This is a genomic window from Brachyspira alvinipulli ATCC 51933 (assembly GCF_000518245.1).
Taxonomy (GTDB): Bacteria; Spirochaetota; Brachyspiria; order Brachyspirales; family Brachyspiraceae; genus Brachyspira; species Brachyspira alvinipulli.
Genome location: NZ_KI912402.1, coordinates 1 through 52,953, shown reverse-complemented (window position 1 = coordinate 52,953; position 52,953 = coordinate 1). Strand labels below are relative to the sequence as shown.

Below are 52,953 nucleotides of genomic sequence, written 5' to 3'. Positions count from 1 at the left end.
TATGATATAGACATATGGGAAGAGATAGGAAAGCGTTTAAACAAAAAAATAGAATGGACTCAAATTGCATTAGATGGAGCTTTTGGTTTATTAGATACAGATAAAGTAGACAGTGTAACTCAGCAAATAAGCATAACAAAGGCTAGAATGGAAAAATATTATTTTTCTTAACCATACTTTTTAAGTCCGTATAAATTATATGTACCTGGAACAAATAATTCTATCAATAAATTTGAAGATATGTACGGTAAAAAACTAGCTTTAGCATTAGGAAGTGCTGCTCATGAATATATAAAAAAATTAGACCCTGAAGGAAAAATAGAAATAGTTTCTTTTAGGTCTGATAGTCTTGCTACTTTACCAAATAATGTTGCTAACGGAAAAGCAGATGCTTCTATACAATCAGTTGTTACATTTGATGACAGAGTAAAAAAGACAGGACTTGATTTAAAATTAACCGGTGATGTTGTATATACAGAAGTGAACGCTTTTCCATTTAGAAAAGATGAAAAAGGAAAACAGTTATGCGATGAAGTTAGTAAAGTTATAGTAGAAATGAGAGAAGATTGTACACTAGAAAAACTAGCCGTTAAATGGTTTGGATACAACCCTATGGAAGGTTTAGATTTCCAAACCGAATTAGATAAATTATTATCAACTTTCTAAGAATAATAAATTGATTTCAGGTTATATGCTAAAACTTAATTATACAATTTTTTAAATATTTTATAAAAAAGGAGAAAAAAATGAAAAAATTATTAAGTTCATTAATTATCATTTGCATGGTTATAGTTTCATGTTCAAACAATAATCATGCTGCATCTGAAAGCGAAACTGCTGTAATTAGAGTTGCAACTCCAGGTATGCATCCATTATTCAGTAGAGCAAATGCTGAAGGAAAATTAGAAGGATATGATATCGATGTTTGGGAAGAAATAGGAAGGCGTTTAGGTAAAAAAATAGAATGGACTCAAGTTGCTATGGAAGGAGCTTTTGGTTCTTTAGAATCTGGAAAAGTTGATACTGTTACTCAGCAAATTAGTATTACCCCTGTAAGATTAGAAAAATATATATTTTCTGAACCATATTTTTTAAGTCCATATAGGTTTTATGTAGCAGGTACTAATGATTCTATAACAAAACTTGAAGATTTATTTGGTAAAAAATTAGGACTTCAAACAGGTACTTCTTCACATGAAAACATAAAAGCATTGGATCCAGAAGGTAAAATAGAAATAGTTTCATTCAGTCCTGATACTGTTGCTACAATACCTAATAATGTTGTTAATGGAAAAATATCTGCTTCTACTACTGCTGTTATAATATTTCCTAACTTACAAGAAAGCACAGGATTAGATATAAAAATGGTTGGAGATGTAATATTTACAGAAGTTAATGCTTTTCCATTTAGAAAAGATGAAGCTGGTCAGAAATTACGCGATGAAGTCAGCAAAGTTATAGTAGAAATGAGAGAAGATGGTACATTAGAAAAATTGGCTGTTAAATGGTTTGGATATAATCCTATGGAAGGTTTAGATGCTAACGAAGCTTTAGCTAAACTTATGGAACAATATGAACAGCAAGGTTTATTAAAAAATAATTAATTGATTTATATAATTATTTTTAGGCATTATAAAAATGGTTAAATTAAAAAAAATTTAACCATTTTGCCGTTTTTTGCTAATACTATATTAACTGTTATATGGATTTAGTTAAAGTTATTGAATACAAAATAATTAAGAGGTTAAATTAAATGGCAAATTTTAAGTTTGATTACTTTCTATCAGTTTTCCCTAAATTATTACAATATTTGCCTATAACTTGTCAAGTTGCTTTATTGGCTTTATTGTTTTCACTTATATTGGGATTAATAATAGCATTAATGCTTCAATATAGAGTTCCTGTATTGTATCAGATAGCAAATGTTTATGTATCTTTTTTTAGAGCTACTCCTTTTATTGCTCAGTTATTTTTATTTTACTATGGTTTTGCTCAATTTAGTAAATTAATAAGTAATATGTCAGCATTCAGTGCATTGGTAGTAGTTTTAAGTTTGAATTATGCTTCATTTATGTCGCAGGATATAAGAGCAGCTATAAATTCAGTAGATAAAGGTCAATTTGAAGCTGGACTTTCTATAGGAATGAGATCGCTTGATGTACTTAAAAGAATAGTAATACCTCAAGCTGCTAGAGTTGCAGTACCAGGACTTTCAAACAGCTTTATAAATATTTTTAAATCAACATCTATGGGATTTGTAATAGGATTAAAAGATATGATGGCTGGTGCAAGTATAGAAATAAGTGTTACATATAGATATATGGAAGCATATGCAGCAGCAGTTATTATATACTGGGCACTTATATCAATATTCACATATATACAAGGCATTTTAGAGAAGAAATTGAACAGAGCTTATTAAAAGGAGACTGCATAATGATTGAAGTAAAAGATCTTAAAAAGAGCTTTGGCACTTTGGATATATTAAAAGGAATAAGTTTTAAAATACAATACGGAGAAGTATTAACTTTAATAGGACCTTCAGGTACAGGAAAATCGACACTTCTTAGATGTATAAATTTCTTAGAAAAACCTAATAATGGTATAATAACTATAGGAGATTTGACACTTGATACACAAAAAGCAACTAGAAATGAAATATATGCTTTAAGAAAAAAAACTTCTATGGTATTTCAAAATTATAATCTATTTAAAAATAAAACTGCTTTAGAAAATATCATGGAACCTATGATTACAGTTCAGAAAATGGATGTGAAAAAAGCAAAAGAAGAGGCATTACATATTATAGAGACTGTAGGATTATTCAATAAAAAAGACGAATATCCGTCAAGACTTTCTGGCGGACAGCAGCAGAGAGTTGGTATAGGGAGAGCTATGGCTGTACATCCAGATGTTATTTTACTTGATGAACCTACTTCTTCTTTGGACCCTGAACTTGTAGGAGAAGTATTAAATGTAATTAAAGACCTTGCACAAAAACACACAACAATGCTCATAACAACACATGAGATGCAGTTTGCAAAAAATGTTTCAAATAAAGTAATATTCATGGCTGACGGATATATTGTTGAAGAAGGCAGTCCGCAGGATATATTCAATAATCCTCAAAACGAAAGATTAAAAACATTCTTAAGAAAAATAAATGAAAGATAATAGATATAATTAAAGTAAAAGAGGAGCTATATTTTAGCTCCTCTTTTTTATCATTAATACATTATTTTATTAAATGCAGAAACTCTTTTTCTTTTTTATTTACTTTTCCTACTATAGAAGCACAATCTATACCCTCTCTCCATAAATCTGCCAATATATTTTCAGCATTATTTTTATCAGCACAGATGAATAATCCTCCAGCTGTTTGTGGATCAAATGACAGCATTTTTAAATTATAATCAACATCATCATCAACTAATATATTATTTCCAACATAACGCATATTAGTAAATGCAGCACCTGGTATGCATCCCATATCTAAAACTTCATAAGATTTATTAAACATAGGCAAAGCAGAAGAATTAATTTCTATACTTACATTGCTTGCTAAAGCCATTTTATAAGCATGTCCCATAAGGCCGAAACCTGTTATATCTGTAGCACATTTAACATTATATTTATTCATAATAGCGCAAGCTTTTTTATTCAATGTTTTCATAGATTCAAAAACATCCTCTATATCACTATCTTTTAAAAGTCCCTGTCTCATAGCAGCCAAACAAGAACCTGTACCCAAAGGCTTAGTAAGTATTATAATGTCTCCTTCTTTAGCTGCAGAATTAGTTGTTATTTTATTAGGATTAGCAAAACCAATAACAGCCATTCCATATTTAACTGTAGCATCTGTTATAGTATGTCCTCCTACTACTAAAACACCAGCCTCTGTAGCTTTATCCTGACCGCCTTTTAATATATTGGCAAGTATGTTTAAAGAATCATCTTTAGGAAACATAGTAATATTCAAAGCTAATTTAGGTTCTCCTCCCATAGCATAAATATCACTTATAGAATTGCATGCTGCAATTTGCCCGAAACCATAAGGGTCTGCTATAACAGGAGGAAAATAATCAACAGTGAATATCAAAGCATTATCGTCTGATATCCTATAAACACCTGCATCATCACCTATATCAACATCTGACAATAAATTAGAATCAACTTTAGTCTGCATTATTGGAGCTAAAGTTTTTTCAAGTAAGTCAGGTGGTATTTTAGCAGAGCATCCGCCCTCTAAAGCACATGATAATAATTCAATTTGTTCTTCCTTATTATTTGTAATTTTGTCCATAAAAAACACCTATAATTTATTTTGTAATTTTTAAATAATATATTAATAAATAAAAAATTCAAATATTTTATAAAAAAATACCCTAACTACAGTTACATATAGTTAGGATACAAAATATACATTAAATAATAAAATTATTCAGCAACTACACTGATAGCTTTCTTTCCAAATTTGTTAGTATGAAATTTTACATAACCAGAAGCAGTGGCAAATATAGTATGATCACGGCCTATATCTACATTTCTTCCAGCATGGAATTTAGTACCGCGTTGTCTTACTATGATATTACCAGCTATAACTTTTTGTCCGCCGTAAACTTTAACACCTAAACGTTTTGATTGACTATCGCGTCCATTCTTAGAACTTCCGCCGCCTTTTTTATGTGCCATTTTTATACTCCTCTTTATATTTTATAAAATCAGGATACTCTTTTATCAAAGATTTTATACCTATTAAATATCCATTACTAACTATTTTATATTCTTCTTTTTTTATGTTTTCAAGTTTATCAATATTAATAAGCTCAAAATTTAAAAAACCATCTTTTATATTGCAACTTAAAAACTTTTTACCTACTATACTAACTAATGCTTTATACATAGCTTGTGATAAAGCACTTAAAGCTATGCAAACTTCATACCCTTCACCAGATTTTTTTATCCCAGCATGTCCGCTAATTGTAATACCCTCTATAATATCTTCACTATTATAGATTATATTTACAAATGAAGACATTAAAGAGAAATATCTTCTATAGTGATTTTATGGTATTTATGTCTATGTCCTGTTTTTCTTCTATAGTCTTTTCTTCTTTTATGTTTTCCTATTACAACTTTATCGCCTTTCATCATTTCTACTATTTTAGAACTAACTTTAACTCCTGCAACATAAGGTGTTCCAACCATAACACTTTCATCATCTTTTTTAAGAAGAAGTGTTTTTATTTCTGGAGCTTCTTTTGCATCATCGCCCAAATATTCTACTAAAATATCTTGACCTTTTTCTACCTTATATTGTTTGCCTTTTACTTCTACTATTGCATACATGGTTGTTTATCTCCAATTTATATATATGTTTTTATATTTTATACTACACTATGAGTAATTAATACTACTATATTTAAACATTTTTGTCAAGTAAAAAAATAAAAAACTCTTATCTTAGTCATTAATAAATTCTTATATTTAAGAATAGATTTTTATATAAAAATATAATATAATATAATATTAGCAAATAATTGAGGCTAATATGAAGAAAAAATTATTAGAAGAAATTGAGAAACTTCACAAAAATAATAACCATGAAAAAATTATACAAATTATATATTCTATGAATGAAAATGAGAGAGATCATCATATTATATCATTGCTTGCAAGAGCATTAAATAATATTCAAAATTATGATGAAGCATTGAATAATTTAATGTATATAAGAGAAGAAGCTATTGACGATCCTTTATGGTTTTTAGAACAGGGTATGCCTACTACTATAATGGAAATAAAGAAACAGCCAAATCATATTTAAAAAAAACTTTGGAATTATTAGAAAAACAAAATATTGAAAATAATGAATTGTTTGAAGATACTGACAGATTATACAAATTATGTTTTGAGGATGAAGATAATAATATTCCATTTACAGAAAGAGTTGATATGTTTTGGAAATGGTTTGATGAGAATGAAAATGAAATAACTAGAATGCTTGAAAATCAAGATGATGAATTAATAAATTTTGTACATAATGGTATAAAAATAATATCTGATAAAATATCTTTTAATATTAACAAAAATTATGAATTTATATTTACTATTGATGGAAAAAATTATTTATTTTATTTGATACCAAGAATAATATTTGCAATGCCTGAAAAATTTTATGAAAAATGGACTTTTATGCCATGCATTCCGAGCTCTAATGGCAATGATTTTTCTATTCAAATAAATAACAGCAGTATAAATATAAGTGAGATTCTAATAAAAATAGAATTTGATGAAGAAAATGATAAATTTGACTTAATATTTTATAATGATGAGCTTAGCAGTTTGGATACAGAAGAAGCATACAATATATTTTTATTAATGATGGAGAATTCTATAGGTGAAGGCTTATCAAAAGTATATATAAGATATGTTGATATCAGTGATAGAAAATTAAAAAACATGATACCGCTTACAGAGTTAGAAAAATACATAAATAAAACATTAATTTTTTATAGAAAAGAATTAGTAACAGAACCAATAGCTCAATATTTTTCATATACATTTGAACCAAAAGACATAGAACTTCCAAGATATGATATAATAACAGGAACTACATCATACTATGAAACTATTAACGATTACTATAATGGAGTTATAGACGATATAGTTGCTATATCTCAATCTGGTGCTAGAACTGTATTTTTAACTTATGGCTATGAAGATAATGATGATAATGAAATAAAAAGAGAAATACTTAATGAAAGATACGAAATACAATATAGATTAGAAAAAGAGGTACTTGGAGAAAAAGAAAGCGGAGAATGTATAGGTATTGTACTTGGCGGAGCTATGGGAATATACAATATTTATATAGATTTAATAATATATAATGAAAAAGAGTTTATAAAAAGAGCTAAAGTTTTACTTGCTGAATATGATAGAAACTTCTATATATCAAAACTAAGAAAATACGCTGAAGTGAGAAACATATTTGAGTATTATATAGATGAAAATAATTAATTCGATATAGAACTAGCCATTCTTTCATCAAATTTCTTTTTTATTCTATCAAATTTATCTCTGTTTCTGTTAATTTTAGTATTCATTTTACTTATAGCTCTCTGATTAGCCATATATAAACTTAAAGATCTTCTAGCATAAGATATCATTTCATGCTTTTTGTCTTCATTCAAATTAATAAGTTTAATTATTGTATTATAATATCCTTCATTAGCAGCAAGCATTCTGTACTGCTTCATTTCCATACTATTAATAGCTTTTTCACTATCTTCTAAATTAACAAATGATACAAAATTATTACCGTCATCATAAGAAACATTTTCCAAAGCTGTTAATAAATTTTCAACAGTATATATATAATCCTGACGTGAATTTTCTTCTCCCTTATTAAGAAATACTACAGGGTCACTATCTGAATTTTGTTTTACAATTTTAGATTTATCATCTATTGTGTTAATATATGCTTCTTTAGGATTTAGAACAGATTCTCCATTATCGGTAAATACATCTACATTACCTTCAGAAAGGACAACTATTGTAGAACCATCTTCTGCAAATGCCACCTCAAATTGAGTACCTTTAACTACAGATGAAGTATTTGCTGTATGTACTTCTACTGATGAACCTAAATCTTTTATAATATTAACCTTAATATATCCTTCAAGTAAAGATAAAGAAATTCTAGTATCATCTTTATATATAGGAGGATTAACCAATAATACAGTATTTTGAGGAACTGTAATATCTCCTATTTTCTCACCCCTTCTATTAAGACTAATCTCTACCTGACTATTACTTGTTGTTCTTAATCTATATTCTTTATGTATTTCACTTCCTCTAAAAGCTTTTAAGGATCTATTTATATCTGTTTTTTCTATGAAAGCTAATCCTGATATACCAGTAATCTTGAAAGATATATCTTGGGCAAATAAACTGCTAAATGATAAAGCAAGTATTATTAGTAAAAATGATATTCTATTTACCATAAAATACCTCCTTTGATAAATCATATAAATCTATCTATATTAATTTTATATAGAGCAAATAAAAAAGTCAATACTTTTAAATTTATATGTAAATATCTATATTCGGTAAATAAGGATAAGAAAATAAAAGATTTAAATTAAAATCATTTAATTTTAACACAATATCATCTTCTTTACTGTCATTCATATCATAACATAAACTTACAATATAAGAATCATCAAGTATAAACGAAGAAAAAAAGAAATTATTTGATTTTCTTATAACACGTTCTATTAAATCAATTTCTATAGAATTCTTTATATCAAATATTGTTTTACCAAGCATTTTTACATACGCTTCTTTAAGAGTCCATATAGTAAAAAAATCTATTTCCAACTTTAAAGAACTTTCTAAATATTTATATTCGCTTTCATAAAAATATTCTTTAGCAATGGATAAATAATCTCTATCTATTATCTTTTCTGCATCTATTCCAACATCAGCTTCATCGCTCATAATAACAGCAAATAAATCAGAAGAATGAGTACCGTTAAAATACAAATTATTATGATTTTTAAAATAAGGCTTACCTTTTTCCCTATCTATAATTAAATCACTTTTACCGTAACGGTTTTCGGCCATATTAAGAATCATATCTTCTAATATTTTTCTAGCTAATGCTCTATCATTATTTTCATCAAAAGTATATTCTAAATGCATCATAAATTATTTTTTGGCAATATTAAGTATCTTAGCTTTAAGTTCATTCTCTATATTTTTTAATTCAGCCTCAGCAGCTCTTCTCTTTTCTCTTCCTTCAGTTTGAATTCTAATAACTTCATCTAAAGTAGAAATAAGCTGTTCATTAGTATATTTTAATGTTTCAATATCTACAATTCCTCTCTCAGACTCTCTAGCTGTCTCTATAGTAGAAGTTTTAAGCATATCAGCATTCTTTCTTAATAACTCATTTGTAGTATCAGTAACAGCTCTTTGTGCTTTTGCTGCCTCAGTAGAATGATGAAGACCTATAGCAAGCACCATTTGATTTTTCCAAAGCGGTATTGTATTTGCTATAGTGGACTGTATCTTCTCTGTCATTATAACATTATTATTTTGAACCAAACGTATTTGAGGTATAGTCTGTACAGATATAGTTCTTGTAAGCTCCAAATCATGTATTCTTTTTTCAAATCTATTGGCTAAATCTTTTAAATCTTTTGCTAATTGTACATCCTGAGCAGAATTACTTGTCATAGCTTTAGCTTCTAATGCAGGTATTTCATTAGACATTAAAGCATTAAGTTTTTGCTTTCCTGCTTCTATATATATTTCTAATTCTTTTAAATATTCTAAATTATAATTATACATTTGATCTAATATACTAATATCTTTAAGCAAATTTCTCTGATGTCCTTCCAAAACCTTAACTATATTATCAATATTAGCTTCTACATTTGTATATTTAGTTTTTAATTTTGATATATTATTTCCTGCTTTTTTGAATAAACCAAATAATCCTTTTCCTTTAGTTTCATTCTCTATATTAAAACCTTTAAGCTCAGTTACTACATTAGTAATAGCTTCTCCAACCTCTCCTAAATCTTTATTCATAACATTACTTAAAGTATTTTCAGAAAATTGAATCATTTTATTCTGTGCTGCTGCCCCATAAGACATTACAGAAACAGAATCTTTTAAATCTATAGAGTTTGATAATTCATTTATTTTATTCAAATCTTCTTGTGAAAATTTTTCAGACACGGCATTTTGCAATGATACGCTTAAATTCTGAGGCTGTGCATTAGACATTATCTGCTGATTATAACTTTGTTCTACAATCTCAGGTGTTACTTGATTAGTATTACTATTTCCTAAATTATTATTCTCCATAAAAATTCCTCCTATTTTTTTATTATAATCCATCTTTTTCAAGCATATTTTTCAATACATCTATATCGCTGTTTATATCTATTAATTTATTTTGAGTCATCTCAACAAGCATATTTTCTAAAGCTTTATTAAGTTTTATTATAACATCCTCTATTTCCAAAGCTGTTTTTTCCATATTTTCATTCTTTACTGGAAAATTACAAAAATCTAAATAAGAATTTAGCATCTTTATTGCTGTAGGAAGATGATATTCATTAATCTTTTCAAGTTTTTTCTCACCTTCTTTATTAACTTTAGAATAACTAACCATTTCTTTTAATACTTTTATCATGTCTTTTAAAGCAGGAGTCAATTCTGCATCATCTATCTTTTGTGAAAAATCTGATATTTTTTCTATATATTTTTCAGTTTCTAATATTACTAAACTATATTTGTTAGAATAAGTTTCAGATTTTTGAGTATTAGAATTAATTGAAGAATAATCATCTTCTCTTGGAAAATTCCTTTGAACATTCATTCTGAGTCTTTCAAAAATAAAATCATCTTCATCTTTTAACATTCATAAACACCCTTCATTTTTTATGTATAATATTATAAATAAATTATCATATTATTGCAATATATTTTATACATATAACAACAATATAATTACACTTTTTAATTTATTATGATATAATAAAAAATGCAAAATATAAAAAATATTTTTTAGGGAGGACAAAAAATGAATGAAGACATTTTATTTTCAAGAAGAAGTATTAGAAAGTATATTAAAGGCAAAGAGGTTGAAGATGAAAAGGTTGAATATATTTTAAAAGCTGCAATGTATGCCCCTTCTGCCAATAATAAAAGAAATTGGGAATTTATAGTAGTAAAAAATAGAGATACATTAAATAAAATAATGGATGTTCACCCTTACGCTAAAATGCTTGAAACTGCATCTATGGCTGTAGTAGTATGCGGAGATTTATCCGATGAATCCGGAAAACTATATTGGCAGCAAAATTGTTCTGCAGCTTTAGAAAATATGATGCTTGCCGCAAAAGCTAAAGATTTAGGTACTGTATGGCTTGGTGTTGCTCCGCGTGAAGAGAGAATGAATGCTATTATAAAATTATTTAATTTGCCTGATAATATTAAACCTTTGGGAATAGTTGCTGTAGGATATCCGGATGGAGAAGTTACCACACCAGAAAGATTCGAACCAAACAAAATACATTATGAAAAGTTTTAAATATAAAATATTATGATAAAAATAAAAACATCTATTAAATTTATATTAATAGGAGTTTATTAATGAAAAAAATAATTATTATAGTATTTATGCTTTTGGCTGTATCTTATATAAATGAAAACTATGCTCAAAGCAGTTCTAAAAAGGTTAATATAAGTTTTGATTATACAAAAAGAGACGGATATTCAAGCAATCAAATAGCTGTATGGGCAGAAGATGATAAAGGAAAATATATAACAACTATATACATTACAGACTTTACAGGTAAAAGAGAAGGATGGACTTATAGAAAACAATCATTAAATAATTGGCAGAAAAAAGCTAATGTGGCAAATATGGATAAAAAACTTATAGATGCTGTATCAAAACCTACTCCAAAACAAGGAAAAGTAAATATAGTTTGGGATTGTAAAGATTCTAATGGAAAATTAATAAAAGATGGAACATATAAAATTGTTGTAGAAGCTACAATATATCAAGACAATAATGTATTATATACTTCAACTATAAACATAGGAAATAATGCAAATTCACAAAAAGCTACCGCAAAATATTCTAAAGCAGAAGCTAAAAGCATGGATATAATAAGAAATGTTAATGTTAGTTTTATGCCTTAATATTTTTTTGCAAATAAAAAGCCCTAATATTTTTTATTAGGGCTTAATTTTACTTATAAAAATATTATCTTAATGTTATTACATAATTCCATTGAGGAAGAGGATATCTTCCAGTTTTTCCAACTGACATACCATTAGCATCAGTAATTTCTGCTTCAGCATATAATAAATATCTTCCTTTTGGCAAATAATTTCCGTTAGCAGAAGTTCTTCCAGCAAAGTAGAACTGAGTTTGTGCCTGTCCATCCAATACATATATTTTTGGCAAATAGAATACTAAATCTCTGCTTAATATATTGTAATTGTTGTCTACTCTTCTTGCATAAACTCTTATTTTAGCAAATCTTCCTTCTACTGGAGATTTAACTGCTAATGTTATTAAAACAGGATTAGTTCTAGTTGCTACAAATCTATCATTATAATTTATAATAAATGAACTTATTCTAACACTTTGATTAGTATCGATACCATTAGTCATATCAATCATAATACCATCGTTAGGTGTAAGTGTATTAGAAGAAGTTACCAAAACTGTATTGTCTGTATTATAAGTATACGCAGAACTTTTACTATTATTTGGTGTAGAAACAGCAGGAGGTATATCTGGTATATCATTAGTATTAACTTCATACAATCCGCTGTCTGATAAATTGATAGAAGAATCATTACTGAATGACATTTCATCTTGTGTATTATCAGGAGTTATTGTATTGTTAGTTGCTAAAAAGTCTTTTTCCTCAGGTGTTATATTATCACCAAATATATCATCTGTAGTTAAAGGATCTTCTTCCACCATACTGTTAGTGTCAGTATTTCCAAAATCCAATAACGGTATATTTCTGCTTCCTAATATGCTTTTTGCAATAAAGAATCCTGCTACCAAAATAACAAGAATTATTACTATTATTATAATAGGTTTTAATTTTGCTTTCATTTCATTAGACATTATTTCCCCCCATAGAGTTAAATATATGTAACTTGTCGGATAAAATGAAAATAGTTTTATGAAAAAATATAGATTAGTCCCACAAAAAACTTTTTAGTTCTTTAGAAAGGCTCAAACCTTCCAATTTTTTTAATGCTTTTATTTGAATTTGTCTTACTCTTTCTCTTGTAATGTTCAATTCTTTACCTGTATCTTCTAAAGTTTTTGCTTCTTTACCATAAAGTCCGTATCTTGATATAATAACAGTTCTTTCTTTTTCATCTAAGCATTTTAAAGCTTCTGTCAAAGTTTCTCTTAAGCTATCCATAAATGCTTTCTGATGAGGAGATGGGAAATTTTTATCTTCTATAACGGAAGTCATATCATTATTATCAGAATTTTTAAAAAATGAATCTACACTTGTTGTATCTTGAGTGAATATCATAATATAGGAGAGCGTTTTTCTATCAATTTTCATTTCTTTGGCTATCTCATCTATACTTGGTTCTCTTCCCAACTGCTGAGTTAATAACTTGGAAGTTTGTATGCTCTTTTTTATCAATCTAGCTATATGCATTGGGAAGCGTATTATATGCCTCTTACTTGATATCTCTTTAACTATACTTTGCTTTATCCACCAAACACCATAAGTAGAAAATTTAAATCCTTTTTTATATTCAAATCTTTTAACTGCCTCTATAAGTCCAATATTACCCTCATCTATAATATCAATAAAAGGAACTCCGCTATTATAATATCTTTTTGCTATACTAATAACTAATCTTAAATTTGATTTAACAAGTTTATGTTGTATTGAATCTATTTCTTTTTCTATCTCTAATAATTCTTTTTGAGAATTTTCATCATTACAATCTGATAATAATGATTTTTTCTCTCTGCAAGCTTCAAGACGCTGCCATAAATCTAATTCTTCTTCTTTACTGAGCCTTCTTATTTCACCTATTTGCTTTAAATATACGCTAACAGGTCCTTTATACTCTTGATTAATGTCTTTTTTTAACAATTATACTGCCTTTATTACTAGAAAACATAAAACTTTATTATAGGATATAAGATTTTTATAAATTGTCAAGTAATATATTATTAATTTAATACCTATCTAAAAAATATTATAAAGGACAATCAATAACTGAAATATTCTTTATATTTTCTATATATTTTATAAAAATAGAAAAAATTATAGGGTCTATTTTTACTTTATTATCCAAGAAATTTTCATACATAAATGAAATAATTTTATTATCTATACTGCCTTTAATTTCATCTTTGGCAAAATCTCTATATAATACATCATAGGTATCAATAATTTCTAATACTTTAGCAGGAAAATATGATAAAGCAGACAAATTATCTATATCATTAGGATCATAAGTAAGTATATTTTCTATATTGTTATACTGTTTATTTGCCATCTGCTTATTATAAATATTGCTGAATATTCCATATCCATTTCCATAATATTCATGATGAAGTCCAACTGTAGTGTAAGTATATTCATTTTGAGCCATACAATACTTAAGCAAATTGAAACCTAAAATAGCATGCACATCTCCATCATTATTCTTCATAATAGGAAGATTAGGCAATATATCTACAAGGGCTATATCATGCCAAAATGCTGCTCTTGCATAATATTTTATCTCATTTTGCTCTATTTTTCTAAATCCTACTTTAGATATATCTTCAATCCTATCAGCTTTTGTCAATAAATGATATTTATTTCCAATTTCATAAAAAAATGTATAAAATTTCTTTTTATAATCCACTCTTAATTTTGATGCTATACCTCTTGATATTTCATCATTATAGAAATGCAGAAAATCAACCATCATAATAAATACTCGGTTACTATGACTTATTATATTATCATCCATAAAAGGAGTAAGATTATTAAAAATTAAAGGTTCTGCATATTCTTTATCTAATATTGAAACTATTGTACCTATTATATCAGCAAATATTAAATCATCTTTTTTAACATTTTGATAATTTTTTAAATCAGATATGTTATTTTGTTTTATATAGTTTAAATGATATATAAGGTTTAATCTTTCTATAATACCAATATCTGTTAATATACTTCCTATTAATTTAGCTAATTCTAAATCTATTTTAGGATAATTAGTATACATTTTTAATTTATTGAATGAATCTTTTAAATAATCTATTCTTTCCCTATGTCTTATAGATATTAAATCCTCAAAATGTTTATTATAATATTCTTTATCTAATTCAAACTGGCAATTCTTATATACACTGTAAAATATGTTTTTATCATGTATATCTGCATGCTGTTTATTTAAATCTATTGTTTCTTTTGAACCTATAATCGTAATCAATGATTTATCAACATAAATTTTACATTTTTTTATATAGTCACTTTCTATTAATGGAGAAAGAATTTTTTCTATTTCAGAAAAAGGTACAAAACTTAGTATACCATTTTCATTTATAATTATAATATCTAATTCTTTATCTACTATAATATTTATATATTTTTTTATCTGATTTAAATCAGCTTCTATATATTTTTTCAAATCTATTATCATTATAACATCCATAAAAAAATTATAGGCAATATATATTTTATATTATTTTTAATTAATTACTAGATTATTTTTATTTTTTTGAAAAATTATTTTATTGATATTTATGTAAAATTTTGTTATATTTTATATACAAATATAAAAATATATACTTTACATAATAATTTATGAATAAAAGATTTAAAATACCAATAATTTTTATATCATTTGCTTTTTTATATAAAGCTTTATTCTCCTATTATAATGAGGGAATAAATTATTTAACAATAGATAATTTACCTATGCAGTCTATAAATTTTATAAGGGATTATTTTGATACTCAGGATATAATTAGAATAGAAGAATTAAATGAATTTTATAGAGTATTTTTTAATAATGGTATAATCATACATTTTAATTCAAATGGATTATGGCAGGAAGTTGATGGAAACACCTCTCCTATACCTACAAGTTTCATTAATGAAAATGTTTTAAACACTGTAAGAAATACAAATCCAAATTCAAGCATTATAAAAATAAAAAAAAGATGGAATATGTATGTTATTAGTTTAGATAACCATATAAATGTTTTTATTGATTTTGCTGGAATGCTCATAGGTCAAAAGGTTCCAGATTAATCTAAGGGGTTTTATGAATAAAAAAATAATAATTTTGTTCTTATTTTTATCAGTTTCCATGCTTTATTCTGATGAAATGTATGTATCCCCAGACCAGCTTCCTGCACCAATATTGCAATTTATAAATTTACATTTTAAAGGTTCTCAAATTATGTATGCCGAAATGGACAGAAAAAGTTATGAGATTGCATTAGATAATGGAGTAGAAATGGAATTCTTTAGAAATGGAGAATTAAAAGAGATAGAAGGTAATTATATAGCACTACCATTAAATATACTTCCGCAGTCTGTAGCAAATACCGTTTCAAGAACTTATCCTAATAATGTAGTAACAAAAATAAAAAAGAAATGGAATCTTTATGAAGTAAAACTTAATAATATGATGGAACTTTATATAGATATTAATGGTCAGCTTTTAGGACAAAAATTTGATGATTAAATAATATTAGAAATACCGCAAAACTAATAAATATTTATAATTTTAATGTTTTTTATAAGTTATTTTTATGTATATCAACTATTAGTTTTGCAGCAAGTCTAATTATTTTTTAAGCAGCTCCTGCATTATCTTTACCATGACAATGTTTATATTTTTTACCGCTTCCGCAAGGACAAGGATCATTTCTTCCTATTTTTTGAGTCATTTTAACATTAGGCTGAGAAATTCTAGGTTTATTTTGTGCCTCCTGATTATTTGTGCTATTCATTGCACTTACACTGCTTTTTTCTTCCACTCCTCCATCAAAAGCACTCTCTCTATTAATGCTGTCAAATGAATTAGGCACTATTCTAACTCTCATTATTAAGTTTACAAGTTCATTATGTATAACATTCATAGTTGCCACAAACATTTTATAGCCTTCAAGTTTATACTCTGTAAGAGGGTTTTTCTCAGCATATCCTCTAAGTCCTATACCTTCTCTTAAACTATCCATAGCAAATAAATGATCCTTCCATCTATTATCTATTATAGAAAGGAATATATTTTTCTCTACTTCTCTGAATATTTTTTCATCTATTTCGGATGCTTTTTTTCTGTACGCTTCTAATAAAAGTTTTGTGAGGTTCTTTATTGTATTATCAACACCGCCCTCTACAGCTTTATTTGCTGCATCTTCATCTATACCTATTAAATAACTATTTAGCCATTTTGTAACTTCAAGAGCATCAACATTCTTTTTATTACTGCTTATATCTTTAATAGTTTCTTCTGTAACTTCAGATATGATCTCCTCTATTCTAGGCGATATATCTTCAGAATAAAGTATATAATCTCTTTCTCCGTAAACTGCCATACGCTGCTGATTCATAACATCATCATATTCAAGCAAATGTTTTCTTATGTCAAAGTTTCTTCCTTCTACTTTTCTTTGAGCATTTTCTATAGATTTATTAAGCCATTTATGCCCTAACTCTTCTTCCTCACCCATTCCCATAGCAAGCATCATTTTAGCTACTCTCTCGCCTCCAAAAAGACGCATTAAATCATCTTCAAGCGATAAGAAAAATACACTAAGTCCCGGATCTCCCTGTCTTCCGCTTCTTCCTCTAAGCTGATTATCAATACGTCTTGCCTCATGTCTTTCGCTTCCTATAACATGCAAACCGCCTGCAGCAAGTACTTTTTCTTTATCAGCTTTAGATTTTTCATTTATTTGAATTATTCTGTCAATTTTTTCTATCATTTCAGAAGCATTATTTTTTTCTGCAAGTTCCTTAGCCTCATCAATTTTTCCGGAAATAACAGTTCTGACAAAAGCCTCTTTATAAAGATCTATAGATTTTACTTTTTTGCTTAATTCTTCTTTTTTGTAAGGATCTCTCTCCTTAAATGCCTTATCCCTCATAAGTACAAGTATTTGCTCTATTTCAGCAACACCTTTAGCAACAGGGTTTCCTCCAAGTACAATATCTGTACCACGTCCTGCCATATTCGTAGCAAGAGTAACAGCTCCAGGTTCTCCTGCCTGTGCTATTATTGCCGCCTCTCTTGAATGGTTTTTGGCATTCAATACTTCATGATTGATTTTATGTCTTTTAAATACCTTTGAAAGTTCTTCGTTCATTTCCACTGATACTGTACCAACAAGAGCAGGTTTTCCGGCATCCTGAAGTTCTTTAATATATTTTGCCAAGGCCTCAAATTTAGCCTTTCTTGTTCTGTATATTCTGTCTGATAAATCCTGTCTTGCTATAGGTTTATTAGTAGGTATAACAGCAACATCTAATTTGTATATTTTATAAAACTCCTCAGCCTCTGTTTCAGCAGTACCAGTCATACCTGAAAGTTTAGGATACATTCTAAAATAGTTCTGGAATGTAATTGTGGCATAGGTTTGAGATTCATTTTGTATAGCAACTTTTTCTTTAGCTTCTATTGCTTGGTGAAGTCCGTCACTGTAGCGTCTTCCTTCAAGTACACGTCCTGTAAATTCATCTACTATTAATACTTCTCCGTCTGTAACCATATAATCAACATCTTTTTTGAACACTTTATGTGCTTTCAATGCCTGATTAACATGGTGAACTATAGTACTGCTTTGAGCACCATATAAGTTTTCTACATTAAGGAGTTTTTCTACCTTGTGTACACCTTCTTCTGTAAGATATACGTTTTTATCTTTTTCATCAAGTACATAATCACCAGTACCAGCAACTTCACGCATTCTTTCATCAACTTCAGCCTGTTTAAGCATAGGTATGATTCTGTCAATTTCATAGTACATTTTTATATTTTTTTCTGCTGGTCCTGATATAATAAGAGGAGTTCTAGCTTCGTCTATCAAAATACTGTCTACCTCATCGACTATAGCAAAATAGAATTTTCTCTGAACTTTATCCTCTTTTCTAGTTACCATATTATCTCTTAAGTAGTCGAATCCGAACTCATTATTAGTACCGTAAACAACATCGCAGTTATAAACAGCTCTTCTTTCTGGAGAATGAGGTCTAGTATTATCAAGTATTCCTACACTTATACCAAGCATAGAGTATATAGGAGTCATCCATTCAGCGTCCCTTTTAGCAAGGTAATCGTTTACTGTTACAACATGAACCCCTAAACCTGTTAAAGCATTAAGATAAACTGCAAGTGTAGCAACAAGAGTTTTACCTTCACCAGTTTTCATCTCGGCTATTCTTCCCTGATGAAGTACAGCTCCTCCCATTACCTGAACATCAAAGTGTCTCATACCTGTAGTTCTTATACTAGCTTCGCGTACAACAGCAAATGCTTCTGGAAGTATTGCATCCAATATCTCCTGAAGCTTCTTCTTATTTTCTTCTTTACTTAAATCCAAATCTTCTGTTTTACAGCCTATATGCTTTTCTACTCTTTCTCTGAATTCTTTTGTCTTATTAGTTAATTCTTCATTGCTTAATTTTGTTATCTCTTCTTCAAATGATAATGTTTTCTCTGCTATAGGTTTTAATATTTTAGCGTCATTTTGTTCTTTAGAGCCGAATATTAATTTAAATACTAAGTCCATTGCACTCATTATTCATAAACTCCTTAAAATCATAAAGTAAAATAGAATAATTTTTCTAAAAATTCATTAAAATAAAAATATTGTATATTAAAACTTAATAATAACATAAAATGTAAATATAATAAAGTAGCATATAATCTTTTTTATAAAATCATAAAATACTATATAATAAAACAATAAAATATTATATATATTATTTTATTGAATTCATATTATTTTTTTATATATCATATTCACGGAGTTATTAAATAAAAAAGATAAAGAAAAATCCATTAATCTATTTAACAGATGATAATATACTTGTAATTGAAAACATATTTAATGTATACAAAATATGTTTTCAATTACAAAAATAAAAAAATAATACAATTATTTATATTGATTTATTAAGAATATAATATATATTAAATAATCATAATTGTTTTAGGGTTATTATATGCAATGATAATTTTCTTTTTCTAATTTTTTAAAATTTAATTCTAATTTTTTATTCTAAATACTTATTTTAAGAGGACAACAATGCTTCATGTTTTATTAGTTATAATAGGTTCTGTAGCCTATGGTTTTTTACCTATTTTTGTTAAAAATATTATACCATATAATTATTCTTCATTATCTATAGTTTTTTATAGATATTTAATAACAGCATTTTTTTTATTTTTCATAATACTGATAACAAAAAGAAGCTTTAAAATAACAAAAAGACAATTTATAGAATTATTAATATTTAGTATCATAGGACTTGGACTTACATTTTTCTTTTTATCACAGGCATTATTGTATATATCAGCAGGACTTACAAATATGATACATTTCGGATATCCTGTAGTTGTTTTACTTATAATGATATTTATGTATAAAGAAAAAATTAATATATTAAAAGTACTTTCAATGATTTTTGCTATTGCAGGTATAGTTTTACTTACTCAAATAGTTGAAGTAGGATCATTTTTAGGTGTAATATATGCTTTAATAACAACAATCACTTATGGTGTATATATTGTTGCTAATAAAAAGTGCAGTTTTTCTAATTTAGATACTTTAGTTTCACTTTTTTATATGTCATTAATGGTTTCTGTAATATTTTTTATAGCTGGAATATTCACTAACAGTTTGCAGCCTTTAAATAATCTTTATGTTTTTTACAATTTTGCTTTAATATCTATAATATGTACAATATTTTCACTTGGACTATTACTTTATGGTGTAAAAAAATTAGGTTCTTCACTTGCCTCCATACTTAATATGTTTGAACCAACTACTACAGTTATAGCATCTATATTTATATATAATGAACCATTGACTATAAATATTGCTATTGGATCTGTTTTGATAATATTATCTACTATAGTTATGGTTATAGGAAGTAAAAAAGCTTAATTTATTTTATATTATTGGAAAATATTAATTAATGCCGTATTTGTTTATTGATTAATTAGATTATATAAATATATTAAATATAAAAATTTTGTGTAATTAAATAACAAAAATACATATATTCTATTGACAATTTTATTTTAAATGTTAGAATATACAAACACTTTATAAATATGTTATAATTTCCCAAATACTTAAGGAGAAAATTTATGAAATTAACCGACTTGAATATAGAGGAAGGTTTCGTAGTAGATAAAGTAGCTACCGATGGTGAGATTAGACAAAGAATTATAGAAATGGGATTCACTCCAGGTGCTAAAGGATGGATTGTAAGAAAAGCACCTCTTGGAGATCCTATACAAGTCCATATAATGGATTATGAAATTTCTTTAAGAAAGTCTGAAGCTAATGGCATAGAAGTAGCAAAATCAGATGTTGAAATAAAAAAAGAAAGAGTATTAAAACACAATGATCATAAAGAAATAAAAGAGGATGAAAATTCTCTTGTAGAAAATAAAAATGATATAGCTAAAAAGCTAAAGGTTCCTTCTAATAATACTAAATTAAAAGTAGCAATAGCAGGTAATCCTAACTCAGGAAAAACAACAATATTCAATGCTTTAACAGGTGCTAATTATAAAGTTGCCAACTATCCTGGAGTAACAGTAGAAAAAAGACAAGCTAATATGCTGTACAATGGATACACTTATGACTTAATAGATTTACCAGGCGTTTATAGTTTAAGTGCATATTCTCAGGATGAGGTTGTAGCATGTGATGTTCTTCTTAATGAAAAACCTGATTTTATAATAAATGTTATAGACTCAACAAATTTAGAAAGAAATCTTTATCTTACTTTACAGCTTGTAGAATTAGGCATTCCTATAGTATGCGTTCTTAATATGTATGAACATGCTGAAAAAAACGGAGTTAGAATTGATGAGAAAAATTTAACAGAGCTTTTCAAATTCCCTATAATGAAAGTACATGGAAATAGATATGAAAGCGTTGTAATGATTTTAGAAAAAATAGAGGATATGTATAAATCCGGAAACAAATTAAATCAGGATTCTGCTATAAGATACGGAGAAGAGGTAGAAAAATCCATAAAAACTATTACAGACAAAATGCAGGGAGATATAAGCGAACTTCATAAAAGATGGCTTGCTATTAAAACTTTAGAAAAAGATGAAAGAGCAATACATTCTATTAGAAGAGAATGCAATAACGGCGGAGATGTAATAGAAACTTTAAATAAAGAAATAATAAAATTAGAAAATTCAATGAATGCCAAAACAGACTCAATAATGGCTGATAAAAGATATTCATATATAAGAGGAGCATTACAGGAGGCTGTTCAAAAGGATAATATACAGGCATTCAATTTTACTGAAGCTGCCGATGTAATATTCTTAAATAAATGGCTTGGACTTCCTATATTTTTGGTTGTACTATGGCTGATATTTAAGATCACATTTACAGTAGGAGCATATCCTCAAGGATGGCTTGAAACAGGTATAGGAGCATTATCTGAATTTGTAGGAAATCTTTTGCCTGACGGAAGTTTGATACAGTCTGTTGTTGTTGATGGAGTTATAGGAGGAGTTGGTGCTGTATTATCATTCTTACCGCTTGTATTAATATTGTTTACAGGAATTTCATTTTTAGAAGACTGCGGATATATGGCAAGAGCTGCTTTCTTAATGGACAAAATAATGCATAAATTAGGTTTGCATGGTCAGTCATTCATACCTCTTTTCTTAGGTTTCGGATGTACAATTCCTGCAGTTATGGCTGCAAGAACATTAAGAAGCAAGAAAGACAGAGTTGTTACAGTTTTAATTACTACGTTTATGAGCTGCGGTGCCAGACTTCCTGTTTATATATTGTTTATAGGTGCTTTTTTTGCTCCAAAAATGGCTGCTTCTGTAATGTTTAGCATATACATGATTGGTGTTTTAATGGCATTTTTAATAGCATTCATATTTAGAAAAGCATTCTTCAAAGGTGAAGAAACTCCTTTTGTAATGGAGCTGCCTCCTTACAGAATACCTAGAGCAAAAGCAGTATTAAGACACATGTTTGACAGAGGCTGGATGTACATTAAAAAAGCCGGTACTTATGTATTTGCTGCTTCTGTTATAATTTGGGCATTAATGACATTTCCTCAATATACACCTACTGAAGAAGATAATACAAGACTTATGCAGGAAGCTAAATCATTGGCTGTTAGTCAGGGATTAGATGCTAATAATGAAGAAGTTATAACTGCTGAATATGACAGATTAGTTGCTTCTGAGGGATTAAGACATAGTTATGCCGGTAAGATAGGTACATTTATAGAACCTGTATTAAAGCCTTTAGGTTTTGATTGGAGAATAGGTATTGGACTTGTTGCCGGAGGTGCTGCTAAAGAAGTATTTGTTTCTACTATAGCACAGATTAAATCCATAGAAGATGGTGATGAGGCTGTACTAACAGAATCATTACAAAACGATCCTGTATTTAATCCTGTAGTAGCTTATACATTACTATTATTTGTACTTCTATACTTCCCATGTTTTGCTGCTGTGGGGGTTATAGGTTCTGAAATTGGTAAGCAATGGATACCTTTCTTAATGATATATACATTGGCTGTTGCTTGGATAGTTAGTTTCGTATTCTATCAAGTGGCAGGAAGAATAGCAGGCATAATATAAATTTGCATCCATAAGATAGTTTTTTAATATAGTGTTTCACTCAAGGCTTTATTTCAATATAAAGTCTTGGGTGTTTTTATATTATATCCCCTACCCTAATTTTATAATCCGCACGCTTAATGCATTAATAATATACACAAAGTCAATAACATAATTTAAATTAATTATCAAAATAAACTAAACGTGCGTTAAATATATTTTTTATTTAATAAACACTTGGGCGGGCGTGCTTTTTCTTTATAAGCAGTAAATATAAATAAAATGCTTATTTAAAAAAATAAAATTTATAATCTTAAAGGGCGGGGTATGTAATTTAATAATAAACATATCAATAATACAAAAATTTTAAATATCTAATTTCCAACCTTCATCATTATGATATATCATTAATTTAGTCATTCCTCCATCAACAATAATGTTTTCTCCATTTATAAAATCATTATTGCAAAGAAACCAAGCTGTACTTGCTATATCATAAGTATTCCCTACTTTAGCACTTGGATGCTGAAGTACATCTTCATTGCTAAACTCTGCATTATCAAAAGTATTTATCCATCCGGGACTAATTGAATTCACACGCACTTTATGAGATAAACTTATAGCCATAGCATGAGTTAAAGCTATTATACCTCCTTTAGCAGCACTGTAGCTTTCGCTGTCTTTTTGCGACATAAAAGCTCTTGTTGAAGCAATATTTATAATACATGCATTATCATTAAAATAATTCATTAGATTCTTTGTAATCTCATAAGGAGCAGCAACTCCTATCTTAAAAATTTCCAAAAAATCATCATAACTGCAATTACTTAAAAGCCCTTTGTTAGAATAGCATGCATTATTTATTAAATAGTCAACTTTTCCATATTTTTCTATTATTTTATTTGTAAATAATTTTATAGATCTTTCATTATCAATAGTATCATTTATGAATATACATTCTCTATTCATTGACTTTATTTTTTCAAATACTTTTAAACCATTTTCATTATCTTTGTCTATAAATGCTATATCGCAATTATTTTCAGCAAATAAAAATGCTATTTCTTTACCTATGCCGTTTGAAGCACCTGTTATAACACAAACTTTATTTTTCATAATATTAACTCCAATTAGAATATTATACAGAAATGAAAATAAAAATCTAGTTACTATAAATTGACAAGATAAAAATTTTCTTATATACTCAAATAATTATTTAATACTATTTAGAGGTATACTATGAAAAAAATAATTATAACATCTTTAATATTAATCAGTATAATAAGCTGTAATTCTAAAAAAACTGATAATACAGAAGCAACTGCAGATACTAATGCAGTTAATACCAATAATACAGAAATAGTTTCTAATGATGAAGAAATTAATACTGATACTGCAGAAATTAGTGAAGTACCAGAATGGGATTTGGAGGCTTTTAATGATCTTAAAAATGTAAAGGATGCACAATCTTTAAAAAGCTTTGAAGAGAAACATGGAGAAAGAAGTTTAATAATGGCATTACAATACGGTGATAAAAAAATGGTTACTCAATTACTTTCTTACGGTGTTAATGTTGATCAGACTTATGTTGATAATGATAGTCCATTAAAAACAGCTTCTGCAAAAGGATATTTAGAACTTGTAAAAGAGTTTATAAAAAGAGGGGCAAATGTTAATTTTATAGGAGAAGGAAATATTGATGCTTTACATTCAGCAGTAATGTCTACAAATGAAAATAGTTTAAAAATAATGAAAGAATTATTAGATGCAGGTGCTGAAGTAGATGTCGAGTATGGCTGGGAAGAACCTGTTCCTATATTATTTGAAACAATTGGATATGTTGGAGAATCAAAATGTTATTTAGATAAATTTAAAATGCTTGCTGAATATGGAGCTGATATAAATTATGTTGATAGTTATGGCTATCCTTTAATTGATTATGCTGTTAAGTCAGGCTGTTTAGATATAGTAAAATATTTAGTTTCAAAAGGCATTGACCCTGCTATGAAATATGAACTTAAAGAATATTATCCAAATGTAAATATTTCATTATTGGCTAGTACTCTTTATAATAGTGATACAGAAATGGCAAAGTATTTAATAGAGCAAGGTGCAGATGTAAATACCCTAACACCTTCAGAAGATGGTTATCCTTTACTGCTTCAGGCTATAGATAATGGAAAAACCGAGCTTGTTAAACTTTTAATAGAGAAAGGAGCAGACACTACAGTTGTAAATAAGGAAAAGAAGACCGTATTTGATATAGCTAGAGAAAAAGGCTATGATGATATTGTAGCTTTAGAAAAATAATAATTTTAAATATAAAAATTGTGAGCGTCTGTTAGCTTTAGCTTACAGAGCCTAAAAGCGAACAATTTTTATTGGTAATAATATATATTAGCTTTAGAAAAATAATATAAGTGAGCCTACAGAATTACATAGAAATAAATAATAAAGCGATAAAAAGCCGCCTCGATAATGAATTATCGAGGGACTTATAGGCTTTTTCGAGCATAACAACAATAAATAAAAAATTGAGCAGCTGGCAGTTTTAATTGTCAGCTGTTTTTTTAACAATATATTTTTAATTTATATACGGTATAATGGTAATTAATGTTTTCTTTACTTTTATATTTACTTATGATATTATAATAAAAAATAATGATTAAAGGGTAATTAAATGAAAAAAACAATTATAACGGCTTTAATATTAATCGGTATAATAAGCTGTAATTCTAAAAAAACTGATAATACAGAAGCAACTGCAGATACTAATGCTGTTAATAACAATAATACAGAAATATCTAATAATAAAATATCTAATAATGATGATGAAGAAATCTATCAGGGATATGCTTCTAATGATATGTGGAGTATATATAAAACTACAATGTTAGAAGAGGAAGAAAAATTATTTAATGAAATTGATTCTATAAAAGATAAAACTTCTTTCGATGAATGGCAGTCAAAAAATCCGAGTAAATCTTCTTTAGTATTTGCTATTGATAAATTTCCTACAGAAGAAAAGGCTATTGAATTAATATCTTATGGTGCTGATGTAAATATGAAAGATGATAATGATAGTAGGACTCCTTTAGAATTAGCTTCAAAAATGGGATATTTGAAACTTGTAAAAGAACTTATCAAACAAGGTGCTGATGTTAATTTTAGAGAAGAAAAAGGAGATATAGACGCTCTATATTATGCAGTAGAGTCTGAAAAAAATTATCATTTGGAAGTAGTAAAGGAATTATTAAATGCAGGGGCAGACACTGATATTATTTATGGTACTAGAGAAGAAAATGAAGATAATATATTAAATGTTGCTATAATAGGAAGATGCAATTTAGAAAAGGTTAAACTCCTTACAGAACATGGAGCAGATATAAATTATTCAAATTTTGAGTATGGACCTGTAATTGCTGTTGCTATTTCTAAAGAATGTATTGATATAGTAAAATATTTAGTTTCTCAAGGTGTTGACCCTGCTATGAGATATACTAATGGTTATTCATATTCAGGTAAAAGTTATTCATTACTTAATGCTGCAGTAAGAAATAAAACTACAGAAATAGCAGAATATTTAATAGAACAAGGTGCTGATATTAATACTCAAACTGATAGTGTTTCTGGTTTACCTTTAATATTTGTTGCTCTTAGAGCTGAAAATATTGAACTCCTTAAACTTTTGATAGAGAAAGGTGCAGATACTTCTGTTGTTGATGAAGACGGAAAAACAATTTTTGATTTAGCTAAAGAACAAGGCTATGATGAGATTCTGGCTTTAGAGAAATAATATAAATAAAAAAATGTTAAATTAAGTAGCCTACAAGTCCCATTACATATGACATAACAACAATAAATAAAAAATTTGGCAGCTGGCAGATTTAATTGTCAGCTGTTTTTTATTAACAGCAATAATAAACTTGTTTCAAAAGTACTTGATATATAATGAAAATTTTTAACTTTGTCAACTACTAGCCGTAGCGGCAACCCGCACGGTATCGCTTATTCTTAATGAATGTCCTTTATACGTGCGGCTGATTTTATTTATTATTATACAAAAATTAATAATTTATCTTAGAGGTAAAACAAAATTAGTATTATTTAGTACTAATTTTATATTTGCACTTTTTGCAACTTTGGCGAAGCCCACAGAGTGTAGCGGCGAGAAAAAGTTGATAGTACATTTACAAAATATAAAAAATTAAAAATTTCAGTATATAAAATAGCTTATCACTAGCAATAAAAATTAACATAATATAATATTGATAAAGTCAGAAACTTAATTATAATTAATTAAATTATATTTGGAGTTTTATATGAAGATATATGAAATTATTTTTAGCCCAACAGGCGGAACAAAAAAGGCTGCCGATGCAATTGCTTTAGAAATAAGTCAAAAAACTAACAGTAATATAGAAAAAGTTGATTTAACTGATTATAGTATGGATTTCTCAAGCGTAAAAATATCTCAAGATGATATCGCTGTTATTGCAGTACCGTCTTATGCAGGCAGAGTTCAGGAAATAGCATCAAAACGTATATCTCAAATAAAAGGTAATGGAGCCAATACTGTTATTATATCTGTTTATGGTAATAGAGATTATGAAGATACTTTAATTGAACTTTACGATATAGCAAAAGATTTAAATTTTAAAGTTACTTCTGCTGCAGCTGCAATTGCTAAACATTCTATAGCTTATAAATATGCTTCTAATAGACCGGATGAAAATGATATATCAAAACTTAAAGAATTTGCAGGTAACATAATAAACGCTTCTGAAGTTTTAGATGAACATAAATTAAAAGGAAATCGTCCATATAGACAAATAAGCAAAGTATCATTAGTACCTAAAACTAAAAATAAATGCAATGATTGTAAATTATGTGCTAAGAAATGCCCAGTTCAAGCAATAGACATTAATAATCCTAAAATAATTGATAAAAACAAATGCATATCCTGTATGAGATGCGTTTCAATATGTAATTCTTCAGCTAAATATATTAATAAGATTATGTTAACTATGATACATTTTGCTTTGAGAAAATCATGCTCTAAATCAAAAGACTATGAATTTTATATTTAATTATACTCTTATATAAAACATATTTTTAATTATATATATTTTATTTTGCCACAAATACAATTAAAGTTACTACTATAACTGATGTATATATTTTAGAATTGATTACTATACTTATTATATATCTATAAAAATATGGCAGCTACTTATCACTATAATATAATTATCCGTATATATAAATATTTAAAATATATTGTAATGTTTTATGAAATTTGTTATTATATGCTCAATAAATAATATTTAGGAATATTTGTACATGGGAAAATCTATTAAAGGTGTTTTAAGCAGAAAAAACATTTCATTAAAAAAATTTAATACATTCAGAGTTAATGCCAAGGCTTTAGAATTTTATATACCTGAAACTATTAACGGCTTTATAGATTTAATAAAATATATTAATGATAACAATAAAAGGTACATGATTTTAGGTGGCGGAAGCAATATTCTATTTTTGGATAAAGTAATAGAGTTCCCAATAATATATACAGGTTTTTTCAGCAGAATAGAACATACATCTCATAATATTTTAGCCTACTCCGGTGCAAATGTTATGGATGTTGTGAAATATGCTTATAAAAATGCATTTACAGGTTTAGAGTTCTTATACGGACTTCCCGGAAGCATAGGTGGAGCTGCATATATGAATGCAAGATGTTATGAGCATTCCATATCTGAGTTTATAGACAAAATAGGAATAATAGATGAAAACATAGAGTATATGCATATTGGTATAGATGAATGCAAATACGCCTACAAAAAAAGTGTTTTTCAAGATAAAAAATATATCATATTGGATGTTAGATTTAAATTAAATAAAGGTTCTAAAAAATTAATAAAACCGGAAATGAATAAATACTTAAAAGATAGAAAAAACAAAAATCAATTTAAATATCCTTCAGCCGGAAGTACATTTTTGAATGATTATGAAACTAATATGATAGCTGGAAAAGTTATAGACTCCGTTAATATGAAAGGTTTTAGATTAGGAGGAGCTATGATTTCTCCATACCATGCAAATTTTATAGTTAATTACAATAATGCATCAGGAAGAGATATACTCAATCTTATGAGAAAAGTAAGAGATGAGGTTTACAATCAGAAAGGAATTATTTTAAATGCAGAAGTTAGAATAATATCCAATGATGAAAATGAAAAGTTATAAATTAATCTATAGCATACTAAAATCTAATAATGATTAAATATTAAAAAATTTATTTGGTTACAAAAGTTAAATACAAAATACTATTTATTCTATATGCATAATAAAATTATTATACATATAGAGATAAAATTTCAATTAACTTATTTATACATTATAAAAATCATCTAAATTATAAGCATCATTCCAAAATTTATATTCCCAAACAAAAGCTATATCAAAAGAAATTATCATTCTTTCTTTTACATAATCAGAAGCATTATCATACAAATCATCAATAATTTTTATCATATTTTCAGTAGATTTTGAAAATTCTTCATCAGCATAAGTATCAATCCACTTTTCATATGGATTATTTTTTACATTTGCATTTTCTTTTATGTATTTTCCTATTTCATTATATATCCAAAAGCATGGAAGTATAGATGCAGCTGCCGTTTCAAAAGCTTCTGTATTAGCAGTATTAATTAAAAAGCTTGTATATCCTATATTAGCAGTTGTAATTTTATTAGTATTTTCAAAATTAAAAATTTCTCTAAAATATTTATGCACAACCTCTTCTTCTACTATATAAGCATTCATAGATGATTTCAAAAAAGCTAAGGCATAATCTACATTATTATGTATTTTTGATGATATTGTTGCTAAAGTTTTAGAGTAGTATTTTAGATATAAACTATCCTGTTCTATATAATAGGCAAATCTTTTTTTATCCAAAGTACCTTCCATAAGCTCTTTATTAAACGGCATATCAATTATTTTTTTATATAGCCCCTCATTTTTTTCCAAACTTTTTCTGAAAATTTCATTTTATTCTCCTTTTATTTAATTTGATTTAAACATTATTATTTTTATCATTGCTATGCTCCCCTGCGCCTATAATCAGAAAATAAATAAATTTATTTGTGCAACTGTACCACTTTGGGTCTGGCTTCGGCTCACTTTTTATCTTCCTAACTATAATAAATTATTATTTTATATATGCATAATTAAATTTATATCTTCCCAAAGGCTCATCAATATAATTTTTAAGTTTAGGATTAACTATCAAAAAATCAGTTCTATATATAAAAGGTATAATAGGAACTTCATCAAATAGTATTGATTCAGCTTCTTTTAAAGCCTCCATTCTTTTTTGTGCATTTGTGGCAGTAGTGGCAAACTCTATCAAAGAATCATATCTGGCATTAGAAAATCCTCCATAATTTATATCGCTGTAGCTAGTCATAATTTGAAGCATAGTAAGAGGATCATTATAATCACCTGTCCAGCTTGTTCTAGCCATTTGATAATTTCCTGATTCTCTGAAAGGCAAAGTAATTTTTGATTCTTCCGTTCTAACCATTACATCAATATTAAGAGTATTTTTCCACATTTGCTGAATTGCTTCCAAAACTGTAGTATAAAAACCAGATGAAACTTTTACTTCAAGAATAGGGAAATTTTCTCCATTAGGGTATCCTGCTTCAGCTAATAATCTTTTAGCTTCTTCTACATTATTACTGTAATTGTTTGCTATTATATAATTACTGCTTTCTTTTCTAAAAGATTTTTCAACTCCTTTTACTACAGGCGGAACAAATGCTTCTGCAGCTATTAATTTGCCATATCCTATATTTGATACTATATAGTTTCTATCTATTGCAAGTGATAATGCTTTTCTCACTCTTTTATCGGACAATGCTTTATCTTTTGTATTTAAATCCAAATAATAAACACCTATAATATCGCTTACAGCCATTAAATTTTCTTTTATTAAATTTTCTATTTCTCCAATAGGAGGAGCATTTATAGAAAAATCAACATCCCCCGTTCTAACAGCGTTAAGCGATATATATTCATCGGCTATCAAAACAAAATTAATTTTTTTAGCAACTTGATTTGTATAATTCCAATAATTAGTATTTATTTCAAAAGCAATTAATTCATCAGGCTTTCTTTCCACCATTTTATAGGCACCGTTGCCGATATATGTTTCAGGATTCCAAGTCCAATCATCGCCGTATTTTTCTATTATATCTTTTCTTACCGGCATATAAACTCCGCCTGAAGCTAATATATCAGTAAAATATAAAGTAGGTGCTTCAAGTTCTATTGTGAGGGTATTTTCATCTATAGCATTTACTCCAAGATTTTCTACTGGCTGTTTTCCTCTTATTATATCTTTAGCATTTTTTATATATTCCATTAAATAGCTTAAAGGCGATGCTGTTTTTGGATCAACGGCTCTTCTATAGGAATATACAAAATCATCAGCAGTAACTTTTTTACCGTCGCTCCATTTTGCATCGTCTCTCAAATAAAATGTATATGTAAGATTGTCATCGCTTATTTCCCATTTGTCAGCGACACCTCCTACAATGTTTCCTTTTATATCTTTATTAAGAAGCCCCTCAAATGCATGATTAATATAAATATATCCATAGGTTTCATCATTTAAAGCAGGATCTATAGTATTAAGTTCATATCCCAAATTTACAGTGATTTCGTCTTTGATATTTTTTGTTTGTTTTTTACAAGATATAAACAATGTAAATGAAATGATTAGAATAATAAATTTTTGTTTTGAAGTCATAAAAAGCTCCTTTAAATTAAAATAAAAAATAGAGATTTTTATAACACCGTTTGTCTTGTTTGTTTTTAGATAATTTAATAAAACAAGACCAACTTTAGAAAAGGTCTTATTTTATTAATTTTTAGAGTAAAAAATATAATAAAAAAAGATAATTCCCTACGCTGGCATTACCCAAACAGGTTATAAGGGTCGAAGTTTTTAATTATTTAAATAAAAATTATGTAAACTTCCTCTCAGCCTTTTCAAGCTCCCCGATTTTGCATAATGATATAATATTTTTACCATTTTATCAACATATGTATATAGTTTTTTTATATAATTCATATTACAATTAATCATTTCATAAGTTATAAATGTATATTTTATTATGAGTAATATAAATGTTATTTAATTCTACAGATTTTTTGATATTTTTTCCTATAACATTAATTTTATATTGGATATTTCCAAAAAAATTAAGATATGTATGTCTTTTTATAGCAAGTTATATCTTTTATATGTTTTGGAACCCTAAATATGCTCTATTAATGGGTACTTCTACAGTTGTGACTTTTTTAAGCGGTATATTAATAGAAAAACTAAAATATAAAAGAATAGTTGTGGCTTTCAGCTTTATAATAAACATTGGAATACTTGTATTTTTTAAATATTTTGATTTTCTTCTTCAGAATATTAATATTGTATTGTCATCATTGAATATACAATTAATAGAAAAACCTTTTGATATTATTTTACCTGTAGGAATATCATTTTATACTTTTCAGGCACTAAGCTATACAATAGATGTTTACAGAGGCGAAATAAAATCAGAAAAAAATATTATTAGATATGCTTTATTTGTATCCTTCTTTCCTCAGTTAGTTGCTGGTCCTATTGAACGTTCAAAGCATTTGCTTGGTCAAATACAGAATATGGATAAAATAAAAAGGTTTGATTATCAAAGAATAACAGAAGGTTTAATTTTAATGCTTTTTGGTTATTTTCAAAAAATGGTAATAGCTGACAGAGCTTCTATATTAGTAGATACTGTATTTAATAGATATTATATTTACAATTCAACTGAATTAGTATTGTCAGCGTTACTTTTTGCGGTGCAGATATACTGTGATTTTGCAAGCTACTCTCTTATAGCAATAGGTACTGCAAAAGTTATGGGTATAGATTTAATGGAAAATTTTAACACTCCTTATTTTGCTAGAAGCATAAAAGAGTTTTGGGGAAGATGGCATATATCATTATCCACTTGGTTTAGAGATTATCTTTATATACCTTTGGGTGGAAACAGATGTTCAAAGATTAGAAAGAGTTTTAATATATTAGTAACATTTTTAGTAAGCGGATTATGGCATGGAGCTAATTTTACTTTTATAGCTTGGGGTGCCATTCATGGTATATGCTATCTAATAGAAGATATTACATCAAAATTCAGAAATAATATTTTAAATAAATTTAATGTTAAGGTAGAAAGTTTCAGCTTTAAATTTCTACAAGTGATTTGTACCTTTATAATAGTTGATTTAGCTTGGATATTTTTTAGAGCAGAAACTATACATGATGCTTTCTATTATATAGAGAGAATGTTTACTAGAATAGATTTATGGCGTTTATTTGATGGTTCATTATATAAAATTGGATTGGACAACTTTGAAATGAATATACTTATAATATCTTTGATAGTGCTTTTTTTAGTTGATTTGATAAAATATATAAAGAAAGAAACTATTTATGAGTTTTTAAAAAATCAATGTTTGTATTTCAGATGGGCTGTAATATTTTTCTTATTATTCTTCATTATAATATACGGAAAATATGGTGCAGGTTTTGATCCTAAACAATTTATATATTTTCAATTTTAGGAGCTATAAATATGCAGCATAAAGGAACAGTACAATTAGAAAGTGCAAGATTATTATTAAGAAAATTTAAAATAGAAGATGCTTATAATATGTATAATAATTGGGCTAATGATGATGAGGTTACAAAATATTTAACTTGGAAAACTCATAGCGGCATCGAAGAAAGCAGACAAATTATAAATGAATGGATAGCTCAATATGATAATAATAATTTTTATCAATGGGCTATTGTATTAAAAGAAAATAATTTATTAATAGGAAGTATAGCAGCTGTTGATATAAATGATAATGCAGATATTATTAGTATAGGATATTGCATATCAAAAAAATATTGGCATAAAGGCATTACATCAGAGGCTTTTTCAATATTGATTAAATTCTTTTTTGAAGAAGTTAAAGCAAATAGAATAGATGCTAAACATAATATTAATAATCCTAATTCAGGTAAAGTAATGCTTAAATGCGGATTAAAAAAGGAAGGAATATTAAGAAGTATTTATAAGGATAATACAGGACTTGCTGATGCAGCAATTTATTCTATTTTAAGTAAAGAATATTTTAATTGATAAATAGTTAATTTTTTTAGTTTACATAATTTTATATAAATAATAGGCTTTTATAATATGATAAAAAACACAATAAAAATTATTTGCTTTATAGCTATATTTATTACATTGCTCTGGTTTTCAAGCAGAGTTTTAAGGTTTAAAAATGATAATGGTATATATCAAGGCGACAGTTTTTATGAACAGAAAACTAATAGTATAGATGTTCTATTTTTAGGAAGCAGTCATGTACATTATAATATTAATCCTGCCATACTTTACAAGGAATATGGAATTGCTGCATATAATTTTACATCAGGAAGTCAGCCTATTTGGAGTACTTATCATTATTTAGTAGAAGCATTAAAATATCAGAATCCTAAATTAATTGCATTAGAATCTTATATTGTATCAGCAAGCAGAACTAATGTTGTAGATTATCAAATTGTAGCAGCCACCTATGCATTAAAATGGTCAAAAAATAGAATAGAATCTTTAAAAGTAACTGCTGCAGAAAGATTTGATGAGTTTATCAATCCAATGTACAGATATCATAACAGATACAAAGATTTAAAAGATGAAGATTTTATACCTTATGCTAATAATTATAATCATTATAAATATTTCAAAGGATACTCTTTTCATCAGAAAACATTTCCTGTTAAAAGACCTAATATAGAAAATATTAAAGATACTCTGCCTTTACTTGAAGAGCAGGAAACTTATTACAGAAAAATATTGGAATTAGCAAAAACAAATAATATACCTATTGTTGTAATAGCTTCTCCTTTTCCTATGACTGATGATGAAGCTAGGCATTTCAATAGAGTTGGAGAAATTGCCAAAGAATATGATATTCCTTTTATGAATTTCAATATGCATTACGATGATTATGATTTGGATTTTTGGAAAGATTATAATGATGCAGGACATTTAAATTATAAAGGCGTTCAAAAATATACTTCTTTTTTAGGTAAATATTTAAAAGATAATTTTGATTTGCCTGACAGAAGAGGAGATACAAATTATGATACTTGGGAGAAAAATGCTTTATATGAGTATAATAAAGTTTATGATATGAATTTGAGAGATATAGAAAATATACATGATTATATAACTAAAATAACTAATCTCAATGATTATACTATAGTAATTAATATGCTTGGAGAATATACTACAAATGATGATATAGTAAAGGGCTTATATTCTAATTTTAATATAACTAATGAAATGTATACTAATAATGTCTCTTATGTTATAGATAAAAATAAATTAGTATTTTCTTCAATGGGTGAAACTAATTATATTTATCATAAAGAACTTAATAAATATAATGATTTAGTAATTGACAGCGGAAATAAAATTATGATAAGCAGAAGCAATTTAATAAAAACAACAAATGGAATTAACATAATAGTTTATGATAATATAACTTCCGAGGTAGTTGATTTCTTTGATTTGCCTTATACCAACGATTCTATAAGAGAATCAATAGAGAGAGATTATTAATTTATATCAAAAAATTAACTTTTTTATTTATATTTTATAAATTTTTGTTATATTATAATTACCTATTTAATTATAGGTAAAACGAATGAAAAAAATTTTATTAATATTTATATTAGCAATTATAAATGCATCATGTTCATCTTCAGTTATGAATCCTGATAATAATACAGAAACAACAAATCCGTCAGAACCAATAAACCCTCCTGCAATTGTACCTCAGCCTATTTTAGATGCTGAAGCAATGAAGTATGGAATAGATATATCTCAAGATGATAATACAATAAAAGAGCAAATAGCAACTAAAATGGAAGAGTACAAAAAAGATAAAGGTCAATATAAAGTAATATTTATAGAAAAACCGAAAGCTGAATATACTCAGAAAAGTTCTCTTGCAAAGTTAGTATTGGATGCAGCATACCAATTATCTATTTATTATAAAAATGTAGAAATAGATATTAGTAAAATTTATTTTGATGAGAGAAAGATAAAATCTTCAATGTTTAAAGGATTTCCTAGTTATGCTGATTGTACAATAACTTTTACATTCCCAGAAAATAGTATAACTGTTATAGAGGGCAATGCTTTTTCTCTTTTTGGCAAACATTTTAAAGAGATAGTTATACCAGATTCTGTTATTGGTATTAAGGCTTATGCTTTTCAGGTAGATAATAGTCTTAGCAAAGTAACATTTGGTGTAAATAGTAAACTTGAATATATAGAAGATTTAGCATTCTCTTATTGTCCAATAAATGAAATAGTAATACCAGCATCAGTTACTTCAATAGGAGCAAATCCATTTGGAAATTCTTTAACTAAGGTTACTTATTTGGGAACAAAACCTAATACTATAAAAAATAATAGAAATGTATTTTCATCTTATGATAGTATTCAAACTTTATCAGTACCTAATGCAGAAGATATAACAGATCCTGCTTGGAAAACTTTTTTAGGCGGTAATTTTCAAAATATTACAAAATAATTATTAATTAAAAAGCCTTTTATCCTCTTTGAATTTTTTTCTTGAGGGATTTCTTTCTGCTCTGTATATTTTATTTTGTTTGAGTGAATAAATACTAGACCAAATAGTATCTATATGTTTTTTTCTATCATACTGACATATAAAACCATATTTACCAGATAATAAATTCTTTGCAAAATCCAAATTATATTTTCCTGATGCATTTTTTAATGTATTATACCTTTCATTAGAATAAATATCATCATATAAATCTGTTTGATATTCTATCATAACATTGCTCGTAAAATGATTTGTTGTAAATACATAATCATTCTCTATCACCTCTACCCTATCGCAATTACATTCTATTAAAAATATATCCCCATTCTTATCCGCTAGAATTATATTTTGTGCTGAAGATATAGGTACTTCTTTTATAAAATTTAAAGCCTCTTTTGAAGTTTTGCATTTTTCTAGAATATATCTAATTATCATACCAGCATTTAATCCGTAATTTATTTTTGTAGGATAAACAAAAGTCAAAGCACAGGCAAGAGAATTTTCATTTACACCATCTTCCATTTCTATGAATGCCGTAGTATTTCCTACAAATGAATATGAATTATCTAATCTGTAATAAGTGCTGTCGCAATACTTTTCTATATCTATTAAAAAATCGCTATTCTTTGCAAGTATTACATCATCATCTGTTTTGAAAGCAAATGAAGAGCATTTATTTTCAAATGTAAATGCATACATTGTAAATAAAAAACTGCATATTTCTTTATAATCTGATTTTATATTATTAGCATTCAATCCGTCAGACATACCTTTTATTTCTTCTATTATCTCTGGAAAAAATTCTTTATATATTAGGAAAGCATTTTGAGCAAACTTTCTTCTCTCTTCTGATATAATTATTTTACTTAACGGAGCTATACCATTTCTTGAAAGTATACTTCCGTATTTAAATCCCGCTTTATAATGATCGCCTTTAAATCTTGAATGATACATAAAATTCCTTTTTTGAATTTATAGTATATAAAGGCTAGCATAATAAAAATTTTAAGTAAATATGAATAAAAAATTTTTCTTTTATTTGAAAAGGCTATGATATAAAATCAAGTTTGCTGATGAAACATTGCGGTAATATTGCAGTCAGTACAAATTTCTATAAATAAAGTACCTTCAGCCATAGATTCGATAGTATGCCATTGAATTTGCATTAAGTATTTCATTTTCTTTCCGCAGCTTGGACATTTCATATATTCCCAGTCCTGAACCCAATTAGCAAATCCGCCTATTGTATTTAAAGTATCATCGAATGCACCATAAAACAAAGGAACTTCGTTTTTTGAAAGTACATAATTATTATTATGCATTGAATTTAATTCTTCTTCCTCTATATAATTTTCTTCAGAGGGATAATAATTTTCAGATGTTTTATCGAAAGGAAGTATTTCGCTTCCTCCTTTTAAATCATACTTTGAATAAGTAGTATTATAAGTTACGCAATTAGGACAGCATGAAGCTTTTATTATACCATCAACACCTATAAATTTAAGTCTTTCATCTCTGCCGTCAATAATAGCCATATCCATAGTTTTGCATCCGCATTCGGGACAATTTTCATCTCTTAACAAAGCTATTTTAATAGGGCTCTTTTCTTTTTCTTCTTTGCAATTAGCTTTATCTAAATAATAACATTTATCGAAATTTAATATTTGTCTTTTTTTATCTTTATCAAAAGTCCAGCCTGCACATTCAGCATAAATGGAAGGATCAACATAAAGCTTCTTTCTCCATTCTCTTGGATTCATTTCAAAATCGTATAAACAATCAAGTGCAGTATCATCTCCCTGCATAGCTAAACATGATAATAAATTGGCTCCTTCAGAATAATCTTTAGTTGCTTTTATTCTTTTTATAAGTTCATCTCTTATTTCTTCGCTGGCTTTATAATAAAATACTTCAGGATAATAAATTTTTTTCTCTAATGCTTTTTTGGCTATATCTTTTAAATCTATATTTCTATATGCAATTAAATCATAAATGTAAATACCGTTTAATAATTCTTTATCAACATTTTTTTCTTTTAAATCTTTTACATATTTGCTTATTATTTCTTTTATCTCATCATCAGTTAAAGCAAGAGTTCTATTTCTCTCCTCTTCTGCCTTACATTTAAAGCATAAACCTTTATAACCCAATTCTATTCCGCATTTATCGCATTTATGTTCAAGCATATATACTCCTTAATTATAATAGCTTCATATATAAAATAGGAAAATTATTTCCCAACTCATCATATTCACTTCTATTATAAACCCTAAATCCCATATGTTCATAAAATCCATAAGTATTTATATTCTGCTCATTTACAGATACTTCATTAATATTATAGTTTGATATTCCATATTCTATTAATTTCCTCCCAATTCCATTTCCTACCGCATCAGGATCCAAAAATAACATCTCTAATTTCCTATCATCTATTCCCATAAATCCTATAAATTCATTATTAATACTTACAACTATTAAATGCTTTATAACTATTAATGCCTGCTTTACATATTTTGCTATATTAACAATATCATTCTCAGTTAAAAACAAGTGGCTAGCCCTTACAGATTTTTCCCATACAATATATAATTTATCTATAGAGTCATCATCTCTTTTATTTAATTCATATATATACATAATAAACCTATAAATCATAAAAATTATTTACAATTATTACCCATATTATAAAAAAATCAACATAGATTATTATAAAAATAAAGTTATCATAATATTGATATAAAATTTTTTTAATTGTATAATAGATTCATGGAAGTTAACATATTTACAGATAATTTAAAGACTAAAATATACGGAAAAAATACTTTATTATTTGAATCATTGGAAAGTACCAATAAAAAAATGATAGAAGATTTAAATAATAAAATAACCTTAGAAGAAGGAACAGTTTATATAGCATTAAAGCAAACGTCAGGAAAAGGAAGTTATGGAAATACATGGCAGTCTGATAATAATTTAGGTTTATGGTTCAGCATACTTGTATATTCTCCTTTTAAAAAGGAAGCATTAAGTTTTTTACCTGGTATTGCTTTAACTAAATATTTAAGAGAGAAATATAATATAGATGCCCATGTTAAATGGCCTAATGATGTTTTGGTTGGAAATAAAAAAATATCTGGAACTCTTATTCAAATTACTCCTGTTAATGATAAAAATGCCTGCATAATAGGCACAGGTGTTAATTTATATCATCAGGAAAAAGATTTTGCTAATGATATAAAACATAAAGCTACTTCATTATTCATGGAAATAAAACAAAATGTACAATTAGAAAATTTTTATAAAGACTTAATTTATTATTTTGAAGAAATATATACAAGCAATAAAAGTTTGACAGATTATTTTAAAACATACAGTAAAATGATTGGAAAAACTATAAAAGCTGTAAAGGATAAAGAAGAAATAAAAGCTTTGGTGAAAGATATAACCGAAGAGGGATATTTAATAGTAGAAGTTAATGATAATACAGAAACTTGGATATCAAGAGCTTCTTTAGATATAGATACAAATTATTAAATAAAAACTTAATTAATGGATGTGATTATGAGAAAACCGATACCATATAAAAAACCAGAAGAAAAAAAACCAGTTAATAAAAAGAAAATAGTATTTCTTGTTATAGTAGAAATAATAGCTATTATATTGGCTATAGTGACAACTGCTATCATATCATTATTATTCGGTATAACACCATATATAAGTGCTGGTATAAGTGCTGTTATACTTGTTGTATTTAGCGTATTCATAGCTAAAGAATTTCTTTTGGAGAAAAAATAATAGCAAAAAAATTACCTACCATATTAAATGGGGTTTATATGGTAGGCACTTAAGAAAACATATGATAAAAAATAAAAACAATCTGATATATAGTATACGATATATAAAATTATTGTCAATAGTAAAAAATCAAATTTATATATATAAAAGCTGCTAATTCTATATATAGCAAAACATTTTCTACATAAGAATATAAAAACACTTTTTATTAAATTAATGTATATAAATTAAAAATCATAAAAAAAGGAATTACTATAAAAGCAATTCCTTTTCATAAATATCTAATTTTTATTTAAGCATTAACTTACTCATTCTGCTTGCAAACAGTTTAGGATCTTCAAGAGGAAGCCCCTCAAGTATGCATGCCTCATCATAAAGAAGTTCACTGTACTCTTTAAAAAGCTCAGATACTTTATTAGCCTGATATTCTTTTTCCATAGCTTTGAAAACCTCATGAGAAGTATTAATCTCTAATACTCTTTCCGGCTTCATTCCAAATAAATTGTTACCTGTTTCAGCAAGAACTTTAGCCATATTAAAGCTGATAGAATCCTCTTTATTTGATAAACATACAACACTTTCTTTAAGTCTGTTAGTTTCTCTTACATCAGCAACTTTGTCGGCACCTAATACTTCTTTTATAGCATTAAGTATATCTTTGTTTGCTGATTCCTTATTTTCATCTTTGTTTTCAGAATCTTTATTGTCTGCCTGAAGTATAGAATGAAGTTTAGTACCATCAAACTCTCTCATCATGCTAACCATAAATTCATCTACTCTGTCAGTGAAATAAAGAACTTCATATCCTTTATCTTTCATACCTTCCATGTGAGGAAGCTTTTCTATAGCAGATTTATCTTTAGCAGCAGCATAGTATATAAACTCCTGACCTTCTTTCATTCTTGATTTATATTCTGCTAATGTTGTATATTCATCATCAGCTGTATTTGAAGATTGGAATAATAAAAGATTAGCCAATTTATCTTTTTTACTGAAATCAGAATATATTCCTATTTTTATAGATTCGCCGAACTCTTTAAAGAATTTCTCATATCTCTTTCTGTCATTTTTGAGTATATTTTCCAAAGCATCTAAAACTTTCTTTTCAACATTAGAAGCTATTCTTTTTAATTGAGTGCTATGCTGTAAAATCTCTCTTGAAATATTAAGCGAGAAGTCAGGAGAATCAACCAAACCTCTAACAAATTTTAAATATTCAGGAAGCAAATCTTTACACTTGCTCATTATAAATACATTTCTTGAATAAAGCTCTAATCCTCTTTCAAAATCCGGATGTAGGAAATTGAATGGAGCTTTTGAAGGTATAAATAAAAGTGCCGTATATTCTATAGTACCTTCTGCTCTTGTATGTATAACTTCAAAAGGATCAGCATAATCATGGAAATGCTCTTTATAAAATTCATTATACTCTTCAGGCTTAACATCACTTTTTGACTTCTGCCAAATACTAATCATAGAGTTAACAGTTTTTTCTTCATATTGCTGAATTTCTTTTTCATCTTTTTTAGGTATAGGCATATCCATAACTATAGGATAATGTACATAGTTTGAATATTTATGTATTAAACTCTCTAAAGTGTATCTGTTGCAGTAATCATCATCAACAAAACCGTCTTCTTCTAATTTCTCATCTTTTCCTTTTAATTTTAATTTTATAGTAGTTCCTCTGTCAGTTTTATCAATATCTTCTATAGAGTAAGAACCATCTCCATTGCTTTCCCAGCGAACGCCTTTTTCACTATCAACATGTTTTGTTTCTATTACGATATCATCAGCAACCATAAATGCAGAATAAAAACCTACTCCGAATTGTCCTATTAAATCTATTCCGCTTTCTTTTGATGCTTCTTTATCCTTTTGTATTCTTTCTAAAAATGCTTTAGTACCGCTTCTTGCTATAGAACCTATATTATTGATAACATCTTCTCTAGTCATACCGATTCCGTTATCTTTTATAGTTAATATTCTATTCTGCTCATCTACTTCTATTTTTATTCTTAAATTATCTATATCAGTGTATTTATCTGTATTTGTTATAGATTCAAATCTTGCTTTATCCAAAGCATCACTTGCATTTGATATAAGCTCTCTTAAAAATATTTCTTTATGAGTGTATATAGAATGCACCATTAAATTTAATATTTGTTTAGTTTCGGCTTCAAAATTAAGTATTTGTTTTTCTGCCATAATAAACTCCTTCATTTAGTGTTTAAAATTTCTTTAAAGGTTAAAGATTAAAATATAAAAGTATTAAAGTGAATATATAAAGTCTAATAAATATAAAGTCAAAATTATAAAAATTGAATGCCTCTATAATATAACAAATAATAAAAAAAATCAAATATTTAACAAAAATAATATTCAACAAACACAATATATTACAATATTGATTTTTTCATTTTTTAGTTTATAATATATAATTAATAATTTTTTAATAGGTTTTAATATGAAAAGTAATTTAGTAAAAATATTAATATTTTTTAGTATAATATTTATCTCATATAAAATAGTTGAGTTTAGCTTAATTTTTGGAATAATAGTTTTTATTCTATTTTCTTTAATATTTGTCGCCTTGATTTCTGATATTAACAAATTTAGTGCAAAAAATGTTATACTTGAAGTATTAACATTTTTGCTTATATTATTTATATCTTATAAAATAAGCCAATATAAAATATGGTTTGGAATAATAGTTTTTATTATATCTTCCTTAATATTCTGCGGAATATATATGGATATTAATGAAAAATATGAAAAAAATAAAAAATTAGATAAAGGTAAAAAAAGCAAAAAACATTCTTCGGATGGCTTAGATGATGACTCATATTATAAAGGTTTTGATATAGGAGAAGAAAAAGATTATAAAGATAAAGATGAAGCTGCCTCAAGATTCAGAGCAATAAAAAAAGAAATAGATAAATTAAGAGAGAAAGAAATAGAATTAGAAAAAAGAGAAAAAGAATTGGAGGAAAAAGAAAGAGATGCTTTGAATAAAGCAGCAGAAGCTGAGGCTATGAAAGAAAAATTAAAAGAAAAAGAGCAAAGAATAGAAGAAATGCTTGAAAAAATAAGAATGGAAAATGAAGAAGAAACTAAAAAAGATAAAATAGCTGTTACAACCGCAATTAATATAGGAATAAGATTAGTTGAAAAATTTTTAAATAAGCTAAAAGACCTAAATGAAAAATACTCAGAAGGTACTCATTTACATTTTGCTGTTACTCTTTATGAGTTTACAGAAGTTGAAGAGGAATTAAAAAATAGTTATAATATTATAAAAAATAGTATCGAAGAATATGGCTATCCTTTTACTATATGGCTGGAAGAAATAGACAAATATCTAAAGCTTTATTCAGAAAATAAGGAATACTGTGCCTATGATAAAGCATATAAATACTGTTTATTAGCATTGGCTTACTGTTATAGTTATGCTATTATGATAAATATAATTATTATACGTGAAAACGGAACATCTTCAGAAGAAAGGAAAACTGAATATGAAGAAAGTTCATATAGAGACATTCCAAAAGAATTTCAAAATGAAGACGGAACTTTAGCTAATTACTATCAAATTTTGTGGGAAGATGAGTATATAGAATCAGAATATGAGAAATATGTAACTTACACAAGAAAAGATATAGATAAGCAGTATAAAGAAATGGCTAAAAAATACCACCCTGATAAGCATACTGATGATAAAGAATATGCCGAAGCAAAATTCAAAGAAATACAAAATGCTAAAGATATGTTATTTGAAAGAAGAGATGAGTACGATGAAATATATTTAGAATACTTTAGAAAAAAATATTATTAAAATATAAATAATTTTTAGGAGTTTTATATGTCAGAAAAAAAGAAATTAATTATACCTGAATTAAAAAAAGGAAATTTATCTATAAATACAAATAGTAAATTAAAGCCGGTAAATTTAAATAAGCCTAATATATCTAAAATATTTGATGAAGAAAGCAGTATAAAAAAAGAAATAGAAAGAAATACAAAATTTGATTTGCTTTTAATAGGCGACCTTACAGGTTCTATGGAAATGTATAGAGAAGTATTAAAGCAAAAATTTAAAGAAATTTCAAAAACATTATTTAAATTGATAGATAATTTAAGTATAGGAATAATATTTTATTTAGATCATGGATGCGGAGACCCATATATAACAAAAGTACATAAACTTTCTAAAGACATAAATTCTTTATTTAATTTTATCAAAGACACTCCAAATGGATACGGAGGAGATGAAGATGAAGCTGTAGAAGATGCTTTAAATGATGCACTTAATATTAATTGGAATAATGAAAGTATAAAATCTATAGTATTATTTGGAGATGCCAGACCTCATCAGCCTAGCGAATGCCCGTATAAACTTGATTATTTTAAAATAGTAGAAAAACTTTATAAAAATAAAATCACTGTTAATACTGTTTATTGCAAAGATGTTGATGATGTTGAAAATTTATATAAAGCAGATATAGGAGATTTTTCTAAAAGAGTATCAAATTTAAATAATGGAGAGTTTTTTTCTTGGACAGCAAATGTTACAGGAGGAATTGCCATAGGTATAAACAATATTGATGATATAGTAGATATAATTCAAGCAATGGCAGCAAAAGATGCTGGAAAAATAGATGAGCTTGAAAAAGAAGTAAAAAATAATATTGCATCAATAAAAATACCTGTATTAAAAAAGATAAAAGAACAATCTATAAAAATAGAAGAAAAGAAAAAAAATCTAGGTATATCAAACAAATAATACAAAAAATATAATTATTTTATAAATAAATGTTTGATATATAAAAAATCAAATACCTTATAATATTTAAGAATTATAATTTTTTATCTTTTCTATCCAACTTTTATATTCTTCATCAGATATTTCATCTAAAATTTTAACATAAGGATTAAGTTTCTGATGCACTTTAGAAAAATAATTCATATTCCATTTTATAGGATTATTCCACATTCCTTCGCTGTCCATAATAATTATACGCGTTCCATCTATATCAGGTATTTCTTCAGGAGACATATCTCCATATATTATGTTAATTAATTCTAATTCTCCGTTTTCATCTTCTATATTATATTTTCCGTCCTTTTGAAGAGCATAAATTGTATAATACTGCTGATGTGCCTGTGACTCTACTAATTCCTTAGGGTGCTCTGTACCTATCGCTATATTATATACATGATCATCAAATTCATAATTCTCTATTCCATATCTTTTTAACAGATTTTTTTTGTATAGCTCGCTTTCCAATAAAGTAATAAGATAATATCCATTACTCATATCTGATGCTTCTATATAAAATCCTCTCTCAGTTTTTCTGCTTAATACCAAAATCTTTGTTTTTACACATGCCTCAATTCCTGCATATATATATGATAAAGCAGGAATATAAACTTCTAAATATTCAACATGTTCAGTTAATCCTAAATCAATAAAATATTTTCTCAAATTATGATTAGAACATATAACAGTCATAATAGGTGCTATCATCATATCAATACCAATAAATGCTTCTAATGGTTTATAATCCAATCTATACATTATATCTATGTTAATTTTAGCAATATCATCCTCTGTAAGTTCATCTTCATCTACATTATAAAGCTGAGAAGCATTTTCTATAAATCTGCATGCATTATCAATGTTTTTAAAAAATAAATCTATGATATCCTTTCCTATTTTCTCATCGGCTGTTTCATAATGAAATAATGAATGTCCTACAAAATTAGCAGCATAATATGACTTTAATATGTCCATATTACTTAATTCATTTGATATTTCTCTGCATATTTCTAATTCTTTATCATGATTGTTTTTAACATATTCTTTAAGATTTAAAAATTTTTCATTCTGAGATATTAATTTTTTATTTGCAACCTCATCAATATTAGATTTTTCTTTAGCATAATCAATATATTCTTTTACCGCAGTTTCCATAGCAATAATTTCTCCTAACATTTTTATTACAATATTATATCATAAAAATTGAATATAAGGTATAAGCAGAACCAGCAGTATAGAATAAATCAGAGCAGGCAAAAAATCTCCTGTTTTTATTTTGGCAAGCTGTAATAAATTAATGCCAATCATCATAACTGTAGCACCTCCTACTGCAGAAACTTCTGTAAGCATAGTTTCTGATACATAAGGCTCCAAAAAAGATGAAAGCACAGTTAAAGTTCCTTGATACAAAAATATACTAATTATAGAAAAAGACACCCCAACTCCATAAACTGTAGACATAAATATAGCCACAAATCCGTCAATAACACTTTTTGTGAATATTAAATCATATACCCCTTGCGTTCCAGCCTGAAAAGATCCAACTATAGCCATAGAACCTGAACAAAAAAGTATAGATGAGGTTAAAAATCCTAATGCAAAATTACCAGAATTTTCTTTAAGAGTAAACTTTCTCTTCAAAAACTCCCCAAAATATTCTATCTTTTCCTCTACCCTTATAAAAGTTCCTGTCAATCCTCCAAGCATAATTGATATAGCAAATATTAGTATATGTTTTGTAGTTATTGCCATCATAATGCCTATAGTAAGAGATATGATTCCAGCTGATACAAATACAGGATTTTCATATCTTTTGGAAAGTTTATTTTTAAATATAAGTCCGATAAGTGAACCAATTAATACAGCTATCATATTTACAAAAACAGCTAACATAAATAAATCCTAACACAAAATTAATTGGAAATAATATAATATTTGTTTACATTTTTATCAATAGTGCTTTGTATATCTTGACTATTTATTTTTTTTATATAAACTATAAAAAGCGGGTTTGTTTATGGTTGATGTTATATTTCATAGTAAAAAACTAAATATATTCTTAATAATCTTATATCTTTTAATATCGTATACTTTATATTCGCAAAATGACCCAGCAAAACCAACGTTTCATGAATTTATGGATAAATATTCTGCTTATGATGAATATATAAAAAATGATATAGACTTTTTATCAAAAATACCATCAATACAAAAACTTTGGGAAAATACATATAAATATATAGAAGGTCTTGGTTCTAGTAACTGGCTTGCCATAATGAAAGATCCTTCTAAAATATACAGATATACTGATAATAATGATGTTGCTTTTCTTTTGGGGGCTTCAAGCGGACTTGCATACCTCTATGAAGGTAATTTTGATAAAATGAATAGCTTAATAGATCAATTAAAAAGAAAAATAAATATGAATGCAGCTTCTGGAGATAATTACGGTATTATAATACCGCTGCATTATCCTCTTGGTACTATAGGTTTGGGGACATATATAAATTTTCAGCTGCCTAATAAAAAAAATGAAGGAAAAGGATATTGGCATGATATGCTTAATGCTTTAGATCAAATACCAATACCATATATACAATTATCAACTCAGATAAACTGCTGGACTGCTCCAATGTCAATAGGGCTTAGATTTGCATTTGCACCAGGGTTTAAGGAACTGTACAGGCCATTTATAGAAGATATTGAAGTAGATTCAATAGCATATCATGCTGGTTTGGATTTAAAATTCTTTGTTTATAGAGATAAATACTTTTTTGTAGATACCAGAGCTGATTTTAATTTTGATATGGGAGAAATTAATCTAAATGTAAGAGATAAAAAATTCTTTTTTGAAGTTCCTATAGAAAATGCAGTTAATAGCGGGGTCTTATTCAATTCAAGTACATATATGGGAGGTAAATGGACATCCTTTTCTTTAACCCCAAAAATAGTTGGAGGATTTAAATTTAAAGAAAAAGTGCCATATATAGATTATTTTGCAATATATGGAATATTAGGGGTTGATTTAATATACGGATTTTATCAGGGAGGATATAATATAAATATAGGCGATATGAGTTTAATATCTCCAAATAATCACAATGACCCAAATTATATTATAAAAACATCTCACCATGATCAGGATTCTGGAAGCGGACAATATTTTGCTTATGATATAAGGCTAGGACTAAATATAGATATTTTTTATCAATCAATATCCATTGAATACGCCTTTTTATCAAAGAGTTTTTCAATAATGTTTATGCTGTTTGTATATAGATTTGCAGCTGAGCCGAAAATATAGGAGTATGATTACATGTATAAATATTTACTAATATTATTATTGATTGCATTGACTTCATGTAAAATGAAATTTTTAGAACCAGATGTTATAACTGAAGATCCCAATTCATACTACCTTACAGGCGATTATATTGATTTATCTAAAGTTCAATTAACACCTCAAATAATGGAGCAATATTTAGCAAATGGAAACGGATATATGTTATGTTTTAAAGGTAATTTAACTACTGACAATCTTGATATCATAATTGATTATGTAAAAACATCAGATAAATATATATATATTTAGATTTAAAAAATTGTACTGGCAGAACAACTATGAGAGACGGCAATTTTGCTGATTTAGAGTATTTAGCAGGAATAAAACTGCCTCATGATGTTCATGATATGGAAAAAGAAATTTTTAAAAATTGCATTAACCTTACTAATGTAGTACTTCCTTTATCATTAAAAGGTATAAGAGATTATTCTTTTCAAAATACTCAAAAGTTAAAAGAAATATATATACCGGATACTATAGGATATATGTACCAATATGCATTTAAAAACTGCAGTTTAGAAATTTTATAATGCCTGACAACTTAAAAAGATTAGGAGTTGAAGGATTAATGGGAGCTTTGAATCTAAAAATAGTAGTAGTAAATGAAACTTTTGAATGGTTCAGAGCAAGATGTTTAGTTGATACTCCTAAATTGGAAACTATTATATATTATGGAACTGAAATTAGCAAAGTTGTCTTTGAAGGTAATTCTGTTTTTTCAGGAAAGCCTGCAAAAGCAATAACATTATATTTGCCTAATGCAGCAAGAGGACAAACTGATTTCAGCAGATGGGGAGGATACAATTGGGAAGATGTAAAATATCAAGGCGAATTTGATGTTGATGAATTATTAGCTAAATATAAGGAAGCTACAGATTCACAATGAAAAATATTTTAATTTAATTATGAATCAAAAAAATTATAATTTAATAATAGTAGTATGATTTTTTATTAATAGAGCAAACTTTTATTCTAAGACTTCTATTATATCTGCAATATTAAATTGTCCTTTATAATAAACTTCTTTCCAATTATATTTAGCCCAAGTTTCTGTAGTATATAACACTCCTCCCTTTGTGGTTTCCTTATACCCGTCAAAATTTCCAAATATAATGTCATTTGTCCCGAAGGTATACCTTCCCAAGCATCTCCATTATTAGCACCTGTAAAATCTAACCTTGAACCGTAATGTACTACATGCTTAAGATTTTTCACTCCAGCAAGCATACGCGGATACATTGTATTAAAATCAGGGCCTAAAACTATAACTTCAAGAGAAGTGCAGTTATCAAAAGCATTATTTCCTATAGCCTGCATAGTTGAAGGAAAATAAACTCATGTAAGATTTTGTACATTCATAAAACTTGAATCAGACCATCTTTTATCATTTCCGCTAAAAACAACATTTTCTGCATATAAAAAACATGTGTATCAGGTTTTTGTCTTAAACAATTTGCTATGCTAACTATTGTATTTTTGTCTATAATTCCCCTAATTCCTAATCTGCTCCCTCCGCTTCTGTTTATTGCATCATATATTACAGGACATTGAAATGGTCCTCCATTATTGGCTGCAGGCAAATGTATTTGATATACAAAAAAATTTATCTTGCTCGCCTCTTCAAGTGCATTATCAGGTCCCAAATATTGAAGATTGCATGATAAAGCAGCAAATGAAATAATACTCATAAAAACTATACTCTTCATTTTCATAAATTAATCCCATTCATATTATATTTTATACACTTATACATTTTCAGTTATTTGTATAAAAAACAATATTTTAAAAGTTACTCCAAAACTTCTATTATATCTTCAATATTAAATTGTCCTTTATAATAGACTTCCTTCCAAGTATATCTAGCCCAATTTGTAGTAGTATATATTTTTCCGCCTGAATTAGTTTCTTGATAACCGTCAAAATTTCCAAGATATAATGTCATTTGACCTTGAGGTATTCCGTCCCAAGCATTTCCATCTGTAGCACCTGTAAAATCTAATCTTGAACCATAATATATCACATACTTAAGATTTGTTACTCCTGCAAGCATACGGGGATACATAATTTTAAAATTAGTACCTAAAACTATAGCCTCAAGAGCTGTACATTTATCAAAAGCATTCGTTCCTATAGAATCCATACTTGATGGAAAATACACACCTGTAAGATTTGTTACATTTGTAAAACTGTAACTCGGCCATCCTTTATCAGATTCATTTATAATAACATTCTCTGCATATAAAAATACTCTTTTATTAGGTATTTTTCTTAAACAGGCTGCTATACTAAGTATTGTAGCTCTATTAATTATTCCTCTAATCCCTAATCTGTCTCCTCCGCTTCTATCTATTGCATCATATATTACAGGACATTGAAAAGCTCCGCCAGCATTGGATGCAGGCAAATGAATTTGGTATATAAAAAAATTTATCTTACTTGCCTCTTCAAATGCATTATCAGGACCTAAATATTGAATATTACAAGAAATAACTACAACTAAAATAATAATTATAAAAATAACAATACTTTTTATTTTCATAAATAAAACTCCTTTATAATTTGGGTTCTCCAACAAATCTATAAACAAAAGGTATAAACATAACTGAAAAACTTTTTGAAAATATTGCATATTCAAATGATAAAGACTGATAAAATATATCAATAGCGGCACCAACCCTTATATCATAAGTAAAATAATTATCTTTTATTGATATTTTAGGCATACTTGCACTAAATTCATAAGTTTGATTATTAATATTTTCCGTTATGCTATTTATACCAAATTCAGAATTAGAATCCATAGAAGTATATATTAAATCCACTCCGACAAAACCATATATAGCAAAATAATCTATATAAGGAACCTGATCCTTTAATTTTAATCCTCCTACTAATTTAGGAGTTAAAGCAAAACTAAGCCATTTACTCTTAATATCAGCTGATGTTGAAAAATATGCTCCTGTATATGTACTATTAGCTGAATTGTGTATTTGAAATATATTTCTATCATTCATAAACCCTAAATTAAACTTTCCGTAATCTACATTGAAATCTGCTCTCGCATCAACAAAAAAATATTTATCTCTATAAACATAAAATTTTAAATCCATAGCAGCATGCAATCCGAATGTTTCTATCTTTGTATCTTTAACAAAAAGATTATAAAATTCACTATAACCAGGCATAAATGCAAATCTAATCCCTATAGACATAGGTGCAGTCCAGCAATTAATAGAAGTAAAAGCTTCAATATATGGAAAAGGAACTTTATCTATAGAGTTTATAAGTCTTGCAAAATCATTCTCATAGCTTAATGAAGTTTTTTTATCTTCAAGCTGAAAGTTTAAGTAAGCCCCAATTCCAATTGTGCCTAATGGATAATGCAGAGGAATTATTAATCCGTAATTATCTCCAGAAGCGGCATTAAATTGTATTTTCCTTTTAATTTTCTGCTCTATGACATAACCTGCTGACATATTAAAATTATAAATATCATATAGGAATTCTATACTAGACATAAGAAGTATTACATCAGAAGATTCAGGATACTTTTCTATTAGTGACGGATTATTAATTACATCTGTCCAAAAATCTGGATTAATATCTTCTATAAACAATTTTGTATTATTAAAAAAATTTATTATATATTCATTTTCTGAAATATAATCAATATATCCTTGATTATATTGATTTTTCATCTGAAAATATTTTGTTATGAATTGATTATATTCTATATTTATATTCTGCGAGAAAGCTTGAGGAGAAGCTAAATAAATAAATAAATAAATAAATAAATAAATAAATAAATAAATAAATAAATAAATAAATAAATAAATAAATAAATAAATAAATAAATAAATAA

Annotated in this window: 54 protein-coding genes and 1 riboswitch; of the genes, 29 read left to right on the top strand and 25 right to left on the bottom strand. The window is 27.0% G+C overall.

The window, feature by feature from the left end:
- Window positions 1–6: 6 nt before the first annotated feature.
- The 5 genes from T324_RS18955 (at window position 7) to T324_RS0105035 (ending at window position 3,174) form a co-directional block, all read left to right on the top strand.
- Window positions 7–171 (top strand): transporter substrate-binding domain-containing protein, encoded by a 165-nt coding sequence (locus T324_RS18955; protein WP_425387422.1) that lies wholly within the window; start codon window positions 7–9, stop codon window positions 169–171.
- A 69-nt stretch (window positions 172–240) separates the two neighbouring features.
- The gene (locus T324_RS18950) at window positions 241–666 is read left to right on the top strand and encodes a transporter substrate-binding domain-containing protein (protein WP_051436792.1); all 426 of its coding nucleotides are present in this window, start codon (window positions 241–243) and stop codon (window positions 664–666) included.
- Window positions 667–746: 80 nt separating this feature from the next.
- Window positions 747–1,604, top strand: coding sequence for a transporter substrate-binding domain-containing protein (locus T324_RS16800; protein ID WP_051436791.1), 858 nt, complete (start codon window positions 747–749; stop codon window positions 1,602–1,604).
- Between the two features lie 149 nt (window positions 1,605–1,753).
- Complete coding sequence (locus T324_RS0105040; protein WP_028329236.1) at window positions 1,754–2,422, top strand: amino acid ABC transporter permease; 669 nt, start codon at window positions 1,754–1,756, stop codon at window positions 2,420–2,422.
- A 14-nt stretch (window positions 2,423–2,436) separates the two neighbouring features.
- Entirely contained in the window at window positions 2,437–3,174 is a 738-nt protein-coding gene (locus T324_RS0105035) for an amino acid ABC transporter ATP-binding protein (protein WP_028329235.1), read from the top strand.
- Window positions 3,175–3,235: 61 nt separating this feature from the next.
- On the opposite strand, the gene selD is transcribed toward T324_RS0105035, so the two are convergent.
- From selD to rplU, 4 genes are all read right to left on the bottom strand, one after another.
- Window positions 3,236–4,303, bottom strand: a complete 1,068-nt coding sequence (gene selD / locus T324_RS0105030) for a selenide, water dikinase SelD (protein ID WP_028329234.1) — start codon at window positions 4,301–4,303, stop codon at window positions 3,236–3,238.
- 134 nt (window positions 4,304–4,437) lie between these two features.
- Window positions 4,438–4,692, bottom strand: coding sequence for a 50S ribosomal protein L27 (gene rpmA, locus T324_RS0105025; protein WP_028329233.1), 255 nt, complete (start codon window positions 4,690–4,692; stop codon window positions 4,438–4,440).
- Window positions 4,682–5,038 (bottom strand): ribosomal-processing cysteine protease Prp, encoded by a 357-nt coding sequence (locus tag T324_RS0105020; protein ID WP_028329232.1) that lies wholly within the window; start codon window positions 5,036–5,038, stop codon window positions 4,682–4,684. Before T324_RS0105020 ends, rpmA begins: the two co-directional genes overlap by 11 nt.
- The gene (rplU, locus tag T324_RS0105015) at window positions 5,038–5,349 is read right to left on the bottom strand and encodes a 50S ribosomal protein L21 (RefSeq protein WP_028329231.1); all 312 of its coding nucleotides are present in this window, start codon (window positions 5,347–5,349) and stop codon (window positions 5,038–5,040) included. The genes T324_RS0105020 and rplU overlap by 1 nt, the downstream gene beginning before the upstream one ends.
- A gap of 202 nt (window positions 5,350–5,551) precedes the next feature.
- Here rplU and T324_RS18435 point away from each other — a divergent pair, with 202 nt between their 5' ends.
- Window positions 5,552–5,827, top strand: coding sequence for a hypothetical protein (locus tag T324_RS18435; protein WP_245580640.1), 276 nt, complete (start codon window positions 5,552–5,554; stop codon window positions 5,825–5,827).
- Window positions 5,761–7,023, top strand: a complete 1,263-nt coding sequence (locus tag T324_RS16795; protein ID WP_245580639.1) for a hypothetical protein — start codon at window positions 5,761–5,763, stop codon at window positions 7,021–7,023. Before T324_RS18435 ends, T324_RS16795 begins: the two co-directional genes overlap by 67 nt.
- On the opposite strand, the gene T324_RS0105005 is transcribed toward T324_RS16795, so the two are convergent.
- The 4 genes from T324_RS0105005 to T324_RS0104990 form a co-directional block, all read right to left on the bottom strand.
- On the bottom strand, window positions 7,020–8,009 hold the full coding sequence (locus T324_RS0105005; protein WP_028329230.1) for a FecR domain-containing protein: 990 nt from the start codon (window positions 8,007–8,009) through the stop codon (window positions 7,020–7,022). The two genes, T324_RS16795 and T324_RS0105005, sit on opposite strands and share 4 nt — an antisense overlap.
- Before the next feature lie 82 nt (window positions 8,010–8,091).
- Window positions 8,092–8,712 (bottom strand): 4'-phosphopantetheinyl transferase family protein, encoded by a 621-nt coding sequence (locus tag T324_RS0105000; protein ID WP_028329229.1) that lies wholly within the window; start codon window positions 8,710–8,712, stop codon window positions 8,092–8,094.
- A gap of 3 nt (window positions 8,713–8,715) precedes the next feature.
- Window positions 8,716–9,882: a toxic anion resistance protein gene (locus tag T324_RS0104995; RefSeq protein ID WP_084548627.1), complete on the bottom strand. Its 1,167-nt coding sequence runs from the start codon at window positions 9,880–9,882 to the stop codon at window positions 8,716–8,718.
- Window positions 9,883–9,904: 22 nt separating this feature from the next.
- On the bottom strand, window positions 9,905–10,441 hold the full coding sequence (locus T324_RS0104990; RefSeq protein ID WP_028329227.1) for a 5-bromo-4-chloroindolyl phosphate hydrolysis family protein: 537 nt from the start codon (window positions 10,439–10,441) through the stop codon (window positions 9,905–9,907).
- A 162-nt stretch (window positions 10,442–10,603) separates the two neighbouring features.
- Here T324_RS0104990 and T324_RS0104985 point away from each other — a divergent pair, with 162 nt between their 5' ends.
- Both T324_RS0104985 and T324_RS0104980 read left to right on the top strand, forming a co-directional pair.
- Entirely contained in the window at window positions 10,604–11,113 is a 510-nt protein-coding gene (locus T324_RS0104985; protein ID WP_028329226.1) for a nitroreductase family protein, read from the top strand.
- Between the two features lie 62 nt (window positions 11,114–11,175).
- Entirely contained in the window at window positions 11,176–11,730 is a 555-nt protein-coding gene (locus T324_RS0104980; RefSeq protein WP_028329225.1) for a DUF2271 domain-containing protein, read from the top strand.
- Between the two features lie 64 nt (window positions 11,731–11,794).
- On the opposite strand, the gene T324_RS0104975 is transcribed toward T324_RS0104980, so the two are convergent.
- The 3 genes from T324_RS0104975 to T324_RS0104965 all read right to left on the bottom strand — a co-directional run bounded on the left by T324_RS0104975 (window position 11,795) and on the right by T324_RS0104965 (window position 15,225).
- Window positions 11,795–12,676: a hypothetical protein gene (locus T324_RS0104975; protein WP_028329224.1), complete on the bottom strand. Its 882-nt coding sequence runs from the start codon at window positions 12,674–12,676 to the stop codon at window positions 11,795–11,797.
- A gap of 73 nt (window positions 12,677–12,749) precedes the next feature.
- Complete coding sequence (locus T324_RS0104970) at window positions 12,750–13,679, bottom strand: sigma-70 family RNA polymerase sigma factor (protein WP_028329223.1); 930 nt, start codon at window positions 13,677–13,679, stop codon at window positions 12,750–12,752.
- 106 nt (window positions 13,680–13,785) lie between these two features.
- Window positions 13,786–15,225 carry a hypothetical protein gene (locus T324_RS0104965; protein WP_028329222.1) on the bottom strand — a complete coding sequence of 480 codons (1,440 nt, stop codon included), beginning with the start codon at window positions 15,223–15,225 and terminating at the stop codon, window positions 13,786–13,788.
- Between the two features lie 164 nt (window positions 15,226–15,389).
- Here T324_RS0104965 and T324_RS0104960 point away from each other — a divergent pair, with 164 nt between their 5' ends.
- Window positions 15,390–15,839 (top strand): PepSY-like domain-containing protein, encoded by a 450-nt coding sequence (locus T324_RS0104960; RefSeq protein WP_028329221.1) that lies wholly within the window; start codon window positions 15,390–15,392, stop codon window positions 15,837–15,839.
- A 13-nt stretch (window positions 15,840–15,852) separates the two neighbouring features.
- Window positions 15,853–16,278, top strand: coding sequence for a PepSY-like domain-containing protein (locus T324_RS0104955; RefSeq protein WP_028329220.1), 426 nt, complete (start codon window positions 15,853–15,855; stop codon window positions 16,276–16,278).
- A 109-nt stretch (window positions 16,279–16,387) separates the two neighbouring features.
- Here T324_RS0104955 and secA read toward each other — a convergent pair whose 3' ends face one another.
- Window positions 16,388–19,336 (bottom strand): preprotein translocase subunit SecA, encoded by a 2,949-nt coding sequence (gene secA, locus T324_RS0104950; protein ID WP_028329219.1) that lies wholly within the window; start codon window positions 19,334–19,336, stop codon window positions 16,388–16,390.
- Between the two features lie 510 nt (window positions 19,337–19,846).
- Between secA and T324_RS0104945 the strand changes: the two genes are divergently transcribed.
- Window positions 19,847–20,707: a DMT family transporter gene (locus T324_RS0104945; RefSeq protein ID WP_028329218.1), complete on the top strand. Its 861-nt coding sequence runs from the start codon at window positions 19,847–19,849 to the stop codon at window positions 20,705–20,707.
- A 206-nt stretch (window positions 20,708–20,913) separates the two neighbouring features.
- Window positions 20,914–23,403 (top strand): ferrous iron transport protein B, encoded by a 2,490-nt coding sequence (gene feoB, locus T324_RS0104940; protein WP_028329217.1) that lies wholly within the window; start codon window positions 20,914–20,916, stop codon window positions 23,401–23,403.
- 345 nt (window positions 23,404–23,748) lie between these two features.
- Here the strand turns inward: feoB and T324_RS0104935 are convergent, their stop codons facing one another.
- Complete coding sequence (locus tag T324_RS0104935) at window positions 23,749–24,498, bottom strand: SDR family oxidoreductase (RefSeq protein ID WP_028329216.1); 750 nt, start codon at window positions 24,496–24,498, stop codon at window positions 23,749–23,751.
- 123 nt (window positions 24,499–24,621) lie between these two features.
- Here T324_RS0104935 and T324_RS0104930 point away from each other — a divergent pair, with 123 nt between their 5' ends.
- From T324_RS0104930 to murB, 4 genes are all read left to right on the top strand, one after another.
- Window positions 24,622–25,692 (top strand): ankyrin repeat domain-containing protein, encoded by a 1,071-nt coding sequence (locus tag T324_RS0104930; protein ID WP_028329215.1) that lies wholly within the window; start codon window positions 24,622–24,624, stop codon window positions 25,690–25,692.
- Window positions 25,693–26,062: 370 nt separating this feature from the next.
- Window positions 26,063–27,178, top strand: a complete 1,116-nt coding sequence (locus T324_RS0104925) for an ankyrin repeat domain-containing protein (protein WP_028329214.1) — start codon at window positions 26,063–26,065, stop codon at window positions 27,176–27,178.
- Window positions 27,179–27,704: 526 nt separating this feature from the next.
- Window positions 27,705–28,472 carry a 4Fe-4S binding protein gene (locus tag T324_RS0104920; RefSeq protein ID WP_028329213.1) on the top strand — a complete coding sequence of 256 codons (768 nt, stop codon included), beginning with the start codon at window positions 27,705–27,707 and terminating at the stop codon, window positions 28,470–28,472.
- 253 nt (window positions 28,473–28,725) lie between these two features.
- Window positions 28,726–29,631: a UDP-N-acetylmuramate dehydrogenase gene (gene murB, locus T324_RS0104915; protein WP_028329212.1), complete on the top strand. Its 906-nt coding sequence runs from the start codon at window positions 28,726–28,728 to the stop codon at window positions 29,629–29,631.
- Window positions 29,632–29,775: 144 nt separating this feature from the next.
- On the opposite strand, the gene T324_RS16790 is transcribed toward murB, so the two are convergent.
- Both T324_RS16790 and T324_RS0104905 read right to left on the bottom strand, forming a co-directional pair.
- A complete protein-coding gene (locus T324_RS16790) occupies window positions 29,776–30,417 on the bottom strand; it encodes a TenA family protein (protein ID WP_425387418.1) in 642 nt (213 codons plus the stop codon).
- Window positions 30,418–30,598: 181 nt separating this feature from the next.
- Window positions 30,599–32,203: a peptide ABC transporter substrate-binding protein gene (locus tag T324_RS0104905; protein ID WP_028329211.1), complete on the bottom strand. Its 1,605-nt coding sequence runs from the start codon at window positions 32,201–32,203 to the stop codon at window positions 30,599–30,601.
- A gap of 136 nt (window positions 32,204–32,339) precedes the next feature.
- Window positions 32,340–32,467: riboswitch (TPP riboswitch) on the bottom strand.
- A gap of 116 nt (window positions 32,468–32,583) precedes the next feature.
- On the opposite strand from T324_RS0104905, the gene T324_RS0104900 reads away from it, so the two are divergent.
- The 4 genes from T324_RS0104900 (at window position 32,584) to T324_RS0104885 (ending at window position 37,092) form a co-directional block, all read left to right on the top strand.
- Window positions 32,584–34,059: an MBOAT family O-acyltransferase gene (locus T324_RS0104900; protein ID WP_028329210.1), complete on the top strand. Its 1,476-nt coding sequence runs from the start codon at window positions 32,584–32,586 to the stop codon at window positions 34,057–34,059.
- 11 nt (window positions 34,060–34,070) lie between these two features.
- Window positions 34,071–34,625 (top strand): GNAT family N-acetyltransferase, encoded by a 555-nt coding sequence (locus tag T324_RS0104895; protein WP_028329209.1) that lies wholly within the window; start codon window positions 34,071–34,073, stop codon window positions 34,623–34,625.
- A gap of 57 nt (window positions 34,626–34,682) precedes the next feature.
- On the top strand, window positions 34,683–36,113 hold the full coding sequence (locus tag T324_RS0104890) for a hypothetical protein (RefSeq protein ID WP_028329208.1): 1,431 nt from the start codon (window positions 34,683–34,685) through the stop codon (window positions 36,111–36,113).
- Between the two features lie 85 nt (window positions 36,114–36,198).
- Window positions 36,199–37,092, top strand: a complete 894-nt coding sequence (locus tag T324_RS0104885) for a leucine-rich repeat domain-containing protein (RefSeq protein WP_028329207.1) — start codon at window positions 36,199–36,201, stop codon at window positions 37,090–37,092.
- A gap of 3 nt (window positions 37,093–37,095) precedes the next feature.
- Here T324_RS0104885 and T324_RS0104880 read toward each other — a convergent pair whose 3' ends face one another.
- From T324_RS0104880 to T324_RS0104870, 3 genes are all read right to left on the bottom strand, one after another.
- Window positions 37,096–38,085 (bottom strand): C45 family autoproteolytic acyltransferase/hydrolase, encoded by a 990-nt coding sequence (locus T324_RS0104880; RefSeq protein WP_028329206.1) that lies wholly within the window; start codon window positions 38,083–38,085, stop codon window positions 37,096–37,098.
- Between the two features lie 107 nt (window positions 38,086–38,192).
- The gene (locus T324_RS0104875; protein ID WP_028329205.1) at window positions 38,193–39,317 is read right to left on the bottom strand and encodes a hypothetical protein; all 1,125 of its coding nucleotides are present in this window, start codon (window positions 39,315–39,317) and stop codon (window positions 38,193–38,195) included.
- 13 nt (window positions 39,318–39,330) lie between these two features.
- Window positions 39,331–39,771: a GNAT family N-acetyltransferase gene (locus tag T324_RS0104870; protein WP_028329204.1), complete on the bottom strand. Its 441-nt coding sequence runs from the start codon at window positions 39,769–39,771 to the stop codon at window positions 39,331–39,333.
- Between the two features lie 129 nt (window positions 39,772–39,900).
- On the opposite strand from T324_RS0104870, the gene T324_RS0104865 reads away from it, so the two are divergent.
- Together T324_RS0104865 and T324_RS0104860 are read left to right on the top strand one after the other, a co-directional pair.
- Window positions 39,901–40,668, top strand: a complete 768-nt coding sequence (locus T324_RS0104865; protein ID WP_028329203.1) for a biotin--[acetyl-CoA-carboxylase] ligase — start codon at window positions 39,901–39,903, stop codon at window positions 40,666–40,668.
- A 27-nt stretch (window positions 40,669–40,695) separates the two neighbouring features.
- On the top strand, window positions 40,696–40,929 hold the full coding sequence (locus T324_RS0104860; protein WP_028329202.1) for a hypothetical protein: 234 nt from the start codon (window positions 40,696–40,698) through the stop codon (window positions 40,927–40,929).
- A gap of 288 nt (window positions 40,930–41,217) precedes the next feature.
- Here T324_RS0104860 and htpG read toward each other — a convergent pair whose 3' ends face one another.
- Window positions 41,218–43,137, bottom strand: coding sequence for a molecular chaperone HtpG (gene htpG, locus T324_RS0104855; protein ID WP_028329201.1), 1,920 nt, complete (start codon window positions 43,135–43,137; stop codon window positions 41,218–41,220).
- 259 nt (window positions 43,138–43,396) lie between these two features.
- Between htpG and T324_RS0104850 the strand changes: the two genes are divergently transcribed.
- On the top strand, window positions 43,397–44,764 hold the full coding sequence (locus tag T324_RS0104850; protein WP_028329200.1) for a J domain-containing protein: 1,368 nt from the start codon (window positions 43,397–43,399) through the stop codon (window positions 44,762–44,764).
- Window positions 44,765–44,791: 27 nt separating this feature from the next.
- Window positions 44,792–45,712, top strand: coding sequence for a VWA domain-containing protein (locus T324_RS0104845; RefSeq protein ID WP_028329199.1), 921 nt, complete (start codon window positions 44,792–44,794; stop codon window positions 45,710–45,712).
- A gap of 66 nt (window positions 45,713–45,778) precedes the next feature.
- On the opposite strand, the gene T324_RS0104840 is transcribed toward T324_RS0104845, so the two are convergent.
- A complete protein-coding gene (locus T324_RS0104840) occupies window positions 45,779–46,903 on the bottom strand; it encodes a hypothetical protein (RefSeq protein WP_028329198.1) in 1,125 nt (374 codons plus the stop codon).
- A gap of 39 nt (window positions 46,904–46,942) precedes the next feature.
- The gene (locus tag T324_RS0104835) at window positions 46,943–47,641 is read right to left on the bottom strand and encodes a DUF554 domain-containing protein (RefSeq protein ID WP_028329197.1); all 699 of its coding nucleotides are present in this window, start codon (window positions 47,639–47,641) and stop codon (window positions 46,943–46,945) included.
- A gap of 124 nt (window positions 47,642–47,765) precedes the next feature.
- Between T324_RS0104835 and T324_RS0104830 the strand changes: the two genes are divergently transcribed.
- The 4 genes from T324_RS0104830 to T324_RS18420 are packed head-to-tail and all read left to right on the top strand — an operon-like array spanning window position 47,766 to window position 49,977.
- The gene (locus T324_RS0104830) at window positions 47,766–49,052 is read left to right on the top strand and encodes a hypothetical protein (RefSeq protein ID WP_245580636.1); all 1,287 of its coding nucleotides are present in this window, start codon (window positions 47,766–47,768) and stop codon (window positions 49,050–49,052) included.
- A gap of 12 nt (window positions 49,053–49,064) precedes the next feature.
- Window positions 49,065–49,340, top strand: a complete 276-nt coding sequence (locus T324_RS18430; protein WP_245580635.1) for a hypothetical protein — start codon at window positions 49,065–49,067, stop codon at window positions 49,338–49,340.
- 29 nt (window positions 49,341–49,369) lie between these two features.
- Window positions 49,370–49,621 carry a leucine-rich repeat protein gene (locus T324_RS18425; RefSeq protein WP_245580634.1) on the top strand — a complete coding sequence of 84 codons (252 nt, stop codon included), beginning with the start codon at window positions 49,370–49,372 and terminating at the stop codon, window positions 49,619–49,621.
- A complete protein-coding gene (locus tag T324_RS18420) occupies window positions 49,621–49,977 on the top strand; it encodes a hypothetical protein (RefSeq protein WP_245580633.1) in 357 nt (118 codons plus the stop codon). Before T324_RS18425 ends, T324_RS18420 begins: the two co-directional genes overlap by 1 nt.
- Before the next feature lie 98 nt (window positions 49,978–50,075).
- On the opposite strand, the gene T324_RS18415 is transcribed toward T324_RS18420, so the two are convergent.
- The 4 genes from T324_RS18415 to T324_RS0104810 form a co-directional block, all read right to left on the bottom strand.
- Window positions 50,076–50,408, bottom strand: coding sequence for a hypothetical protein (locus tag T324_RS18415; protein WP_245580632.1), 333 nt, complete (start codon window positions 50,406–50,408; stop codon window positions 50,076–50,078).
- Window positions 50,409–50,446: 38 nt separating this feature from the next.
- Window positions 50,447–50,803 carry a hypothetical protein gene (locus T324_RS18410; RefSeq protein WP_245580631.1) on the bottom strand — a complete coding sequence of 119 codons (357 nt, stop codon included), beginning with the start codon at window positions 50,801–50,803 and terminating at the stop codon, window positions 50,447–50,449.
- 77 nt (window positions 50,804–50,880) lie between these two features.
- Complete coding sequence (locus T324_RS0104815) at window positions 50,881–51,630, bottom strand: leucine-rich repeat protein (protein WP_028329195.1); 750 nt, start codon at window positions 51,628–51,630, stop codon at window positions 50,881–50,883.
- 13 nt (window positions 51,631–51,643) lie between these two features.
- On the bottom strand, window positions 51,644–52,789 hold the full coding sequence (locus tag T324_RS0104810; protein WP_028329194.1) for a hypothetical protein: 1,146 nt from the start codon (window positions 52,787–52,789) through the stop codon (window positions 51,644–51,646).
- Window positions 52,790–52,953: the final 164 nt, after the last annotated feature.

What these genes read in the sequence shown, in the direction of transcription:
- murB (WP_028329212.1), top strand. Translation starts at nt 28,726, where the DNA reads ATGGGAAAATCTATTAAAGGTGTTTTAAGCAGAAAAAACATTTCATTA.
- T324_RS0105000 (WP_028329229.1), bottom strand. Translation starts at nt 8,712, where the DNA reads ATGATGCATTTAGAATATACTTTTGATGAAAATAATGATAGAGCATTA.
- T324_RS18415 (WP_245580632.1), bottom strand. Translation starts at nt 50,408, where the DNA reads ATGCAGGCTATAGGAAATAATGCTTTTGATAACTGCACTTCTCTTGAA.
- T324_RS0104980 (WP_028329225.1), top strand. Translation starts at nt 11,176, where the DNA reads ATGAAAAAAATAATTATTATAGTATTTATGCTTTTGGCTGTATCTTAT.
- rpmA (WP_028329233.1), bottom strand. Translation starts at nt 4,692, where the DNA reads ATGGCACATAAAAAAGGCGGCGGAAGTTCTAAGAATGGACGCGATAGT.
- T324_RS0104875 (WP_028329205.1), bottom strand. Translation starts at nt 39,317, where the DNA reads ATGCTTGAACATAAATGCGATAAATGCGGAATAGAATTGGGTTATAAA.
- T324_RS0104870 (WP_028329204.1), bottom strand. Translation starts at nt 39,771, where the DNA reads ATGTATATATATGAATTAAATAAAAGAGATGATGACTCTATAGATAAA.
- T324_RS16800 (WP_051436791.1), top strand. Translation starts at nt 747, where the DNA reads ATGAAAAAATTATTAAGTTCATTAATTATCATTTGCATGGTTATAGTT.
- T324_RS0104810 (WP_028329194.1), bottom strand. Translation starts at nt 52,789, where the DNA reads ATGAAAAATCAATATAATCAAGGATATATTGATTATATTTCAGAAAAT.
- T324_RS18425 (WP_245580634.1), top strand. Translation starts at nt 49,370, where the DNA reads ATGAGAGACGGCAATTTTGCTGATTTAGAGTATTTAGCAGGAATAAAA.
- T324_RS0104965 (WP_028329222.1), bottom strand. Translation starts at nt 15,225, where the DNA reads ATGATAATAGATTTGAAAAAATATATAGAAGCTGATTTAAATCAGATA.
- T324_RS0104955 (WP_028329220.1), top strand. Translation starts at nt 15,853, where the DNA reads ATGAATAAAAAAATAATAATTTTGTTCTTATTTTTATCAGTTTCCATG.
- T324_RS18410 (WP_245580631.1), bottom strand. Translation starts at nt 50,803, where the DNA reads ATGAAAATGAAGAGTATAGTTTTTATGAGTATTATTTCATTTGCTGCT.
- T324_RS0104815 (WP_028329195.1), bottom strand. Translation starts at nt 51,630, where the DNA reads ATGAAAATAAAAAGTATTGTTATTTTTATAATTATTATTTTAGTTGTA.
- T324_RS0104935 (WP_028329216.1), bottom strand. Translation starts at nt 24,498, where the DNA reads ATGAAAAATAAAGTTTGTGTTATAACAGGTGCTTCAAACGGCATAGGT.
- T324_RS0104900 (WP_028329210.1), top strand. Translation starts at nt 32,584, where the DNA reads ATGTTATTTAATTCTACAGATTTTTTGATATTTTTTCCTATAACATTA.
- T324_RS0104840 (WP_028329198.1), bottom strand. Translation starts at nt 46,903, where the DNA reads ATGGAAACTGCGGTAAAAGAATATATTGATTATGCTAAAGAAAAATCT.
- htpG (WP_028329201.1), bottom strand. Translation starts at nt 43,137, where the DNA reads ATGGCAGAAAAACAAATACTTAATTTTGAAGCCGAAACTAAACAAATA.
- T324_RS0105040 (WP_028329236.1), top strand. Translation starts at nt 1,754, where the DNA reads ATGGCAAATTTTAAGTTTGATTACTTTCTATCAGTTTTCCCTAAATTA.
- T324_RS0104975 (WP_028329224.1), bottom strand. Translation starts at nt 12,676, where the DNA reads ATGTCTAATGAAATGAAAGCAAAATTAAAACCTATTATAATAATAGTA.
- T324_RS18430 (WP_245580635.1), top strand. Translation starts at nt 49,065, where the DNA reads ATGTATAAATATTTACTAATATTATTATTGATTGCATTGACTTCATGT.
- T324_RS0104920 (WP_028329213.1), top strand. Translation starts at nt 27,705, where the DNA reads ATGAAGATATATGAAATTATTTTTAGCCCAACAGGCGGAACAAAAAAG.
- T324_RS0104860 (WP_028329202.1), top strand. Translation starts at nt 40,696, where the DNA reads ATGAGAAAACCGATACCATATAAAAAACCAGAAGAAAAAAAACCAGTT.
- secA (WP_028329219.1), bottom strand. Translation starts at nt 19,336, where the DNA reads ATGAGTGCAATGGACTTAGTATTTAAATTAATATTCGGCTCTAAAGAA.
- rplU (WP_028329231.1), bottom strand. Translation starts at nt 5,349, where the DNA reads ATGTATGCAATAGTAGAAGTAAAAGGCAAACAATATAAGGTAGAAAAA.
- T324_RS0105005 (WP_028329230.1), bottom strand. Translation starts at nt 8,009, where the DNA reads ATGGTAAATAGAATATCATTTTTACTAATAATACTTGCTTTATCATTT.
- T324_RS0104960 (WP_028329221.1), top strand. Translation starts at nt 15,390, where the DNA reads ATGAATAAAAGATTTAAAATACCAATAATTTTTATATCATTTGCTTTT.
- T324_RS0104890 (WP_028329208.1), top strand. Translation starts at nt 34,683, where the DNA reads ATGATAAAAAACACAATAAAAATTATTTGCTTTATAGCTATATTTATT.
- T324_RS16795 (WP_245580639.1), top strand. Translation starts at nt 5,761, where the DNA reads ATGGTTTTTAGAACAGGGTATGCCTACTACTATAATGGAAATAAAGAA.
- T324_RS0104880 (WP_028329206.1), bottom strand. Translation starts at nt 38,085, where the DNA reads ATGTATCATTCAAGATTTAAAGGCGATCATTATAAAGCGGGATTTAAA.
- T324_RS0104905 (WP_028329211.1), bottom strand. Translation starts at nt 32,203, where the DNA reads ATGACTTCAAAACAAAAATTTATTATTCTAATCATTTCATTTACATTG.
- T324_RS0104845 (WP_028329199.1), top strand. Translation starts at nt 44,792, where the DNA reads ATGTCAGAAAAAAAGAAATTAATTATACCTGAATTAAAAAAAGGAAAT.
- T324_RS0104995 (WP_084548627.1), bottom strand. Translation starts at nt 9,882, where the DNA reads ATGGAGAATAATAATTTAGGAAATAGTAATACTAATCAAGTAACACCT.
- T324_RS0105020 (WP_028329232.1), bottom strand. Translation starts at nt 5,038, where the DNA reads ATGTCTTCATTTGTAAATATAATCTATAATAGTGAAGATATTATAGAG.
- feoB (WP_028329217.1), top strand. Translation starts at nt 20,914, where the DNA reads ATGAAATTAACCGACTTGAATATAGAGGAAGGTTTCGTAGTAGATAAA.
- T324_RS0105035 (WP_028329235.1), top strand. Translation starts at nt 2,437, where the DNA reads ATGATTGAAGTAAAAGATCTTAAAAAGAGCTTTGGCACTTTGGATATA.
- T324_RS0104895 (WP_028329209.1), top strand. Translation starts at nt 34,071, where the DNA reads ATGCAGCATAAAGGAACAGTACAATTAGAAAGTGCAAGATTATTATTA.
- T324_RS0104865 (WP_028329203.1), top strand. Translation starts at nt 39,901, where the DNA reads ATGGAAGTTAACATATTTACAGATAATTTAAAGACTAAAATATACGGA.
- selD (WP_028329234.1), bottom strand. Translation starts at nt 4,303, where the DNA reads ATGGACAAAATTACAAATAATAAGGAAGAACAAATTGAATTATTATCA.
- T324_RS0104985 (WP_028329226.1), top strand. Translation starts at nt 10,604, where the DNA reads ATGAATGAAGACATTTTATTTTCAAGAAGAAGTATTAGAAAGTATATT.
- T324_RS0104885 (WP_028329207.1), top strand. Translation starts at nt 36,199, where the DNA reads ATGAAAAAAATTTTATTAATATTTATATTAGCAATTATAAATGCATCA.
- T324_RS0104930 (WP_028329215.1), top strand. Translation starts at nt 24,622, where the DNA reads ATGAAAAAAATAATTATAACATCTTTAATATTAATCAGTATAATAAGC.
- T324_RS18420 (WP_245580633.1), top strand. Translation starts at nt 49,621, where the DNA reads ATGCCTGACAACTTAAAAAGATTAGGAGTTGAAGGATTAATGGGAGCT.
- T324_RS0104830 (WP_245580636.1), top strand. Translation starts at nt 47,766, where the DNA reads ATGGTTGATGTTATATTTCATAGTAAAAAACTAAATATATTCTTAATA.
- T324_RS18950 (WP_051436792.1), top strand. Translation starts at nt 241, where the DNA reads ATGTACGGTAAAAAACTAGCTTTAGCATTAGGAAGTGCTGCTCATGAA.
- T324_RS18435 (WP_245580640.1), top strand. Translation starts at nt 5,552, where the DNA reads ATGAAGAAAAAATTATTAGAAGAAATTGAGAAACTTCACAAAAATAAT.
- T324_RS0104925 (WP_028329214.1), top strand. Translation starts at nt 26,063, where the DNA reads ATGAAAAAAACAATTATAACGGCTTTAATATTAATCGGTATAATAAGC.
- T324_RS0104850 (WP_028329200.1), top strand. Translation starts at nt 43,397, where the DNA reads ATGAAAAGTAATTTAGTAAAAATATTAATATTTTTTAGTATAATATTT.
- T324_RS0104835 (WP_028329197.1), bottom strand. Translation starts at nt 47,641, where the DNA reads ATGTTAGCTGTTTTTGTAAATATGATAGCTGTATTAATTGGTTCACTT.
- T324_RS0104990 (WP_028329227.1), bottom strand. Translation starts at nt 10,441, where the DNA reads ATGTTAAAAGATGAAGATGATTTTATTTTTGAAAGACTCAGAATGAAT.
- T324_RS0104945 (WP_028329218.1), top strand. Translation starts at nt 19,847, where the DNA reads ATGCTTCATGTTTTATTAGTTATAATAGGTTCTGTAGCCTATGGTTTT.